This is a genomic window from Pseudarthrobacter sulfonivorans (assembly GCF_014712225.1).
Taxonomy (GTDB): domain Bacteria; phylum Actinomycetota; class Actinomycetes; order Actinomycetales; family Micrococcaceae; genus Arthrobacter; species Arthrobacter sulfonivorans.
In genome coordinates, this window is record NZ_JACXBW010000002.1 from 1 (window position 1) to 57671 (window position 57671).

55 protein-coding genes and 1 tRNA gene (1 of these 56 running past the window's edge) are annotated in these 57671 nt (G+C 65.1%); 15 read left to right on the forward strand and 41 right to left on the reverse strand.

Annotation, left to right across the window (positions count from 1 at the left end; translation table 11 throughout):
- Window positions 1–69 precede the first annotated feature (69 nt).
- A complete protein-coding gene (gene glpX, locus IAQ70_RS02315; protein WP_190988076.1) occupies window positions 70–1092 on the reverse strand; it encodes a class II fructose-bisphosphatase in 1023 nt (340 codons plus the stop codon).
- 218 nt (window positions 1093–1310) lie between these two features.
- Here glpX and IAQ70_RS02320 point away from each other — a divergent pair, with 218 nt between their 5' ends.
- The 5 genes from IAQ70_RS02320 to IAQ70_RS02340 all read left to right on the forward strand — a co-directional run bounded on the left by IAQ70_RS02320 (window position 1311) and on the right by IAQ70_RS02340 (window position 6621).
- Complete coding sequence (locus IAQ70_RS02320; protein WP_190987705.1) at window positions 1311–1991, forward strand: DUF4245 domain-containing protein; 681 nt, start codon at window positions 1311–1313, stop codon at window positions 1989–1991.
- Between the two features lie 9 nt (window positions 1992–2000).
- Complete coding sequence (locus IAQ70_RS02325; protein WP_190987706.1) at window positions 2001–2615, forward strand: carbonic anhydrase; 615 nt, start codon at window positions 2001–2003, stop codon at window positions 2613–2615.
- Window positions 2616–2691: 76 nt separating this feature from the next.
- A complete protein-coding gene (locus IAQ70_RS02330; protein ID WP_190987707.1) occupies window positions 2692–4113 on the forward strand; it encodes a class II fumarate hydratase in 1422 nt (473 codons plus the stop codon).
- Window positions 4114–4240: 127 nt separating this feature from the next.
- The gene (locus IAQ70_RS02335; protein ID WP_190987708.1) at window positions 4241–4906 is read left to right on the forward strand and encodes a TetR/AcrR family transcriptional regulator; all 666 of its coding nucleotides are present in this window, start codon (window positions 4241–4243) and stop codon (window positions 4904–4906) included.
- A complete protein-coding gene (locus IAQ70_RS02340; RefSeq protein ID WP_190987709.1) occupies window positions 4903–6621 on the forward strand; it encodes an MDR family MFS transporter in 1719 nt (572 codons plus the stop codon). The genes IAQ70_RS02335 and IAQ70_RS02340 overlap by 4 nt, the downstream gene beginning before the upstream one ends.
- 319 nt (window positions 6622–6940) lie before the next feature.
- Here IAQ70_RS02340 and IAQ70_RS02345 read toward each other — a convergent pair whose 3' ends face one another.
- Window positions 6941–8518: an HNH endonuclease signature motif containing protein gene (locus IAQ70_RS02345; RefSeq protein WP_190987710.1), complete on the reverse strand. Its 1578-nt coding sequence runs from the start codon at window positions 8516–8518 to the stop codon at window positions 6941–6943.
- 102 nt (window positions 8519–8620) lie between these two features.
- Complete coding sequence (locus IAQ70_RS02350; RefSeq protein ID WP_190987711.1) at window positions 8621–9178, reverse strand: prepilin peptidase; 558 nt, start codon at window positions 9176–9178, stop codon at window positions 8621–8623.
- 59 nt (window positions 9179–9237) lie between these two features.
- Between IAQ70_RS02350 and IAQ70_RS02355 the strand changes: the two genes are divergently transcribed.
- Both IAQ70_RS02355 and IAQ70_RS02360 read left to right on the forward strand, forming a co-directional pair.
- Window positions 9238–10032, forward strand: a complete 795-nt coding sequence (locus tag IAQ70_RS02355) for a hypothetical protein (protein ID WP_190987712.1) — start codon at window positions 9238–9240, stop codon at window positions 10030–10032.
- Between the two features lie 49 nt (window positions 10033–10081).
- On the forward strand, window positions 10082–10729 hold the full coding sequence (locus IAQ70_RS02360) for a GNAT family N-acetyltransferase (protein ID WP_190987713.1): 648 nt from the start codon (window positions 10082–10084) through the stop codon (window positions 10727–10729).
- Between the two features lie 336 nt (window positions 10730–11065).
- Here the strand turns inward: IAQ70_RS02360 and IAQ70_RS02365 are convergent, their stop codons facing one another.
- Together IAQ70_RS02365 and IAQ70_RS02370 are read right to left on the reverse strand one after the other, a co-directional pair.
- Window positions 11066–12490 carry a PhoH family protein gene (locus IAQ70_RS02365; RefSeq protein ID WP_190987714.1) on the reverse strand — a complete coding sequence of 475 codons (1425 nt, stop codon included), beginning with the start codon at window positions 12488–12490 and terminating at the stop codon, window positions 11066–11068.
- Window positions 12491–12771: 281 nt separating this feature from the next.
- Window positions 12772–13533 carry an isoprenyl transferase gene (locus tag IAQ70_RS02370; RefSeq protein WP_317983572.1) on the reverse strand — a complete coding sequence of 254 codons (762 nt, stop codon included), beginning with the start codon at window positions 13531–13533 and terminating at the stop codon, window positions 12772–12774.
- Between the two features lie 154 nt (window positions 13534–13687).
- Here IAQ70_RS02370 and trhA point away from each other — a divergent pair, with 154 nt between their 5' ends.
- On the forward strand, window positions 13688–14407 hold the full coding sequence (trhA, locus tag IAQ70_RS02375) for a PAQR family membrane homeostasis protein TrhA (RefSeq protein WP_190987716.1): 720 nt from the start codon (window positions 13688–13690) through the stop codon (window positions 14405–14407).
- Here the strand turns inward: trhA and IAQ70_RS02380 are convergent.
- The 3 genes from IAQ70_RS02380 to mca form a co-directional block, all read right to left on the reverse strand.
- Window positions 14400–16625, reverse strand: coding sequence for a thioredoxin domain-containing protein (locus tag IAQ70_RS02380; protein ID WP_190987717.1), 2226 nt, complete (start codon window positions 16623–16625; stop codon window positions 14400–14402). The genes trhA and IAQ70_RS02380 overlap by 8 nt on opposite strands.
- Before the next feature lie 85 nt (window positions 16626–16710).
- Complete coding sequence (locus IAQ70_RS02385; RefSeq protein ID WP_317983558.1) at window positions 16711–17034, reverse strand: hypothetical protein; 324 nt, start codon at window positions 17032–17034, stop codon at window positions 16711–16713.
- 114 nt (window positions 17035–17148) lie between these two features.
- Complete coding sequence (gene mca / locus IAQ70_RS02390; protein WP_190987718.1) at window positions 17149–18054, reverse strand: mycothiol conjugate amidase Mca; 906 nt, start codon at window positions 18052–18054, stop codon at window positions 17149–17151.
- Between the two features lie 180 nt (window positions 18055–18234).
- Between mca and IAQ70_RS02395 the strand changes: the two genes are divergently transcribed.
- On the forward strand, window positions 18235–18693 hold the full coding sequence (locus tag IAQ70_RS02395; RefSeq protein ID WP_190987719.1) for a DUF4307 domain-containing protein: 459 nt from the start codon (window positions 18235–18237) through the stop codon (window positions 18691–18693).
- A 152-nt stretch (window positions 18694–18845) separates the two neighbouring features.
- A complete protein-coding gene (gene greA / locus IAQ70_RS02400) occupies window positions 18846–19340 on the forward strand; it encodes a transcription elongation factor GreA (RefSeq protein WP_190987720.1) in 495 nt (164 codons plus the stop codon).
- A gap of 34 nt (window positions 19341–19374) precedes the next feature.
- On the opposite strand, the gene IAQ70_RS02405 is transcribed toward greA, so the two are convergent.
- Genes IAQ70_RS02405 through IAQ70_RS02420 form a run of 4 tightly spaced genes read right to left on the reverse strand, consistent with a single transcriptional unit; the run spans window position 19375 to window position 23600 of the window.
- A complete protein-coding gene (locus tag IAQ70_RS02405; RefSeq protein WP_190987721.1) occupies window positions 19375–19992 on the reverse strand; it encodes a rhomboid family intramembrane serine protease in 618 nt (205 codons plus the stop codon).
- 8 nt (window positions 19993–20000) lie between these two features.
- A complete protein-coding gene (gene ilvA / locus IAQ70_RS02410) occupies window positions 20001–21239 on the reverse strand; it encodes a threonine ammonia-lyase (protein ID WP_190987722.1) in 1239 nt (412 codons plus the stop codon).
- Between the two features lie 47 nt (window positions 21240–21286).
- Window positions 21287–22600, reverse strand: a complete 1314-nt coding sequence (locus IAQ70_RS02415; protein WP_190987723.1) for an AI-2E family transporter — start codon at window positions 22598–22600, stop codon at window positions 21287–21289.
- A 40-nt stretch (window positions 22601–22640) separates the two neighbouring features.
- Window positions 22641–23600, reverse strand: a complete 960-nt coding sequence (locus IAQ70_RS02420) for an aldose 1-epimerase family protein (protein ID WP_190987724.1) — start codon at window positions 23598–23600, stop codon at window positions 22641–22643.
- Between the two features lie 131 nt (window positions 23601–23731).
- On the opposite strand from IAQ70_RS02420, the gene galT reads away from it, so the two are divergent.
- Both galT and galK read left to right on the forward strand, forming a co-directional pair.
- The gene (gene galT / locus IAQ70_RS02425) at window positions 23732–24895 is read left to right on the forward strand and encodes a galactose-1-phosphate uridylyltransferase (protein WP_190987725.1); all 1164 of its coding nucleotides are present in this window, start codon (window positions 23732–23734) and stop codon (window positions 24893–24895) included.
- On the forward strand, window positions 24892–26079 hold the full coding sequence (gene galK, locus IAQ70_RS02430) for a galactokinase (protein ID WP_190987726.1): 1188 nt from the start codon (window positions 24892–24894) through the stop codon (window positions 26077–26079). Before galT ends, galK begins: the two co-directional genes overlap by 4 nt.
- A 113-nt stretch (window positions 26080–26192) precedes the next feature.
- Here the strand turns inward: galK and IAQ70_RS02435 are convergent, their stop codons facing one another.
- The 29 genes from IAQ70_RS02435 to IAQ70_RS02575 form a co-directional block, all read right to left on the reverse strand.
- The gene (locus IAQ70_RS02435) at window positions 26193–27122 is read right to left on the reverse strand and encodes a Bax inhibitor-1/YccA family protein (RefSeq protein WP_190987727.1); all 930 of its coding nucleotides are present in this window, start codon (window positions 27120–27122) and stop codon (window positions 26193–26195) included.
- A 142-nt stretch (window positions 27123–27264) separates the two neighbouring features.
- Entirely contained in the window at window positions 27265–27978 is a 714-nt protein-coding gene (locus IAQ70_RS02440) for an ABC transporter ATP-binding protein (RefSeq protein WP_190987728.1), read from the reverse strand.
- On the reverse strand, window positions 27965–28900 hold the full coding sequence (locus IAQ70_RS02445) for an ABC transporter ATP-binding protein (protein WP_407682553.1): 936 nt from the start codon (window positions 28898–28900) through the stop codon (window positions 27965–27967). Before IAQ70_RS02445 ends, IAQ70_RS02440 begins: the two co-directional genes overlap by 14 nt.
- On the reverse strand, window positions 28897–30150 hold the full coding sequence (locus IAQ70_RS02450; RefSeq protein ID WP_223858725.1) for a branched-chain amino acid ABC transporter permease: 1254 nt from the start codon (window positions 30148–30150) through the stop codon (window positions 28897–28899). Before IAQ70_RS02450 ends, IAQ70_RS02445 begins: the two co-directional genes overlap by 4 nt.
- Complete coding sequence (locus IAQ70_RS02455) at window positions 30147–31154, reverse strand: branched-chain amino acid ABC transporter permease (protein ID WP_190987729.1); 1008 nt, start codon at window positions 31152–31154, stop codon at window positions 30147–30149. Before IAQ70_RS02455 ends, IAQ70_RS02450 begins: the two co-directional genes overlap by 4 nt.
- 87 nt (window positions 31155–31241) lie before the next feature.
- Window positions 31242–32474: a branched-chain amino acid ABC transporter substrate-binding protein gene (locus tag IAQ70_RS02460; protein ID WP_190987730.1), complete on the reverse strand. Its 1233-nt coding sequence runs from the start codon at window positions 32472–32474 to the stop codon at window positions 31242–31244.
- 362 nt (window positions 32475–32836) lie between these two features.
- Window positions 32837–32910, reverse strand: a tRNA-Leu gene (locus IAQ70_RS02465).
- Window positions 32911–32933: 23 nt separating this feature from the next.
- Window positions 32934–33875 (reverse strand): N-acetyltransferase, encoded by a 942-nt coding sequence (locus IAQ70_RS02470; RefSeq protein ID WP_190987731.1) that lies wholly within the window; start codon window positions 33873–33875, stop codon window positions 32934–32936.
- Window positions 33876–34000: 125 nt separating this feature from the next.
- Complete coding sequence (locus IAQ70_RS02475) at window positions 34001–35491, reverse strand: NAD(P)/FAD-dependent oxidoreductase (RefSeq protein ID WP_190987732.1); 1491 nt, start codon at window positions 35489–35491, stop codon at window positions 34001–34003.
- A 34-nt stretch (window positions 35492–35525) separates the two neighbouring features.
- Complete coding sequence (locus IAQ70_RS02480) at window positions 35526–36902, reverse strand: S8 family serine peptidase (protein WP_190987733.1); 1377 nt, start codon at window positions 36900–36902, stop codon at window positions 35526–35528.
- Between the two features lie 33 nt (window positions 36903–36935).
- Window positions 36936–37883 carry a Ppx/GppA phosphatase family protein gene (locus IAQ70_RS02485; RefSeq protein WP_190987734.1) on the reverse strand — a complete coding sequence of 316 codons (948 nt, stop codon included), beginning with the start codon at window positions 37881–37883 and terminating at the stop codon, window positions 36936–36938.
- Window positions 37880–38563, reverse strand: coding sequence for a DUF501 domain-containing protein (locus tag IAQ70_RS02490; RefSeq protein ID WP_190987735.1), 684 nt, complete (start codon window positions 38561–38563; stop codon window positions 37880–37882). Before IAQ70_RS02490 ends, IAQ70_RS02485 begins: the two co-directional genes overlap by 4 nt.
- Window positions 38564–38578: 15 nt before the next feature.
- The gene (locus IAQ70_RS02495) at window positions 38579–39271 is read right to left on the reverse strand and encodes an FtsB family cell division protein (protein ID WP_190987736.1); all 693 of its coding nucleotides are present in this window, start codon (window positions 39269–39271) and stop codon (window positions 38579–38581) included.
- 143 nt (window positions 39272–39414) lie between these two features.
- Window positions 39415–40695 carry a phosphopyruvate hydratase gene (gene eno / locus IAQ70_RS02500; RefSeq protein ID WP_190987737.1) on the reverse strand — a complete coding sequence of 427 codons (1281 nt, stop codon included), beginning with the start codon at window positions 40693–40695 and terminating at the stop codon, window positions 39415–39417.
- Between the two features lie 133 nt (window positions 40696–40828).
- The gene (locus tag IAQ70_RS02505) at window positions 40829–41458 is read right to left on the reverse strand and encodes a MazG nucleotide pyrophosphohydrolase domain-containing protein (protein ID WP_190988078.1); all 630 of its coding nucleotides are present in this window, start codon (window positions 41456–41458) and stop codon (window positions 40829–40831) included.
- Window positions 41459–41534: 76 nt separating this feature from the next.
- Complete coding sequence (locus tag IAQ70_RS02510) at window positions 41535–42689, reverse strand: adenosine deaminase (RefSeq protein ID WP_190987738.1); 1155 nt, start codon at window positions 42687–42689, stop codon at window positions 41535–41537.
- A gap of 39 nt (window positions 42690–42728) precedes the next feature.
- Complete coding sequence (locus IAQ70_RS02515; protein WP_317983560.1) at window positions 42729–43454, reverse strand: DedA family protein; 726 nt, start codon at window positions 43452–43454, stop codon at window positions 42729–42731.
- Between the two features lie 101 nt (window positions 43455–43555).
- Window positions 43556–44191, reverse strand: a complete 636-nt coding sequence (locus IAQ70_RS02520; protein ID WP_190987739.1) for a DedA family protein — start codon at window positions 44189–44191, stop codon at window positions 43556–43558.
- Between the two features lie 5 nt (window positions 44192–44196).
- Window positions 44197–45510, reverse strand: coding sequence for a thymidine phosphorylase (locus IAQ70_RS02525; protein ID WP_190987740.1), 1314 nt, complete (start codon window positions 45508–45510; stop codon window positions 44197–44199).
- Window positions 45494–45910: a cytidine deaminase gene (locus IAQ70_RS02530; protein ID WP_190987741.1), complete on the reverse strand. Its 417-nt coding sequence runs from the start codon at window positions 45908–45910 to the stop codon at window positions 45494–45496. Before IAQ70_RS02530 ends, IAQ70_RS02525 begins: the two co-directional genes overlap by 17 nt.
- Before the next feature lie 5 nt (window positions 45911–45915).
- On the reverse strand, window positions 45916–47241 hold the full coding sequence (locus IAQ70_RS02535) for an ABC transporter permease (protein ID WP_190987742.1): 1326 nt from the start codon (window positions 47239–47241) through the stop codon (window positions 45916–45918).
- On the reverse strand, window positions 47238–48605 hold the full coding sequence (locus IAQ70_RS02540; RefSeq protein WP_190987743.1) for an ABC transporter permease: 1368 nt from the start codon (window positions 48603–48605) through the stop codon (window positions 47238–47240). The genes IAQ70_RS02535 and IAQ70_RS02540 overlap by 4 nt, the downstream gene beginning before the upstream one ends.
- Window positions 48598–50259 carry an ABC transporter ATP-binding protein gene (locus IAQ70_RS02545; RefSeq protein ID WP_223858726.1) on the reverse strand — a complete coding sequence of 554 codons (1662 nt, stop codon included), beginning with the start codon at window positions 50257–50259 and terminating at the stop codon, window positions 48598–48600. Before IAQ70_RS02545 ends, IAQ70_RS02540 begins: the two co-directional genes overlap by 8 nt.
- Before the next feature lie 174 nt (window positions 50260–50433).
- Window positions 50434–51543, reverse strand: a complete 1110-nt coding sequence (locus IAQ70_RS02550) for a BMP family lipoprotein (protein WP_425564779.1) — start codon at window positions 51541–51543, stop codon at window positions 50434–50436.
- Between the two features lie 219 nt (window positions 51544–51762).
- A complete protein-coding gene (locus tag IAQ70_RS02555) occupies window positions 51763–52785 on the reverse strand; it encodes an NADP-dependent oxidoreductase (RefSeq protein WP_190987744.1) in 1023 nt (340 codons plus the stop codon).
- The gene (locus IAQ70_RS02560; protein WP_190987745.1) at window positions 52782–53213 is read right to left on the reverse strand and encodes an organic hydroperoxide resistance protein; all 432 of its coding nucleotides are present in this window, start codon (window positions 53211–53213) and stop codon (window positions 52782–52784) included. Before IAQ70_RS02560 ends, IAQ70_RS02555 begins: the two co-directional genes overlap by 4 nt.
- A 60-nt stretch (window positions 53214–53273) precedes the next feature.
- On the reverse strand, window positions 53274–53708 hold the full coding sequence (locus IAQ70_RS02565; RefSeq protein WP_190987746.1) for a MarR family winged helix-turn-helix transcriptional regulator: 435 nt from the start codon (window positions 53706–53708) through the stop codon (window positions 53274–53276).
- A 139-nt stretch (window positions 53709–53847) separates the two neighbouring features.
- Complete coding sequence (locus IAQ70_RS02570; protein ID WP_190987747.1) at window positions 53848–55047, reverse strand: amidohydrolase; 1200 nt, start codon at window positions 55045–55047, stop codon at window positions 53848–53850.
- Between the two features lie 50 nt (window positions 55048–55097).
- A complete protein-coding gene (locus tag IAQ70_RS02575) occupies window positions 55098–56231 on the reverse strand; it encodes a mannose-1-phosphate guanylyltransferase (RefSeq protein ID WP_190987748.1) in 1134 nt (377 codons plus the stop codon).
- Between the two features lie 257 nt (window positions 56232–56488).
- On the opposite strand from IAQ70_RS02575, the gene sdhC reads away from it, so the two are divergent.
- The 3 genes from sdhC to sdhA form a co-directional block, all read left to right on the forward strand.
- Window positions 56489–56869, forward strand: coding sequence for a succinate dehydrogenase, cytochrome b556 subunit (gene sdhC, locus IAQ70_RS02580; RefSeq protein ID WP_082576094.1), 381 nt, complete (start codon window positions 56489–56491; stop codon window positions 56867–56869).
- A gap of 3 nt (window positions 56870–56872) precedes the next feature.
- Window positions 56873–57334, forward strand: a complete 462-nt coding sequence (locus IAQ70_RS02585) for a succinate dehydrogenase hydrophobic membrane anchor subunit (protein WP_190987749.1) — start codon at window positions 56873–56875, stop codon at window positions 57332–57334.
- Between the two features lie 103 nt (window positions 57335–57437).
- On the forward strand, window positions 57438–57671 hold the 5' end (the start) of the coding sequence (gene sdhA, locus IAQ70_RS02590; RefSeq protein WP_190987750.1) for a succinate dehydrogenase flavoprotein subunit. 1566 nt of this gene lie beyond the right edge of the window; the window shows 234 of its 1800 coding nt (coding positions 1–234); the start codon lies at window positions 57438–57440; the stop codon falls past the right edge of the window.

Genomic DNA, 57671 nt, shown 5'->3' on the forward strand with positions numbered 1-57671 from the left:
CCGCCGCGCGCCGCCCCCCCCCCCCCCCCCCCCCGGGGGGGGGGCCGCTTCTCTCACTGTGCCGTGGAGCTAGCTCTTGCGGGCGTAGCCTTCCCACTTGCTGGCCTGGTGCTCGCCGTCGACAAAGCGGATGGTGCCCGACTTGGAGCGCATCACGATGGACTGGGTCAGGACCTTGTCCTTGGAGTAGCGGACGCCCTTGAGGAGGTCGCCGTCGGTGATGCCCGTGGCCGCGAAGTAGCAGTTGTCGCTCGACACGAGGTCGTTGGTGGAGAGCACGCGGTCCAGGTCGTGGCCGGCGTCGAGGGCCTTCTGCTTCTCGTCGTCGCTGGTGGGCCACAGCCGGCCCTGAATGACGCCGCCGAGGGACTTGATGGCGCAGGCGGCAACGATGCCTTCCGGCGTGCCGCCGATGCCCATGAGGGCGTCAACGCCGGTGCCGGAACGGGCCGCAGCAATGGCGCCGGCGACATCGCCGTCCATGATGAATTTGGTGCGCGCACCGGCTTCGCGGATCTCTTCGACCAAGGGGCGGTGGCGGTCACGATCCAGGATCATGACGTTGAGCTGGTTGACCTTTACGCCCTTCGCCTTGGCGATCAAATGCAGGTTCTGCTTCACCGGGAGGCGCAAGTCGACCATGTCGGCAGCTTCCGGGCCCGTGACGAGCTTCTCCATGTAGAACACGGCGGAGGGATCGAACATGGAGCCGCGTTCGGCCACGGCGAGGACTGCGAGGGCATTGTTGATGCCCAACGCTGTGAGCCGGGTGCCGTCGATCGGGTCGACGGCAACGTCGCACTCAGGGCCGGTGCCGTCGCCAACGTGTTCCCCGTTGAACAGCATGGGGGCTTCGTCTTTTTCGCCTTCGCCGATGACCACAACGCCATTGAAGTGGACCGTCTGAAGGAAGGAGCGCATGGCATCGACAGCGGCGCCGTCAGCCTTGTTCTTGTCGCCGAAGCCCACCCAGTGGCCGCCGGCGATGGCCGCGGCTTCGGTGACGCGGACGAGCTCAAGGGCAAGGTTGCGGTCCGGCTCGTCGATACCCACAGCCAGTGAGGGGGAGATCGTGGAGTACTTCTGGGTCATGGACGCTGGTGACACGTGAACCTCTTCTTCGAGTGGCGATCATTGGACCCGCTCAGCCGGATTCAGCAGACGCGGTGATTCCTCTGTTACTGATCATAGTCGCGGTGCCACTCCGGAGTGGTGGGATGACGTGCGGACGCAACATGGCCCTCAGGGCCGGGTGCGGCCCCGAGTGTGAGTTGGGCCCCTGCATGGGCGACTATAGAGGGGTGAGCGAAATGCAGGAAAAGACAACCCCCGGGCCAGATCCCTCGGACACCGGACGCGCCGTACGGGACACATCAAAGGTTGACCAGCCGGCGGTTAAGCCCGTCATTCCGGCCGCAGCCGCCAAGCGCGCCAATGCGTCCGTGATCGGCATGATCGTTGCCCTGGTGGTCACCATTGCTGCCTTCCTGCCCGTCATCCTGATGAATCCCCTCCCCAAAAGCGACGGGTTTCGCCCGGACATCAACGTCAGCGCCGTGGCCGGGAACGCTGCGGATGTGGCGGGGTTCACACCCGCGGCCCCGGATACGGCTAACGCCTTCAGGCCAAACTACGCACGGTGGGAGTCAGGGAGCGGCAGCGGCGTTCCCACGTGGGAGGTGGGGTACATCACACCGAAGGATGCCTTCATCGGCCTGGTCCAAACCCGGCAGTCCAACCCCACCTGGCTGCTGCAGCAGACCAAAAGCGCCCCCGTCACCGGAACCCGCGACGCCGGCGGCCAGTCCTGGGAACTCCGGGATGCCGGCAAAGGTGAAAGGAGCATGATCCTGGATTACCGCGGCACCACCGTTGTCCTCACCGGCACGGCGCAACTGGACGAGTTCACTGTCCTGGCTGACGCCGTCGTGAAATCCATGGACAGCAATGCTGCCGTAATGGTTTCACCGTCAGCCAGCCCTGCGCCGTAAGGTAGGCCAGTGGCTACATACCTGACCCCCGCCCTCGCCTGGCGCCGGCTGCGCGAAGGCAACGAACGTTTTGTCAACGGCGAGTCTTCGCACCCGAACCAGGACGCGTCCCGCCGGTCGTCGCTGGTGGAGAACCAGCATCCGTTTGCCGTGATCTTCGGCTGCTCCGATTCACGGCTGGCGGCCGAGATCATTTTCGATCTCGGCCTGGGGGACGCCTTCGTGGTGCGAACGGCAGGACAGGTAATTGACGACGCCGTCCTGGGATCCTTGGAGTACAGCATCAGCGTGTTGGGGGTGCCCCTGATCGTGGTTCTCGGCCACGACAGCTGCGGCGCCGTGACCGCAACCAAATCGGCGGTGGACACCGGCGAGATGCCCGTCGGCTTCATGCGGGACCTCGTGGAGCGGATCACTCCCTCCGTGCTGACGTCCTTGCGGAACAACCAGCACGAAATCAATGAAATGGTGGTGGAGCACACCAAGCAGACTTCACAGCGGCTGGTGGACAGCTCCCGTGTGATCTCCGACGCAGTCGATGAGGGCCGCGCCGCCGTGATCGGTTTGAAGTACAGCCTCGTAGAGGGCCGGGCCAAGTTGGTTTCGGGCATCGGCGAGCTCTAGGCCAAGCCCCGGCGCCCGCCCGTAGCATGCGGTTCACGGTTTCGGCCCGGGGCGCACCTCGTCCTAAGCTAGCCCCATGACTTCCACTGAAGAATTCCGCATTGAACACGACACGATGGGCGAAGTCCGCGTCCCCGTGAACGCCCTGTACCGTGCCCAGACGCAGCGTGCAGTTGAGAACTTTCCCATCTCCGGCAAGACCCTGGAGCGGGCGCACATCGAGGCCCTCGCCCGGGTCAAGAAGGCAGCTGCCCAGGCCAACGCAGAACTTGGAGTGCTCGACGGCGAGCTGGCCAAGGCGATTGCCGAGGCCGCCGATGAGGTAGCCGCAGGCAAGTACGACGGCGACTTCCCGATTGACGTTTTCCAGACGGGCTCCGGCACGTCCTCGAACATGAACACCAACGAGGTCCTCGCCGAACTCGCCTCGCGCGCCCTCAAGGCTGCCGGCAGCGACAAGGTTGTCCACCCGAACGACCACGTCAACGCCTCCCAGTCCTCCAACGACGTTTTCCCCACGTCGGTCCACGTCGCCGCCACTTCGGCCCTGATCAACGACCTCATCCCGGCCCTTGGCTACCTGGCAGAGTCGCTGGAACGCAAAGCTGTTGAGTTCAAGGACGTCGTCAAGTCCGGCCGCACCCACCTGATGGACGCGACCCCCGTCACCCTTGGCCAGGAGTTTGGCGGCTACGCAGCGCAGGTCCGTTACGGCATCGAGCGCATCAACGCCTCCCTCCCCCGCGTTGCCGAAGTTCCGCTCGGCGGCACCGCCGTGGGCACCGGCATCAACACCCCGGCAGGCTTCCCGGAGCGCGTCATTGAGCTGCTCGCCACCGACACCGGCCTGCCGCTGACCGAGGCCCGCGACCACTTCGAGGCCCAGGCCAACCGCGACGGCCTCATCGAAGCCTCCAGCCAGCTCCGCAACATCGCGATCTCCTTCATGAAGATCAACAACGACCTCCGCTGGATGGGCTCCGGCCCCAACACCGGCCTCGGCGAAATCGCCATCCCGGACCTGCAGCCGGGATCCTCGATCATGCCGGGCAAAGTCAACCCCGTCATCTGCGAGGCGTCCATCATGGTCTGCGCCCAGGTCATCGGCAACGACACCGCAATCGCCTGGTCGGGCACCAACGGTGCCTTCGAGCTGAACGTCGGCATCCCCGTCATGGCGGCCAACCTGCTCGAGTCCATCCGCCTGCTGGCGAACACCAGCCGCGTGATGGCCGACAAGATGGTCGACGGCATCACGGCCAACGTGGAACGCGCCCGCTTCCTGGCGGAAGCCTCGCCGTCCATCGTCACGCCGCTAAACAAGCACATCGGCTACGAAAACGCCGCCAAGATCGCCAAGAAGGCCGTGGCAGAAGGTCTCACCATCCGCGAAACCGTGGTGGCCATGGGCTTCCTGGAGCGCGGCGAACTGACCGAAGAGCAGCTGGATACCGCACTGGACGTTATGTCCATGACGCGCCCGCCGCACAAGGCATAGGTCCCACCGCCTCCCTAATTCACGACGGCGGCCGTCCACCTTCCTAACGAAGGCGGGCGGCCGCTGGTGTTTAAGGCCACAGGGCAAAATCTTGCACTATTAAAATTTGAGTGCAAAACTTTACTTTGTGGATAATAGTGCAGAAATCGACGGCGGGCTTCGTGAGCGCAAGCGCGCCGCAACACGGGCGGCCATCACCGCCATCGCACGTTCCCTTACTGCCGGGCGCGGGCTGAACGGCTACACGGTGGAAGAGGTCTGTGAACGGGCCGAGATCTCCCGCCGGACCTTCTTCAACTACTTCCCCACCAAGGAAGACGCCATCATTGGCCACGCGGACGATGAGATCCCCCAGGATGTTGTGGAGGAGTTTGTCGCCGGCGGCTCGTCGTCGCCTCCCGGGGAGATCTCCCCCACCCTGTTTCGGGACCTGATCCGACTCTCGTTGAAGCTATCCGAGCACATGGCCGCTTCCGAGGAGGAGACACGCCAGCTGATCGGTGTCGTCAAAAAAGAACCCCAACTGGTCCTGCGGATCATCGGCGCGACAGAGCAGCGGGAAGCACAGTTCGCCCGCGACGTCGCGCGGCGGGAAGGTGTGGCCCCCGACCACCCCGTGGTGCAGATGGCTGTCGCCCTGCTGGGCACCATCGCCCGGAAGAGCAGCATGGCCTACTTCTCCGACGGCAACATCCGCTCCTACGCCGAGCTACTGATCGAAAACATCACCGCCGCCAGCCAACTCTTCTCCCAGCATTTTGAAAAACCAGAACCCATCGAAGGACGACCATGAGCACCACTGTCAGTTCCAAAGCCGCGGCGGGCCCGCTACTGCTGACCCAGAAGCGCATCTGGATCATCTTCTCGGCGCTCATTGCCGGGATGCTCCTGTCCAGCCTTGACCAGACCATCGTCTCCACGGCCATGCCCACCATCGTGGGAAAGCTCGGCGGCGTGGAACACCAGGCCTGGATCACTACTGCCTACCTGCTGGCTACGACCATCGTGATGCCCATCTATGGCAAATTCGGTGACGTCCTGGGCCGGCGGAACCTCTTCCTCGTTGCCATCGCCCTCTTCACGCTCGCATCGGTGGGGTGTGCCTTGGCCACCGATTTCTGGGGTTTTGTCATCTTCCGCGCCATCCAGGGGCTGGGCGGCGGCGGGCTGATGATCCTGTCGCAGGCCATCATCGCCGACATTGTTCCGGCCAAGGACCGCGGCAAGTACATGGGCCCGCTGGGAGCCATCTTCGGCCTCTCTGCCGTCGCCGGCCCGCTGCTTGGCGGCTTCTTTGTCGACCACCTGACCTGGGAGTGGGCCTTCTACATCAACATCCCCATCGGCATCGCTGCGTTCGCCATCGCCTGGTTTACGCTGACCCTGCCGAACAAGAAGGCCGCGAAACGGATCGATATCCTGGGCGTTGTTTTCCTGTCGGCCGCCACCACGTGCCTGATCTTCTTCACCGACTTCGGCGGCAAGAAGGACGAGGGCTGGGATTCACCCCTGACCTGGGCGTTCGGTGCCTGCCTGATCGTCACCGCCGCGGCATTCGTCATGGTGGAGCGCCGGGCCGAGGACCCCATCATCCCCCTGAGCCTCTTCAAGAACCGGATCTTCGTCAACGCCACGGCCATCGGCTTCACCCTGGGCCTGGGCATGTTCTCGGCGATCGCTTTCGTGCCCACCTTCCTGCAGATGTCTTCCGGCACGTCTGCGGCTGAGTCCGGCCTGTTGATGCTGCCCATGATGGTGGGCCTGATGGGTACATCGATCTACTCCGGAATCCGGATTTCCAAAACCGGCAAGTACAAGATGTTCCCCATCCTCGGCGCAGCCTTCACGATGGCCGCAATGCTGTGGATGACTACGCTGACGGCTGCCACCCCGATATGGGTCATCTGCGTCCAGCTGTTCATCTTTGGCGCAGGTCTGGGCCTGATCATGCAGGTTGTGGTCCTCGTGGTGCAAAATTCCGTCCCGGCGGATCAGATCGGGACAGCCACCAGCACCAACAACTACTTCCGCGAAGTCGGCGCCGCCATGGGCGTGGCAGTCTTTGGTGCCATTTTCACCAACAGGCTCTCCGAATCGCTCACCAACGCATTCACCGGCGCCGGAGCCTCGGCGGCGCAGGCCTCCCAGTCCACCAGCTCACTGGATCCGCAGGCTTTGAGCCAGCTCCCGGAACAGCTGAGGGACGCGATCGTCACCGCCTACGCGGAGTCCCTGGCACCGGTGTTCTGGTACCTCATCCCCTTCATCGCCGCGGCACTGTTGCTTGCCATCACGCTTAAGCAAATACCGTTGTCGGACACCGCCGGCATGGTGGCCCGTGGGGAGGCCGTGGGCGGCGAGGAGGCGGATCGGCTGGAAGCGGAGCGTGTGCGGGGGCTGCGCCAGGACGGGGCTGACATCACAGGAACTACAGGTGCCACGGAGGTCACAGCCCCGGACGGCGAGCCGGTGAGCCTTGAACAGGACGGCGAGCTGGTCTCCCAGTGACCTTGATCTCTCGACTGTCCTGATCTCTCAGCGGCCCGGATCTCTCAGCGGCCCGGATCTCTAAGCGGCCCGGAGGGAGCCTGACCGAAGGTGCATGTTTCATCAAAAGAAGCCTGCAGGGGCGCCGCAACATTGGGGGTTGCGGCGCCCTTGTTTTTCGGGAGATCGTGCTGTCCGTCCTGAAAGGCCGAATTCTTCCCAGGAAGGCCTGCGCGGGCGGCCCCCTGTGTTTCGGCAGGCTGATGTTGGTGTAACGACCGGGCCTCTATCAAACCGACTGGGCGCGACGGAACGGTCCGAACTATCCACGAAAGGCCGGTTACGGATCCGGAGCTGGGCGCGCATCGACGGTATTGGGTTGAGAGTCTCTGCCCACCCCGTCTGACTCATCGGGCGCGCCGGCATTCCACGCGTGTTGCCAGTCCGGCCAGTGGGGTGGTTCCCAGTCGGGTTGTTCGCTTTGGTAGCTGCGGCCGGCCGGTGAAATCCAGCCCGGTGGCTTGTCTTTGGTGGCGCCGGTGGGTTTCCAGGCTGTGGTGTGACGGAGACGGTGGTGGCGGCGGCATGGCTGCCCGAGGTTCGAAATCCCGGTGGTCCCGCCCTTGGCCCAGGCGAGGATATGGTCGGCTTCGTTGTCCAGGGACTGGTTGTTGCAGCCGGGGAACGGGCACTTGCCGTCCCTGAGTCTGAGCCATTGGCGTTGGGCTTTGGTGACCGGGTAGCTGGTCCGCCCGATTTCCAGCGGGGCCCCGTCGCGGGGGTCGATGAGGACGCGGTGGAAGGAATCCGCGCCGTCGGCGATCAGGTGCCTGGCCATCGACGGCGGGATCGGACCGTACCCGTCGAGCATCGCCGGCTCCTCGGTGGCACCGAGCAGGGCCATCACCGGGACCGTGATCAGGACTTGCGCCCGCGGTGACGGAATGTCGCTGCTGGGGCCACCGGGACCGGCACTGTCCACGGCAGGCATGGCTGCTGGGACAGTACCGGCCCCGTCAGAGATGTTCTTCCCGTCTCCGTTGCCCGGAATGGGATGGCTTCCGCCGAGGAGCCACCGGGCGACGTTGTCGGCCCGCAGCTGGGTGAGGGTACGGGGCTCGTCCGGGCCCTGCATGGCGCGGGCAGCCGCGGTGGCCCGTTCCCAGATCCCTGACCCGGTATCCGCCGGCAAATAGGTTGAGAACCAGGCCATGCCGTCCCGGTCAGGGGAAAACAGCACGCGCCGATCCAGGGCACTTTTTGCGTGGCGTTGTTCGATACTGACCGGGTGGTGCCGTTCCCGCCAGGTCCGGGCCCTGGCCCGGAACCGGCCGGCCACCATCTCACCCGCCGGACATCCTCGGACCCGGTTCAGATCCTTCGGGTCCAGGAAATGCGCCTCCAACGCCTGCGCACCCTCCGGGCCCAGGCCGTTGGCCTCGTCCACCATGATGCGGGCATGCTGCCACGAAATCGTCCCCGCCTCCAACGCCGAAAACGTCAACGGCAGAGCTGTGGTCAGCTCCCGCGCCTCGGCCACCAGGCCGGCGGCGGCCGGTTCACCGACCGTCAGCACACCCGCGACCTCTGCTACAAAGGCCATCTCCTGCGCCGCCTGCTCCTGCAAGGACATCCCCGGGGCCGCCATTGCCGCCGCAACCCCGGCGCACCGGGCAACCAGCCGGACCTTCCGCGCCGCCAATCGCGCTTCCTCACACCGGATCTCCGCCAAAGCGTCCAAACACCCGTCGTACTCGCGGCGCAGCAGGTCAGCGCCAGGACCCGGCGAGTCCAAAGACCCGGGGCCTTCTGAACGACTCAGGACCAGGACATCCGGCGCGACGGTGGAACCCGCAACGGTCGCAGTCCCAAGGACCTCCACCACTGCCACCGATTCCACCCCCGCACTGCTTTCCATACCCACAGCATCCCAGCACCCACCACCGTGAGGACCCAGGCAACGTGCCTATGTGGATAAGTAACCACCTGACGAGGTCCAGGGCGGAGGCGGCGGAACCGGTCAGGCCGGCAGCAGCATGGCGGCGGCCGTACCCGCGAGCATAAACGGACCGAAAGGGATGGCTGACTTCAGTGTGCCGCGCCGTGCTGCCAGTAGGGCCAGCGACCAGAGGCCGCCCAGCAGGAATGCCGCGAAGGTACCCGCAAATACGTGCGCCCAGCCAAGGTAACCCAGATACATCCCCAGGACGCCTGCGAGCTTAACGTCGCCAAAGCCCATGCCGGGTGGGTAAACCAGCCGCAGGACAAAGTAGAACAACCAGAGAACCGCTCCGCCGGCCAGGACCCGAAGGGCGGGTACGCCGAAAAGTTCAGCGCCGCCGTCGGGCGTTCCTTGCACGGCGCCTGCACCGGCAACAACGTGGACGATTGCCGCGGCAAGAAGCAGGACTCCCGCGACGGCGTAGGACGGGAAGACAATCCGGTTTGGCAGCAGATGGTGGCGGACATCAATTATGGTCAGCCGGGCCGCCATCACGAGGAAGTAGGCACACGCAGCAAGCACCAGCCAGAACGCCAGCGGGGTGGCGTCCCATAGTCCATCGAGTCGTCGGATCACCCCTCGGATGCTACTGGATTCCGGCGCGGCAGCGGAGGGCCCACGCGTAAACTGTGGATATGTCGACCTGGGACACGAGGCGCCGGCCCAACCCGGAAAGCAGTGCAGCGGCCACAGACCTGACCGCGACGTTCCGGAACCTGTGCCGTTCTTCCCCCTGGAAATGGCAGTCCCTCCGGTTTGAATACTGGGATGAGCCGTTTGCCGAGGCCCCCGATCCGGCGGCGCCGCTGGTCCGGGCCTGGCTTCGCCGCCCCGGAGCGCTCCGTCTGGAGACCGCTGACCGTCTCGTCCTCCACAGCACCACGGGGATCAATGATTCGAGGGACGGTTTGTACGTCAGCTCCACGCGGAAGTCCTGGCTGCTGCCGCCGCACCTCGTGGCGCCCGTATACGACGACGGCGGCCTGGTCAGGCGCCGGCCGGAGGCCGCTTACGGCGAACCGGGCTTCGGAAACGGCCGCTTCTCGGCCGCGCTGGATCCCGTGGAGCTCGCCGGCAACGCTCCGGCGCCGCTGGAGTTCCCGGGAACGAATCCGGTCGACGTGGACGGGGTGCGCCGCGTCGAGCACCACGGCCGGCCTGCATTGGAGGCGACAGTTTCGCCCACTGCCTCCTACCGCCCCACGGATCCCGGAGCACCGCTCTGCCTGTCCGGCAGCAACCGCGTGCGGATCGACCTTGAGACGGGCGTCTGTGTCGCCAGCCAGTCCCTGGAGGACGCGTCGCTGGATCATGGCCATTGGATCCGGATCATAGCGGTCGACGAGTACATGCTCGACGACCTCTTCCTCGCCCAGTCAATGAACCTCACGGACGTCCGCCGTCACATCAGTTGGGACATCCGGGCCTGAACCGAACGCTTAGCAGGCCGGATCTCCCGCCGTCGGTTAGGCTTCCCTGATGACCGCGCTGACCTCCATCTGGCCTCTCTTCGGCCTCACACTGACCACACCACGGCTGGTACTGCGCCCCATCACCGACGACGACATACCAGCGGCTGTCGCAGCGGCTGCGAGCGGCATCCACGATCCCGGCCGGAACCCGTTCAGCAACCCGTGGACGGAACTTCCCGCGGACTCGCTGGGCCCCAACATGGCCCAGTGGTACTGGCGCTGCCGCGGCCAGGCCGCCCCCGAAGACTGGACCCTGCTCCTCGGCATCTGGCACGACGACCAGTTCATCGGCTGCCAGGACATCGGCGCCAAAGACTTCGCCACCCTCAGGACCGTCAGCACCGGCTCATGGCTCAGGCAGTCCGTCCACGGCCAAGGCCTGGGCACGGAGATGCGCGCCGCCGTCGCACTTTACGCCTTCGACTGGCTCGGCGCGGAAGTCGCCGAATCGGAAGCCGCAACCTGGAACGCCGCCTCCCTGGGCGTCTCCCGCTCCCTCGGCTACGAACTCAACGGCACCACACGCATGTCGTGGGGCAACAAATCAGTGGACGTCCAAAAAGTGCGCCTCACCCCGGCCACGTTCAAGCGTCCCCAGTGGACACTCCAAGTAAAGGGCCACGAAGCCGCAGCCAAGTTCCTCGGGGCTTCGTAGGGTGGCCGTGGTTGGGTTCGTCCGGCCCGGGCCCTTCGCCGTCGCTTAGACACCTCCCGACGCGCCGCTACGGTCGCTGGGCGACCTGCGCAACGCTTTGGTCGGCGATGCGCTCCTACGCGAAGGACTCGGACCGGACGTGTGCCACGGCGCACCTTTCGAGACGCCGAAGCACAAGTCGGGTTGCGGTCCTTCTCGTAGGAGCGCATCGCGGCGCATCGGGACCCGGAGGTCGCCTAGCGACCGAAGGGGCCCCTTTGCGACGTGTCTAAGCGACGGAGAAGGGCCGTGGCCCGACGAACGGAACCACGGCCCCTCAACGAACGGAACGAAGGACTAGATCTCCGCCCCTTCGAGCAGTTCCGTGACCAGGGCTGCGATCGGTGAGCGCTCCGAACGGGTCAGGGTGATGTGGCCGAAGAGGGGGTGTCCTTTCAGGGTTTCGACGACGGCGGCGATGCCGTCGTGCCGGCCGACGCGGAGGTTGTCCCGCTGGGCGACGTCGTGGGTGAGGACGATCTTCGAGTTCTGGCCGATGCGGCTCATCACGGTGAGGAGGACGTTCTTCTCCAGTGACTGGGCCTCGTCGACGATCACGAAGGCGTCGTGCAGGGAGCGGCCGCGGATGTGGGTCAGCGGCATGACTTCGAGCATGCCGCGGTCCATCACCTCTTCCACGACCTCCTGGCTGACCAGGGCACCGAGAGTGTCGAACACGGCCTGCGCCCAGGGGTTCATCTTTTCCGACTCGGAGCCGGGCAGGTAACCGAGTTCCTGGCCGCCCACAGCATAGAGCGGCCGGAAGACGATCACCTTCCGGTGTTCGCGGCGTTCCAGCACCGCTTCGAGGCCCGCACAGAGGGCCAGGGCGGATTTCCCTGTGCCCGCCCGTCCGCCGATGGACACGATGCCGACGGCGGGATCCATCAGCATGTCGATGGCCAGGCGCTGCTCGGCCGAGCGTCCGTGCAGCCCGAAGACGTCGCGGTCACCCTTGACCAGCCTGACCTGCTTGTCGGCACCCACCCGGCCCAGGGCCGAACCCCGGTTGGAGAGGAGCACCAGGCCGGTGTTGACCGGCATTTCCGCGGCTGCGGGGATGAAGACCGGTTCGTGGCCGTAGAGGGTGTTGACTTCGTCCTCGCTGGCTTCCACTTCGGCAATGCCCGTCCAGCCGGAGTCCTGCACCAGTTCGTTGCGGTATTCGTCGGCCGTGAGCCCCATGGCGGAGGCTTTGACCCGCATGGGCAGGTCCTTCGACACAACGGTGACGTTCCGGCCTTCGTTGGCCAGGTTCTTGGCCACTGCCAGGATGCGGCTGTCGTTGTCGCCGCCGCGGAACCCGAGCGGAAGCACGTCAGCGGAGATGTGGTTCAGCTCGACCATCAGCGTGCCGCCGCTGTCGCCGATGGGAATGGGCTGGCTCAGGCCGCCGTGCTTCACGCGGAGGTCATCGAGCAGCCTGAGGGCCTTACGGGCAAAGTAGCCCAGCTCGGGGTCGTGCCGCTTCCCCTCAAGTTCGGTGATGACCACGATGGGGACAATGACCTCGTGCTCTGCGAAGCGCAGCAGTGCGCGTGGGTCCGAGAGCAGGACGGAGGTGTCAATGACGAAGCTGCTGATGGTGGCTTCCCTTCCGGAAACGGCAAAACCGGCCGCAGCTTTGTTGGCTGCACCGGTTTTTGAGGTAGCTCGCGTGGTGCGAGAGGTAGCTTTCTGTCCCGCGGAAACGACCTCGGGCAGTAGTTCAGAAGTAGCCACATCGACTCCAGCCCCGGGCACATGCCCGGAATTGTTATTGGTGAGGCGGTTCGGCCTGAAGGCCGGACTCGGCCTCCCATACAACCGGTGCGAAAATTCGCTCCATGTACTGGCCTCCCCGAACAGCCGGCGGTTTTGCCTGCTGATGGTTACAACGTAAATCCACCGCCAGTAATTTCCGGAACCATCCGATGGCGAGTCCTGTTACTGGCTTGTGAATTCCAGATGAACCGGCACGACGGCGGGGTACCCGCCCGGGTGCCGCCAGCAGGCTGCCCTGCTCAGGTGCCGAAGCGCCGCTGCCGGCCGGCGTAGTCGCGCAGCGCCCGCAGGAAATCGACCTTGCGGAACGCCGGCCACAGGGCCTCGCAGAAGTAGAACTCGCTGTAGGCGCTTTGCCACATGAGAAAGCCGGACAGCCGCTGCTCCCCGGAGGTCCTGATCACCAGGTCCGGGTCGGGCTGGCCGCGGGTGTACAGGAAGCGCGAAATGTCGTCCACGCTGAGGCTGTCCGCGAGCGCAGAGATGTCGGATCCCTTGGCGACGGCGTCGTGAAGCAGTTCCCGGACGGCGTCGACGATCTCCCGGCGTCCCCCGTAACCCACCGCGACGTTGACGTGGATCTTTTCCTGCACCGGCGTCCGGGCCGTCAGCTTGTTGAGCCGCTCGGCCAGGTAATCGGGAAGAAGTTCGGGGGCGCCCATGGCGTTCACGGAGATGTTGGCGTCCTCGTCGAGCCGGTCCAGGGTGTTGGCGATGATCCCCATCAGGAGATCCAGTTCCTCGCTGGAGCGGCTCATGTTGTCCGTGGAAAGCATGTACAGCGTGACCACTTTGACGCCGAGTTCCTGGCACCAGCCAAGGAATTCGTGGATTTTGTCGGCGCCGGCCTGGTGGCCTTGGCTGGTGGGTGCGTTGAACTGCTTGGCCCACCGGCGGTTGCCGTCCACCATCACGCCGATGTGTTTGGGGATGCGGCCGCCGGCCAGCTCCCGGAGCAGCCGCCTCTCGTAGAAGCCATAAAGGAACCCGCCCAATTCCACGAGGAGACTCACCTGACTTCCGTTACTGTTCGACGGCATTGCACATCCTAGGCTACCGTCCGCGGGCGGGGCGCTTGCGCCGTCGGGACCCCTCCGGGCGGTCAAATTCGGTTACCGGTGAGTAGCTTACGGCGCCGGAGGATATTCTGGAGGCATGAACAGCCAGACTCCCGACGCCCGCCGCGCACCCGGATCGGACGGCCATAGCCCGGTGGATGACGCCGCGGTCCGGCTGGCCGAACTCCTGATGATCAAGCCGAGGTGGCGTGGCTGGATCCACACCGTCGCGGCACCGCTGGCGCTGGTGGCAGGCATCATCCTGGTGGCCGTGGCCCCTACAACGGACCGTAAGATCACCTCGGCCATCTACGCCGCCACGGGCGTGCTGCTTTTCGGAGTCAGCGCCGTCTATCACCGCGGAAACTGGTCCCCCCGCGTCAAGATGGTCCTCAAACGGCTGGACCACACCAACATCATGCTGGTCATCGCGGGCAGCTACACGCCGCTTGCCTGGTCCTTGCTGGAGCAGCCCAAGGCTGTCCTGCTGCTCTGGGTCATCTGGTCCGGCGCAATTCTTGGCGTCCTGTTCCGCCTCCTGTGGACCGGCGCCCCGCGCTGGCTGTACGTGCCCATCTACATCGCCCTCGGCTGCGGATCGCTGTTTTATCTGCCGGAGTTCTTCGCCGCCAGCGTCCCGGCGGCCGTCCTGATCTGCGTGGGGGGCGTCCTGTACATCACCGGCGCCGTGTTCTATGCGCTCAAGAAGCCCAACTTCAGCTACCAGCATTTCGGCTTCCACGAGCTCTTTCACGCGCTGACGGTGTTCGCCTTCGGCGCGCATTTCGCGGCAATCCTCATCGCCGTCCTCAGCTGACGGGCCCCGCACCCAGCATCAGCTGGAGCCGCTCCCGAAGGCCCCCGGCCGTACCCACAGGGCGTTCACACACCATGTTCCGGCACAGATAGGCCAGCGGGGATCCTCCTGGCCCGGCTGGCCTGCCCGCCAGCAGCGGGACAGGCTCCCTTCCGGCAGGAACGGCCTCCCCTCCGGAAGCAGCGTCCGACGGCGGAACTTGCGCGCCGCCGTCGTCCTCCACCGCGATCACCAGCCCAGGACTGGCTGACTTGAGCAGCTCCCGGTGCAGTTCCGTCCTTTCACGACTGGGCGGCCCGACGACGGCTGCCTCCACGGGGCCTGCGAGGGCTGCCTGGGCGGTCGCCAGGAGCCAGCCGGCCACCCGCGGCGCCCGGCCTGCCAGCGGCGGCAGGAGCGCGAGGACCTGCGAGGCCAAGGCACGAGACTCCGCGGACCCGGACAGCGCTGCGTAGCTGAGCAGGACGCCGGCGAACGCCGCCGCGCCGCTTGGCGTGGCGTTATCGAACGGGTCCAGGCCCGCCTGGCCACCCTGCGCTGCCCGTACCTGGCCGTCTCCCCCGGCGGTGTCGACCAGGCGGCCGGCCACCACGAAGCGGCTGCCGGCCGTTTGCACCAGCTGCTCGGCAAAGCGGTACCAGCGCGTCCGGCCAGTGGCGGCATAGAGGGCAAACATCCCTTCTGCGCAAAAGGCGTAGTCCTCAAGCAGCCCATCCATCCCGCGGGCCGTACCGGCGTGCGAGACCCGGATCAGCGTGCGAGTATCCGGCTGCCAGTGGACGAGTTCAAGGTAGGCGGCGATGGACCCGGCAGCGCCGACAAAGTCCGCCCGCCCCAGCACCGCCCCGGCTTCGGCCAGCGCGGCGACTGCGAGCCCGTTCCAGCCGGCCACCACTTTGTCATCCCGGGCGGGCTGGGGCCGCAGGTTCCGGGCGGTCAGCAGGGCGGGACGGGCCCTGGCCCAAGACTCCGCCTCTGCACGGTCCAGGCGCCGTGCGGGGTGCAACGGCGAGCCGTACCGGGAGACGGTACCTTCGTGCCCGACGTTCATCAGGCGGGCAACAGCGGCCCCGTCGGCGTCACCAAGCACCTCCTGCAGGCCCGCAACCGTCCACAGGTAGGTGGCTCCTTCGTGATGTTCACCGTCCACCACGGAGTCGGCGTCGAGGGATGAAGCGAGTGCGAAGCCGGCGTCGCCTGCGCCGCCAACCGAGCCGAGTCCGAGGGACTCCAGCAGCCATTCTGCGGTACGTATGGCCACGTCCGCGGCTTCCTCGGCGGGGAGCACCCCGTTGCCGCCCAGGCGCACCCAGTGCACGTATTCGCGGAGCAGCTGGGCGTTGTCGTACAGCATCTTTTCAAAGTGCGGGACTGACCAGTCCCGGGTCACCGAGTACCGGGCAAAGCCACCGTCCAGCTGGTCGAACAACGCCGAGCGCGCCATGGCCGCCAACGTCCGGCCCGCCATGTCCCGTGCGGCGTCAGCGGTGTCCGAGGGTACCGCGGCGTGCCTGATGAGGAACTCCAGCACGGCCGACGGCGGGAATTTCGGGGCGGCGCCGAAGCCGCCGTCGGCCACGTCCTCGGAGCGGGCCAGGGATGCCACGGCGGCAGGAAGGAGCTCCGGGTCAAGCAGGGGCGGCGGTCCGGACACGGTCACGGCGGCCGAGAGTTGCGCGTCGCCCAGGCTTTGAGCCAGTGACGTTGCGTTCTGCTCCACCGCGTCGCGCCGTTCCTGCCACGCGTCCTGGACCGCTGCCAGGACCTGCCGGAAGGAGGGCCGCCCCGGCATCGGCCGCGGCGGGAAGTAGGTTCCGGCATGGAAGGCAAGGCCTTCCGGAGTGAGGAAGACGGACATCGGCCAGCCGCCCTCGCCGCTGATCGCCTGCGTGGCGGCCATGTACACGGCGTCCACGTCGGGACGCTCTTCCCGGTCCACCTTGATGGCTACGAAGTGCGTGTTCAGATAGTCGGCGGTTTCCCGGTCCTCAAACGACTCATGCGCCATGACGTGGCACCAGTGGCAGGCCGCATAGCCGATCGAGAGGAACACGGGCACATCCCGCGCTGCGGCGGCGGCGAAGGCAGCAGCACCGAACGGCTGCCAGTGGACCGGGTTGTCCGCGTGCTGGCGCAGATACGCGGAAGGTTCAGTGCCCAGGGCATTGGCGGCGGGCACGCTCCCCTCAGTGGGAAGGCCTTGGTTCTCGCTGTCCATCCGTGCCCCTTCGTTCACTGACTGCAGGGAATGTTGCCGGCAGTCCCAGTCTACGGAGGTAGTGCCGGGCAGGGTGGGGGCGCGGCTAGTCCTTCGGGCCGCGCTGGCTGGTGTCTGAGCCGTCCTGGCTCTGGATGTCGTCCTCCAACGGATGGCGGACATCGTCAGCTTCAATGTCTGCAGCCTCGGCCGCCGCCAGGCGTTCTTCTTCCACCTGGCCCCGGTATCGGACCCGCCGGATGCGGCGGACCATGTCCACAATCAGCAGCGTGGTGGCCAGGACAAAAAAGGCCGTCATGATGAAGCCCCACAGGCCCGGAGTGATCTGGTCCTCGGAGATGCCTTCCCGCAGGCTTGGCGTGGGAAGGGGCGTAGGCGTGGTGGACAACGCAAGGAGCAAGTGATGCACGGTTTAACCTTCTATGGAAACTGGTGGGCAGCCGGCGACGGTTTCCGCACCCGGGGCCGCTGGACCCGGATCATCCCACTGCTTTTCTACACGGCATAGAATAATCTGCCGCATCTATCTTAGCCCGGCGAACAGGTCCTTCTCCGGAAAGGTGGCCGGAACCCTGGACTCGATCAGCGAGTAGTCTTCCCATGGCCACACCCGGCGTTGCATCTCAGCGGACACAGCGAAGAAGAACCCCAGGGGATCCACCTGGGTGCTGTGCGCCCGGAGGGCGTCGTCGCGGGCCTCGAAGTAGTCGCCGCAATCAATCTGCGTGGTGGTGGGATGGGCGCCCGGCGGCGGGGTATGGCCCTCGGCGTCGGCTTCGAGCCAGGCGGCAAGGCGCTCAGCGTACGGGGAGCGCAGGCCCGCTTCCTCAAGGGCAAAGTGCAAAGCACGGAACCGTGCGGGGTTGAAGGCGCGGTCGTAGTAGAGCTTGCTGGGCTCCCAGGCGGCGCCTGTTCCCGGGTAACGGGCCGGGTCACCGGCAGCGGCAAAGGCTTCCACGGCTACCCGGTGGGCCATGATGTGGTCGGGGTGCGGGTATCCCCCGTTTTCGTCATAGCTCACGATGACGTGCGGCTTGAAGTCCCGGACCAGCCGCACCAGGGGCGCTGCGGCGCGCTCCAACGGCTGCAGCGCGAATGATCCGGCCGGCAAGGGCGGCAACGGGTCGCCCTCGGGCAACCCCGAATCCATGAACCCCAGCCACCGCTGCTTGATGCCCAGGATCCTGGCCGCCTCGTTCATCTCCAGCCGCCGCGCCCCGGCCATGTCCCGTTTGGGATGTGGCGCACCCTCCACGGCAGGATTCTGGATATCGCCCCGGGAACCGTCCGTGCAGGTGGCCACCATGACGTCCACGCCGGCGGCCGCGTACATGGCCATGGTGGCCGCGCCCTTGCTGGACTCATCGTCCGGGTGCGCATGAACGGCGAGCAGACGGAGCGGAGCCGGGCTTTGGGTGGACGCTGTCATCGAAGGACGGCTCCTTATTCTTCTGGGTCTGGATTCTTCTGGTGCTGGCATTTCGGCCACTTGGCTTAACAGTCTGCGGAACGTTGACGGCTGCGGCACTGAATCAGGCGCAGAGCCATGCACGGACCGGCTGCATGATCCTTGGACGGGCACGGTCCGGATCCGAACTAAACTGGACTGGTGACTACCCAGGATCAGCCCGCAGTGTCCCCGCCTGCAGACACTAGCCTAGCCAATCGTTATGGCGGCCAAAAGCGGACGCTTCCGCGCGGGGCCAAGCGCGGCATCGCGGTGGCAGCCCTTGCCGCCGGGGTGGCTTTCATGGCGTGGGTCTCCACGTCCAACGCAGTCTCTGCCGTGACCTTCAAGGACATCGGCTTCAGCACTGTTGACGCCACGCAGGCCGAGATCGACTTCCAGGTCACCAGGGAACCCGGCACGGCCGTTAAATGCGCTGTAAAGGCCCTGGATTCCAAGTTCGCCGTTGTGGGCTGGAAAGTGGTGGACATCCCGCTGGGAGAAGCGGACAAAACGGCCGACGGCGGCCGGACAACGGCGCAGCGCGTGGCGGTGCGGACGGAATCGCTTTCCGTTTCCGGAGTGGTGGACAACTGCTGGGTTCCGGGTAGCGGAAAGTAATATCATGTGATTTGCGCCGCTTCCCCGTTGGGATATCTCCACAGTTTTGACTACAATGAACCAATACCTTTACCCCGCTGAGCTGGTTACTGAGTTCCACAAGTGGCCACCGTGGCGGGGTCTTTTGCATGTATGACCATTAGGAGAAGTCCGTGTCTACCACCAACAGCGCGCCTGCAGCCTGGCTCACCCAGGAAGCTTTTGACCGCCTGAAGGCAGAGCTGGACCACCTTTCCGGCGCTGGCCGTGCGGAGATTGTCCAGAAGATTGAATCTGCCCGGCAGGAGGGCGACCTCAAGGAAAACGGCGGCTACCACGCAGCCAAAGAGGAACAGGGAAAGATTGAAGCCCGGATCCGGCAGCTGACGGCGCTTCTGCGCGACGCCCACGTTGGAGAAGCCCCGGCCGATGACGGCATTGTTGAGCCCGGCATGCTGGTTGTGGCCAAGATCGCTGGCGACGAGGAAACGTTCCTGCTGGGCTCCCGCGAGATCGCCGGTGACTCGGACCTGGACGTCTTCAGCGAGAAGTCACCGCTCGGCGCCGCAATAGTCGGCCACAAAGAGGGCGAGACGCTCAGCTATACCGCGCCGAACGGCAAGGACATCACGGTGGAGATCATCTCGGCCAAGCCGTACACAGGCTGAGGCTCTCTAGCCTCAACGTCAACGCCGGCCCCCGTCAGGGGGCCGGCGTTTTGGTGTGCCCGGGGCGCAGCAACAGGCCAGCGGCTACTCCACCGGCGGCCCCGCCGAGGTGTGCCTGCCAGGCGATGAAGCCGCCCATGATCGGTAGCACACCCAGCAGGATGCCTCCGTAGACCATAAAAAGGACCACGGCCAGGAGGATCTGCCGCCAACTGTGGTTGAAGAAACCACGCACCAGGAGGAAGGCGAACAATCCGAAGACCAGGCCGGAGGCGCCCACGGTGATGCCGCCGTCGCCAATCAGCCAGACGGTCAGCCCGGAACCCAGCCAGCTGAGCGCCAGCGCCGTCAGGAACACCCGCAAACCCGAAAGGAAAACCAGGAACCCGAAAATGACCAGCGGAAGGGCGTTGGACAGCAGATGGTTCATGTTGGCGTGAAGAAGCGGGAAGGTGAAGATGTCCAGGAGCCCGTCCAGAGACCTTGGCCTCAGCCCGAACGTCCGGTTCAGGGCGTGGAGGGTCAGCATGTTGACCACTTCAATGACGAAGAGCAGGACCACAAAGCCGCCCGAAACCAGCAGGCCGCCCTTGGCGCGCGAAGCCGTGGTTTCCCTGCTCCGTGGCCGTCCGTCCCCAATCGCATCCAGCATGGCTGCTCCTAATGCACGACAATCGGCTGAAAACCCTCGGCGCGGAGGGCGCCCAGGACCTGTTCGCAATGTTCGTGACCCTTGGTTTCGAGGTTGACGGTAATGGAGACGTCACCCATGCTGATTGACCCGCCAACGCGCGTGTGGTCCAGCCCGGTCACGTTGGCGTCGTTTTCGGCAATGATCCGGGCGATGGTTGCCAGCGAGCCCGGGCGGTCATCGAGCATCATCCGCACCGTCATGTAGCGGCCGGCGGCGGACAAACCGCGCTGGATGACCTTGAGCATCAGCATCGGGTCAATGTTGCCGCCGGACAGGATCACGGCGGTGGTGCCGGGGTTTTCAATCTTCCCGTCCATCAGCGCTGCAACCCCCACGGCACCGGCGGGTTCCACCACCAGCTTGGCCCGTTCCAGCAGGAAGATCAGCGCACGCGCCAGCGAATCCTCGCTGACGGTGACCACATCATCCACCAGCTCACGGATGATGCTGAACGGCAGCTGGCCGGGGCGGCCCACAGCGATGCCATCAGCCATGGTGGAAACTCGCTTCAGCGGAACCAGGGCGTCTGCGGCGAGCGACGGCGGATAAGCGGCTGCGTTTTCGGCCTGGACGCCGATGATGCGGATCTCACGCCCGAGCTCCCGCGCCTTTGCCTTCACGGCGACGGCAACGCCGGCCAGCAGCCCGCCGCCGCCTACGCCCATCAGGATGGTGTCCACGTTGGGGATCTGTTCCAGGATCTCCAGGCCCACGGTGCCCTGGCCGGACACTACGTCCACGTTGTCGAAGGGGTGCACAAAAACCATGCCGGATTCGTCGGCATATCGCTGCGCCTCGGCGAGGGCTTCGTCCACGTTGTGTCCGTGGAGTATCACCTCGGCTCCGTGGCTGCGGGTGGCGGCCAACTTGGGAAGCGCTACGCCCAGCGGCATGTAGATACGGGCCTTAATGCCGAGTGCTTTGGCGGCCACCGCCACGCCCTGGGCGTGATTTCCAGCCGACGCCGCCACAACACCGCGCTTTTTCTCGTCCGCGGACAGCCTTGCCATCCGCACGTAGGCGCCGCGGACCTTGAAGGATCCGGCCCGCTGCAGGTTTTCGCACTTGAAAAAAACCTCACCGCCCACCATGCTGCCGAGTGCCCGCGACGATTCCACCGGTGTCCGCGTAATAATCCCCTCGAGCAGCTTCTGCGCCTCCAGGACATCGTCCAGCGTGACGGGAAGGGTATCGAGGGTGTTCACGGACTGTTCTCCTTGGGTGGATTCGGCCCCGGTGGCCGGCCGACGGGTCAGGCCTCGCCCTCCGGGTGGGATGCGTCTGTGCTGGCTGCGGCATCCTTGCCACGGAGGGACCTGCCGCCCGGCAACCGGACTTCCCTGATGGTGTCATCAGTGTCCGGGCCAAGCGTCACTGGCCCTTCGGGGGTTACCAGCACTTGTTCATGTTCCCACGTTCTGGCAGCGATGTAGCGAATTGCGGAGTTTGCTACGGCGAGAATGGGCACCGAGAACAGCGCCCCGGGAATACCTGCCAGGTACGATCCTGCCGCCACGCTGAGGATGACCGCCACCGGATGCAGGGATACGGCCTTGCCCATCACCAGCGGTTGCAGGATATGGCTCTCCAACTGCTGGACCAAGAGCACGATGGCCAGCATGATGAGGGCGTTGATCGGCCCGTTGGCCACGAGCGCCAGGAGGACGGCGATGGCGCCCGTCACCAGTGCACCTACCACCGGAATGAACGAACCGATGAACACGAGCACGCTGAGCGGCAGGGCCAGCGGAACCCCGATGATCGCCGCTCCCACGCCGATACCCACCGCATCAACGAAAGCGACAAACATCTGGATCCGTGCGTAGCTGACCATGGACGCCCAGCCCTTGCGCCCGGCGCCGAACGCAGCGGCTCGCGCCTTCTTCGGCAGCAGCCGGACGATGAAGGCCCAGATCCTGTCGCCCTCAAGCAGGAAGAAGATCAGGATGAAAAGGGCCAGCACCAGGCCGGCTGCGAAGTGGCCTGCCGTACTGCCGAAGGACAGTGCCCCGCTGAGGATGCTGCTGCTGTTGTCCTGCAGGGCCGCGGTGCCTTCCTTGAGGTACTGGTCGATCTGGTCCGCCGTCAGGTGCAGCGGTCCGTCGGCCAGCCAGTCCTGGACCTGCTTCACGCCGGCCAGCGCCTGGGACCAGAGTTCGCCGAAGCCTGAGACCAGCTGGCGCCCGACGAGGGCGAGGGCGCCAGCGATCAGGCCGATGAATCCGAGTACTGTGACGGCTACCGCGGCGCCGTTTGGCAGCCGCCTGCTCCGCAACCAGCGCACCACCGGACTCAGCAGTCCGGCCAGGAGCGCTGCCACCATAACGGGAATGATCAGGAAGCTGATCCGGCTCAGCAGCCAGATCAGGGCGCCACCCACCACCAGGATGAGCCCGATCCGCCAGGCCCACGAGGCTGCGATGCGGACCCCGTACGGGATGTCCTGGTCCAGCTCACGGTCCGCCCGCACGCGGGACGGACGGGTCATTTCAGCAGGCCGGACCAGGTCCGGCGCCTGCCGGCCCGGAGTCGAAGCGGATGGGGCGGCGTCCTCGGCTGGCGTCATAGCCTAATACTTCCTCAGCTACGGCCGTTATGCGAAACGACTACCCGTGGTCACCCAACACGGCATCGATGCCCCACCTCATGGTGAAGGACTCTCCCGGCGGGAGCCAGCGCAGCCCGTCACCTGAATTGAAGGCGTTCGCGGGACCGGTCATGGGTTCGATGGCCACCGCCCTGGGCCGGCCTGGCAGTTGGGTTGTCACGAACACGTGGACATAACCGCAGGATTCGTCCTGCCACAACGTCACCCTGCGGCCGTCCGGCGCGGCGAGCGTGTGGCGGGCCGCGCCGCCGTCGAACGTGAGGTCGGTCAGTGCCACATCGATATCAAGGTCCCCGATGCGCTGGCCGCCGCGAAAGTCGCAGTCCCCGCTGACGGGCTCCGAGCTGCGCGGAATCAGCCGCTCGTCAGCCACCAGGCTGGTGTCAGCAGCCACAGTCAGGACCAGGTTGTCCACGTCCGCGTCACCGAGCCGCAGGTACGGGTGGGCTCCCAGCACGAACGGTGCAGGGGCGTTGGAGTCGTTGATCAGGGTCTGACGCACCTCCAGGCCCAGATCCTCCGCCAGAAGGTACTGCACCCGGTGGCGCACCAGGAACGGGTACCCGTGCTGGGGAAACACCGTCGCCTCAAGGGTCACCGAATACTGTGACTCGTCAACCAGGTTGTAGGCGGCGTTGCGGAGCAGCCCGTGACTGGCGTTGTTCCGCGAGACCTCGGTGATGTCGAGCTGCTGCTTCTTTCCATCGAGGTACCAGACCCCGTCCGCCACCCTGTTGGCCCAGGGGGCGAGCGTGATTCCGGCGGCGCCGGGAGAAATTTCGGCGTCACCGTACGTCTCTGTGAGCTGCACACCGGCCCGGCTGTAGAGCCGGAGGCCGGCCGCCAGTTCGGTGACCACGGCCAGGGCATCGGCCCGCCGGATCTCGTATTGACGTCCCGTGGCGTAAGACTGAAAACCGGAGGGGGCGCTGGCGTCCGGGGTTGTACTCGAAGTCATGAGCACCACCGTACAGGGGGCTGAGGGCTCCTGCCATCACCGCTTTGTTATATTTTGTTTGAAAATATTCCTTTTTGGGCGGATTGTTGGCATGATTGATCCAACGCCGCACTCTCTAAAGGACCTCAGCCATGACAGGAATCACCAGCACCGGGCTCGCCGATGGCCGGGAGCTCATCTATTTCGACGACGCCGGGTCCCGCCATGCCGCGTCCCGCGCCCAGGAGACAGCCCCCGACCAACGGGAGCTTCCCGGGCGCGCGGAGCCGGGAGAAATCCGCTTCGATGCGCTGACCAATGAATGGGTGGCCGTTGCCGCCCATCGGCAGACCCGAACACACCTGCCGCCCGCCGACCAGTGCCCCCTCTGCCCCACCACCGCGAACAATGCCTCGGAAATTCCCTCGCCCGACTACGACGTAGTGGTGTTCGAAAACCGTTTCCCCTCGCTGGGTCCTGCAGTTGGGCAGATCCCGCAGGCTCCGGCCTGGGGAACCACGGGCCCCGCCTACGGGCGCTGCGAAGTGGTGTCGTTCACCCCCGAACACACGGGATCATTCAGCGGGCTGAGCGAGGCCCGTGCCCGCACCGTGGTGGAAGCCTGGGCACACCGAACCGAGGCCCTCAGCAAGCTCCCGGGGGTCCGCCAGGTGTTTCCGTTCGAGAACCGGGGAGCGGATATCGGCGTCACCCTGCACCACCCGCACGGCCAGATCTACGCCTACCCGTACGTCACCCCCCGGGCGGGGACTCTCGGAGTTGCAGCGCGGAAATTCTATGATGGATCCGACGGCCGGCAGACCCTCACGGGGTCGCTGCTGCGGGCGGAACGCGACGACGGGAGCCGGATGGTGATGGAAGGCGAGAACTTCAGCGCCTACGTGCCCTTCGCTGCCCGCTGGCCGCTGGAAATCCACCTTGTCCCGCACCGCCAGGTACCTGATCTTGCCGCCCTGAGCGGGGAGGAAAAGGACGAACTGGCGCACGTTTACCTGGACCTCCTTAAAAGGCTTGACGCCTTCTACCCGACGCCGACGCCCTACATTTCGGCCTGGCACCAGGCCCCCCTGGACGACGTGCTGCGCCCGGCAGGCTACCTGCACCTGCAACTGACCTCCCCCCGCCGGGCAGCGGACAAGCTCAAGTACCTCGCCGGCTCCGAGGCCGCCATGGGCGCGTTCATCAACGACACCACACCGGAAAGCGTGGCGGAGCGGCTCCGTGCCGTCACTGTTCCGAAGTCTGCGGCACCCTCTTCCCCGCCGGCCGCCCAACCCGAAGGAGTACACGCGTGAGCGCAGCCCCTGACCCGCTGACCACACCGGCGCCGCCCGGCGCGGCGGAACTTGCCGCCCGCTTTGAGCGGGAGTTCGGCAGGCTTCCCGACGGCGTCTGGCAGGCACCGGGACGCGTTAACCTGATCGGCGAACACACCGACTACAACGAAGGCTTTGTGCTCCCGTTCGCCATCAACAAAACTGCCCGCGTCGCCGTCGCAGTCAGGCCGGACTCCATGGTCAGGCTCCTGTCCACCTACGGCGACCACGGCCTGGTGACCGCCGATCTGGCCGCCTTGGCGCCAGGCTCAGCGAAGGGCTGGACCAAGTATCCGCTTGGTGTCATCTGGGCCCTGCAGCAGCGCGACATCGCAGTCCCCGGCCTGGACCTGCTCCTCGATTCCGATGTGCCGCTGGGTGCCGGCCTGTCCTCCTCACACGCCATCGAGTGCGCCGTCATTACGGCCCTCAACGAACTGACGGGAGCCGGGCTGGGACCGGAGGACATGGTCCTCGCCACGCAGCGCGCCGAAAACGACTTCGTCGGTGCCCCGACAGGCATCATGGACCAGTCGGCGTCGCTTCGCGGTTCCAAAGGCCATGCCGTGTTTCTGGATTGCCGGGACCAGCGCGTCCAGCTGGTTCCCTTCGACGCCGAGTCCGCCGGGCTTGTCATGCTGGTGATTGACACCAAGGTGTCCCACTCCCATGCCGACGGCGGCTACGCCTCACGCCGGGCTTCCTGCGAACGGGGCGCCGCAGCGCTGGGCGTCAAGGCGCTCCGGGACGTTCAGGTGGACGACCTTGAAGAAGCCGCAAGACTGCTGGACGAGGTCACCTACCGGCGTGTGCGCCACGTGGTGACTGAGGACGAGCGCGTCCTGCAGACCGTGGAACTGCTCAGCAGCGAGGGCCCCGCCGCCATCGGGGAACTGCTGGACGCCAGCCACGTGTCCATGCGGGACGACTTCGAAATCTCCTGCCCGGAACTGGATCTTGCAGTGGACACCGCGCGCACCAACGGGGCCATTGGCGCACGGATGACCGGCGGCGGGTTCGGCGGGGCAGCCATCGCCCTCACACCGGTGGCGGCTGAGCAGCAGGTGCGCGCCGCCGTCGAACGCGCGTTCTCCGGGGCCGGCTACACGGCTCCGGAGATATTCACCGTGACCCCGGCCGCCGGCGCGAAGCGCATCTCGTAGCTCACGGGCACGGCTGACAGCAGCAACAAAAGAGGGCTCCCGCCCCGTGCGCGCTGCACGGGCGGGAGCCCTCCTGTTGTTGGATTCGTACGACGGCGGATGCCGCCTGGGTGCTAGTCGTCGCCCCGCAGGATGGCGAGCAGGCGGATGATCTCCACGTACAGCCACACCAGGGTGACCGTCAGGCCAAAGGCTGCGGTCCAGGAGAAGCGCTGCGGAGCGCCACTCTGCACGCCGGCCTCGATGCTCGTGAAGTCCATGATCAGGGAGAACGCCGCCAGCCCGATGGCGAGCAGGCCGATGAAGACACCCAGCGGGATGCCGAAGATTTCAACGCTGGTCCGCAGGCCGAAGGGTTCCTGCACCGCACCGGTCCACATCATCACCAGGTTGATCAGCGAGAACACGGCATAGCCGATGATCGCAATCATGAAGAAGCGCATGGCCTTCGGCGTAGCACGCACCTTGCCGCTCTTGAACAGGACCAGTGTCACCGCAAAGACCGACAGCGTGCCGATGACCGCCTGCAGGCCGACACCGGGATACATCTGGTCCAAAATGCGGGTCAGGCCGCCGAGGAACAGGCCTTCGAGCCCCGCGTAAGCAAGGATCAGCGCCGGCGACGGCTGCTTTTTGAACGTGTTGACCAGGGCCAGGACGAAGCCGCCCAGTGCACCGACAATCATCAGCATGCTCGCGAGGCCCATGCTGACGAACAGGGTCACAGCTGCGCCGGCAACGACTACTCCGAGGCAGGCAGCGGTCTTGACGATGACGTCGTCGTACGTCATCCGGCCGGTATCCGCAGGACCCGCGGCCGGCTGGTTGTACATCTGCTGCAGCTGCTCATTGGTCATCGGCTGCTGCTGGCCCCAACCGCCCTGCCCGTCCATGACCTGGCCGGGCGCGCGGCCATACGACTGCTGTCCGTATGGCTGCTGGCCGTACTGGGCCTGTCCGTAGGGCGCCTGCGGGACACGCGGTGCCTGCGTTGCTCCACGGAAATTCTTTCCGTTGAAGATCGGGTTTCCGCCAAGTGCCATTGCTGGTGTCCTCCAAGGTTTGGGTCAAGTTATAGGTTGAGGCGTGAACTATAAGCCACGCTACCAATATCTACGCCCTCACGCGCCAATAAGTTCCCCTATCGAAGGCCCCGAAACCCAACTGTGATGCTGGCCGGCGTTCTCAGCCCACTCCGAGGTAGGCCTCCTTGATGGCAGGATTCGCCAAGAGTTCCTTCCCGGTGCCGCTGTGGGTGATCTCCCCCGTCTCCAAAACAAACGCCCGGTGGGCGCCGGCAAGGGCCTGGTTGGCGTTCTGTTCGACCATCAGCACGGTGGTCCCCTGCTTGTTGATCTCCTTGATGATCTTGAAGATCTGGCGGATGAACTGCGGCGCCAGGCCCATGGACGGTTCGTCAAGGAGGAGCAGTTTCGGATCCGACATCAGGGCCCGGCCGATGGCCAGCATTTGCTGTTCGCCACCGGACATCGTGCCGCCGTACTGCTTGATCCTTTCCTTCAGCCGAGGGAACAGATCAAACACGCGTTCAAGGTCCTGCGGCACTCCGGCCCTGTTTTTCCTGCCGAAGGTACCCATGTCCAGGTTTTCCATGACCGTCATGCCAGGGAAGATCCCGCGGCCCTCGGGAGCCTGTGAGATGCCCCGGACTACCCGGATGTGGGCCTTCATTTTGGTGATGTCCTCCCCCGCGAAGGTGATCTTGCCGACCGAGGGGTTCAGGATGCCGGATATCGTCTTCATGGTTGTGGTCTTGCCGGCCCCATTGGCGCCGATGAGCGAAACAACCTCCCCTTCGTTCACACTGAAGGACATGTCCCGGATGGCCCGGATGCGTCCGTAGTGGACCGAAATTCCTTCCACCTCAAGCAACGTCATCTTCGGGCTCCCCCAGGTAGGCCGAAATAACCCGCGGGTCTTCTCGGATGGCTTTTGGCAGGCCGTCGGCGATCTTCTTGCCGAACTCCAGGACAACAATCCGGTCCGTCACCCCCATGACCAGCTTCATATCGTGCTCAATGAGCAAAACGGTATAGCCTTCATCGCGGATGGTGCGGATCAAGGCCATCAGGTCCTCTTTCTCAGCCGGGTTAAAACCAGCCGCAGGCTCATCCAGGCAGAGCACCTTCGGGTCCGTGGCCAACGCCCGTGCTATCTCCAAGCGGCGCTGATAGCCGTAGGGCAGATGGCGGGACAGGAAATGGGCGTGATCTGCAATGCCCACAAAGTCCAGCAGGGCCATCCCCCGCACAATGGCCGATTTCTCCTCACGGACGTGCGTGGGAAGCCTCAGCAACGCTCCGCCGACGCTGGTCCGGTGGCGGGCGTCCAGGCCCACCACAACATTTTCGAGGGCCGTCATCTCGCCAAAGAGCCGAATGTTCTGAAAAGTGCGGGACAGCCCCAGCCTGGTGATCTTGTGCTGTTTCAACCCATTAAGGACCTGGCCTTCGAGCACCACTTGGCCGCTGGTGGGCTTGTAAACCCCGGTCATGGCATTGAAGCAGGTGGTCTTCCCGGCGCCGTTAGGCCCGATCAGGCCAAGGATCTCGCCTCGCTTGATGTTGAAGCTGATATTGTCCAGCGCCACGAGGCCGCCGAATTTGATGGTGAGGTCCTTGACCTCAACAATGTTCTCACCGACCTTCGCCGCAATGTCGCGGTCCGGCGCAACCATTTCGGCCAGCTCCGGCTCCACTCCGGCCTCAGCCAGTGCATCGACGTCGGGTCCGGCTGGGGGAGGTACTGCCGGCTCCGCTGTGTCCTGTTCCCCGGCAGGCAACCTGTTGTCCTCGCTCATGCCTGGATTCCTTTCTCCCGGTCCCGGTCAGGCCGCAGCCCAGTGGGTGGCTTTCCGTTTGACGGCAGGCTGGCACCGTCCTTTTTCGCAACCCTTTGATAAGCCGTCCGCCCGTAGGCAAGCAGCCGCTGACGCGCCGGGAAGAGGCCCTGGGAGCGGAAAATCATGATCAGCACCAGGGCGATGCCAAAGATGAGGTACTTGTATTCGGCGATGGCCGTGAACCGCAGCGGAATGTAACTCACCAAGGCACCGCCGATGATGGCTCCGACCTTGTTGCCCGCCCCGCCGAGCACCACGGCCGCCAGGAACAGGATGGAGGTGGTGACATCGAACTTCTGGTTGTTCACGAAGCCGACCTGCCCCGCAAACAGGGCGCCTGAGAGGCCGCCAATGGCAGCCCCGATGGCGAACGCCCATACCTTGTACTTGAAGGTCGGCACGCCCATGATCTCAGCGGCGTCTTCGTCCTCACGGATGGCAATCCAGGCGCGGCCCACGCGGCTGCGTTCGAGGTTGCCCACCAGGAGCGTGATGATAATAATGATGGTCAGTGTGAGCCAGTACCAGGGAACGCCGTTGGAATTCGAGAAGATCGGGGTACCATCCGCTTCTGTTCCGGGCGGATGCCCCACATTCTGAAAACCCACCTGGCCTTTCATGGCCGGAATAATCGTGGCAAGAATCCGAACAATCTCCCCGAACCCGAGGGTGACGATGGCCAGATAATCTCCGCGGAGCCGGAGCGTTGGAACGCCCAGCACCACGCCAAAGAACATGGTCACAGCCATGGCAATCGGGATGGTCCACAAGTACGGGATGTGCAGGAAGGGCGAATCAGGGCTTGTCAGCATCGCCGCGCAATAGGAGCCGACGGCGAAGAAGGCCACGTACCCGAGGTCCAGCAGGCCCGCATAGCCCACCACCACGTTCAGTCCGACGGCGATCAGCGCGAAGCGCGCCATGTCGAAGCAGGCGAGGGCGAAATTGTTGCCCGGCTCGGTGGTAATGATCGGCGGATTGATCAGCGGCAGCATGTAGGCCAGGATCACGACAACAATCAGAAATGCCCATTGCTGTTGCCGCGGGAGTGCGTTCCATTTTTCACCCCAGGCACCAAAGATGCCGGGCCGGCCCCTCCTTTCGGGCGTTACGCTGCTTCCGGGTCCGGCTGCTACGGCTTCGCGGTCCGCGGCCGCCTGCGCCGCTGCCGCTTCCGGAAGCGGAGTGGGTCCATCTGTCATGCTCATGCTTTGCTCCTTCCCAGGGCACTGCCGAGAATTCCCTGCGGCCGCAGGAGGAGGACCAGCACCAGGACAACGAACGCAACCACGTCGGTCCACTGGGAGTTTCCGAGCAGGATCTGCCCATAGTTGCCGATGAGTCCCAGGAGCAGGCCGCCCAGGAGTGCGCCCCTGACGTTGCCGATACCGCCGAGCACCGCGGCAGCAAACGCCTTGATACCCAGCACAAAACCGCCGCTGTACTGGACGCCCGACGGAATCTTCATAACGTAGAAAAGTGCTGCAGCACCGGCAAGCAGACCGCCGATGACAAACGTGGTGATGATGATGCGTTCCTTATTGACACCCATCAGCGTGGCCGTGTCCGGGTCCTGGGCCACCGCGCGGATACCGCGCCCGGTGCGGGACTTCCGGATGAAGCGTTCTGTGCCCACCATCATAATGACGGCGGCGATGATGATAACCAGCTGCTGGGAATCCACGATTGTTCCGAAGACATCAAAGATTGGGGTGGGCCGGAACATGGTCAATGCCAGTTCCGGGCTGGGGCCGCGCCAAAGGTAGATCAGGTACTGGATGGTGAACGAGGCTCCGATGGCGGTGATAAGGAACACGAGGCGTGGCGCATTCCGCTTCCGAAGGGGCTTATAGGCCACGCGCTCAAGGACGAAAGCGGTCAGTGCGGAGGCAATCATCGCCACCACCAGCGCCAGCAGCAGGTTCAGGATGATGGCCCAGATGTCCAGCCGCGGGGCTGAAGGGCCAAAACCCAAGTTGCTCAGAGTGAAGAAGACTGCGTAACAGCCGACGATGAATACTTCTGAGTGGGCAAAGTTGATCAGGTTCAGCACACCGTAGACAAGGGTGTAGCCAAGGGCGACCAGCGCATAGATGGCACCGAAGGTCAGGCCGTCGAACGTTGCGCTCCAGAAATTTTCCATAAGGGATGGGACGTCGAAGGAAATCCAGTCATTTTCCATCGGCGGTAAATGGACGAGCAGTGGCAGCATGGGACTTCCTGTCAGGCGCTGGGTCAGGAAAGGGCTGTGAGGTCGGCAATCGCTGACCCCACAGCCCCCATTTCTTGCAGTGGACGATTACTCGCCGATCGGTCCGATCGGAACGATCTTGCCGTTCTCCACTTTGTATCCGTATACAGTCGGCGCCTGCAGTTCGCCCTTCGCATCCCACTTGAGATGCTTGCTCAGGCCATCTTTGTCGTATGCCTTGACCCAGGAGAGCAGGTCCGCGCGCGACTGCTTGCCCGCATCAATGCCGGACAGGAGCACGGTAGCGGCGTCGTAACCTTCGATGGAGTAGGTTCCGGGCTCAGTGCCCTTGGATACTTCCTTGTAGCCCGAAGCAAAATCCGGAATGAGCTCCCCCGGGATGCACGGGCAGGTGAAGTAGGCGTTATTGGACGCGTCACCGGCCTGCTTGATGAACTGATCGTCCTTGACGCCGTCAGGTGCGACGAACGTGCCGGTGAAGCCCTTGCCCGAAAGCTGCTGGTCGAAGGGGGCGCCCTCGGCGTAGTAGCCCGAGTAGAACACGGCGTCGGCCTTGGCGTTCATGATCTTGGAGATCACTGCCGAGAAGTCCTTCTGGCCGGTGGTGACCTTCTCCGTCCCGACCAGTGCGCTGCCGAGCCCGGCGGAGGTCGACGTGCCAAGGCCAATGCCGTAGTCGGAATCGTCCTGGACGAGGTAAACCTTTTTCGCGCCCAGCTTTCCGGTCAGGAACTTGGCTGCAGCCGGCCCCTGCACGGCATCGTTACCCAGGCCGCGGAAGAAGGTGGTCCAGCCATTCTCCGTCAGGCCGGGGTTGGTCGCGGAAGGCGTGATGTGAACCAGGCCTTTTTGTTCGAAAATGTTGCCAGTTGCCTTAGATTCACCCGAGAACGGGAGCCCGATGACGCCTACGATGTCCGCTTCACTGACGAGCTGGGTGACGGGCCCGGTGGCCTTGTTGGGGTCGCCTTCGGTGTCGAACTTCTTGAACTGGACCTGGCAGCCGGGATTCGCGGCATTGTGCTGATTGATTGCCAGCTGGATGCCATTGAAGATGTTGATGCCGAGCTGGGCGTTCGGTCCGGTCTGTGCGCCTGCGTACGCCAACGTCGTTGTTGCGGGGCAGGTAGCCTTGCCGTCGCCCTTCGGCAGGACAGCGCCTGAGGGTACATCCACCTTGGAGATTGACGGGATGTTCACCTTTCCGGAAGTTCCAGAGGTGTCCGTCGTGGTGGGGCCGGCCTGATTGGCACAGCCCGAGAGCGCCAGGGTAAGGGTGGCCGCCGCCGCCCATGCCGTGATGACTTTCTTTCGGTACATTTATTTACCTTCCGAGCCGGGATATCTCGACTGCTGCGGATGACCGAGGCAGCTTACGCGTACTTCCGAATTGTTTCCTGAGACTACTCCCTAAAATGTGTCGCGAGACACACTTGCCTTAGGGCGTGGCGAAAACTGGAGGCGAGCGTGGATCAGGGGCTCCTGATTTAGCTTCAAAATAATGCATATATGCTGAGGATATAAGTGACTGAGGTCACATCCTTATAACAGTTGTTGCATATATGGAATCAAGCCCGCACAGGGGGTCCTCGGGCGTCTGGACCGCGCGCGGGGGGTGGGTCAGTTGATGCTCCGGAGGTGGCGGAAGGCGCCGGGGCGCGCGCCACAAAGAAGGAAAGGTGTACCCCAGGTGGGACTCGAACCCACAACACGCGGATTTTAAGTCCGCTGCCTCTGCCAATTGGGCTACTGGGGCGCCCGGTCAATGGTATCCCGTGATCAGCCTGCCAGTGGTGCGGCATACCGGAAAGTGCCGTGCACGCCCCCGGGCCAGAGCGCCAGCGGAAGCAGCTGGAAATGGTCGCCCCAGGCCTCGTCAGGCGGCAGCACGCCGAAAGATGCCGCCGGAACAAACCCGAACCGGGGGTAGTATTCGGTGCTGCCCAGCAGGGCAATGCCGCCCTCCCCCGCTGCGTTGGCCCGGGCTATCGTGTCGTTCATCAGCGCGGTACCGATCCCGTGGCGTTGCAGCCTGGGCGTGACGCCGATCGGTCCCAGCCCCAGCAACCCGTATTCGCCCACCCAGCCCCGGGTGCTGATCACATGGCCAACCACTTCGCCGGCCAGCTCCGCCACCACGCTGAATTCCGGCAGGTATTGCTCGCATTCGAAGAGCTGGCGGAGAACCTCGACTTCAATCGGCGCGCCCTCCACGGCCAGACCGGTCACTGGCGAGATGGCGAACGCTTCGGCTGTCAGCGCGAGGATCGCCTCCCTGTCCGCCGGCGTCTCGTTCCGGAGCAGCAGTTCGGGCCGCGGCTGGTCCAGGCTGGCCGCTGACAGTTCATGCAGGACTTCGAGGGCGCGGGGCGCATCCGCTATCGGCACCAGCAGGTGATCATGGTGGAAGCCGGCCAGCACGTTGCAGCTGATCCTGGCATCCGTCAGGGCCTTCCCGACGGCGGCCGTCAGGCCAACAGCCTCCACTTCAGAATGCACCTGCAGGGTGATCCAGGCACCCACGAAGTCGTAGGGCAGCCCCAGGCTGTCCGCTGTCTCGCGCGGCAGGACCACGGTGAGGCCCTCGGCTTCCCGCACCGCAGCCTGGATCCCTGCGTCCAGTGGCCTGCCGTGCGGCCACAGGACGTAGACGTATTCACCGTCCCGAAGCACGGGATGCAGCGTTGCGAGCAGGGCCTGGAGGTTCGTTTCGCCAGTCATCCTGCCAGTCTAAAAGGAAGACGTGCCCTGCAAGGAAGACGTGCCGGGACACGCAAACGGCGGCCGTCCCCCAAAGGGACAGCCGCCGTCGGGCGTTATGGCAGCGCAGTGCGGTGCGGTCGGCGCTACTTGGCGTCGGCCGTGACCGACTGCTTGGGGTCCACGCTGGTGGCGGCAGCGGAGCCGGGCTTTGCGGCGGCGGCTGAGGCCTCGGGTGCCGCCGGAGCGGGGGCTGCGGCCGGCTTGGGCGCCGGGGTGGCAGCCGCAACGAACGCGCCGCGGGGGTTGTCCAGGTCGATCAGCTGCGTGGTATCGCGGCCCATGAAGAATGCCAGGATCCAGCCCATGATCACGCGGATCTTGCGCTCAACCGTGGGCATGGCCATGCCGTGGTAGCCGCGGTGTGCCAGCCAGGCCAGCGGGCCCTTGAGTCCGATGCGGCCGATGAGGTTGATGTTGGCAACGCCCTTCCACTCACCGAAGCCGGCCACGGCACCAAGGTTCTTGTGCTTGTAGTCCTTCAGCGGCTTGTCCCAGCGGGAAGCCCACAGGTTCTTGGCCAGGCGCTTGGCCTGGCGCAGCGCGTGCTGGGCGTTCGGGACGCAGGTGCCGTCCGGCAGGCCGCTGCCCGTCAGGTCAGGCACGGCGGCGATGTCGCCGGCAGCCCAGGCGTTCTCGATGATGCCTTCGTCACCGGCGATGCGGAGGTCCGGAAGCACGCGGACACGGCCGCGCGGCTCCAGCGGGAAGTCGGATGAGCGGATCATCGGGTTGGCCTGCACGCCGGCAGTCCAGACGAGGGTGTCGGCTTCGAATTCCTGGGCCAGGCTCTTGTCCGGGAGGTTGATCAGCTTCAGGGTGCCTTCGGCGCTGTCCAGCGAGGTGTTCAGCAGGACCTCGATGCCGCGGCTACGGAGGTGCTCCACAACCCATTCAGCCTGGGGTCCGGTGACTTCGGGCATGATGCGGCCCATGGCCTCAACCAGGACGAAGCGGACTTCCTCCTGCTTGATGCGCGGGTTGTTCCGGACTGCGGCGCGGGCCAGGTCTTCCATTTCGGTGATGCACTCGATGCCGGCAAAACCGCCACCGACCACAACGAAGGTCAGGGCCTTGGCGCGGGCTGCGGGGTCCGTGATGGTGGAGGCGGCTTCGATCCGTTCCAGCACCTTGTTCCGCAGGGCCACGGCCTCTTCGATGGTCTTCAGGCCGATGCCCTTGTCCGCAAGGCCCTTGATGGGGAACGTGCGAGTGATGGCGCCTGCGGCGACCACGATGTCAAAGTAGGGAACCTCAATGTGTCCGCCGCCATCCGCGGGTGCCACGACGGCGGTGCGGTTCGCATGGTCGATCGAGGTGACGCTGCCCTGGATAAGTTCGGTCTGCTTCAGGTGCTGGCGGTGGGACACCACTGCGTGGCGTGCCTCGATGTTGCCGCCGGCGACCTCGGGCAGGAAAGGCTGGTAGGTCATGTAGGGCAGTGGATCCACGAGGGTGACGATGCCACCGGCATTCGCGATCTTCTTCTGCAGTTTGAGTGCTACGTACAGGCCGACGTACCCGCCGCCGACGACGAGTACCCTGGGACGGTCCTGGAGCTCTGGGGTGGTTGCCATAAGTAAAGAATACAGTAGTTTGTGAAAATCTTCACTAACTGTGCTTGCCGCCGGAATCCGCGGTATCGAAGACGCCCGTATCCGGATCGTCGCGCGCCAGGCCCGGATCCCGCGCAGCCCTGCGCAACTGGAAACCGGCCACGGCGATGATCACCACAAACAGCAAGGCTGAACCGACGACGACGGCTGCCCCAATGGCGCTGTCACGCTGTGACGGCGCCTTCGCGGCGGGCACTGTCGGATCCGGCAGGGTGGGAACGGCGCTGGCCACGTCTGCGCTGGCGACCGGGGCGGGCGTGGCAAGGTTTCCGCGGCGGTGCACCCGGATCCAGTCAGAAATGGAACCCAGGGGGTTGGCCGCAGCTTCAGGCACCGGATCCTTCAAGGCCGCCTCTGCGTTGAGCACGCCAAAGCCGTACAGCGGGTCCTTCCCGGCAGGACCTGCGTCCTTGGCAGTGGTGACGATCCGGTTGATGACCTGCTTCGCGCTCATGTCCGGCCACTTGGACCTGATCAGGGCGGCCACGCCGGCCACGATCGGAGCCGCGCCTGACGTACCGGCCCATTCGGCGTATCCGCCGCCGGGCAGTCCGCCGACGAGGTTCTCCGCCGGTGCGGCCACTCCGATGCTGATCCCCTGCGAGGACGAATCGACGCTCGCAACCCCTTTGCGGTCCAGCCCGGCAACCGTCAGGACACCGGGAATGGTGGCGGGAGCACCCACCTGGAGGTTGCCGCCCACCCGGTTCCCGGCGGCGGCAACGATCACCACGTCTTTTTGCTCGGCATAGAGGAAGGCAGCGTCCCAGCTCTGGGGCCACTGCGGCGTGGTGCTGCCGAGGGAAATATTGATGACCCTGGCGCCGTTGTCCACGGCCCAGCGGACGGCCTCGGGGATCTGGTCCTGGTCGCTCTTGCCTGCGGGGTTCGCCGAGCCCAGCCAGGTGGAGACCGACAGGATCTCCGCTTCCGGCGCCACCCCCACGATGCCGTCCGGGCCGACCGGTGACGGGGCGGCACTGGCTGATGGTGACGCCGTGGCAGGCTGATGGCCGCGGCCGGCCAGCATCGTGGCCACCAGGGTGCCGTGTTCGGGTTTAATGCCGATGGTTTTTTGTCCGTTGGCGGTGCCTGCCCCCGAGGCGTCGTACCCTCCGGTGACGGCACCCTTCAGGTCAGGGTGGCCCGCGTCCACGCCGCTGTCGATCACCGCGACCTTTACACCCGCACCCTTGGAGACTTCCCAGGCCTTGGTGATCCCCGACTCGCCGAGCCAATGCTGTTTGTCCCGTACCTCATCCGCCTGCGCGGCGGGGGCCAGCGCCAGGCCTGCGGCAAGGCTGACGCCTGCGAGGGTCATCGCCAGGAGCGCTGCGGCGGTCCGGCGGAACCGGGCTGTTGCTCTGGTCATGTGTTCCCCTGCTTGGTGCGCTGATGCCCGGCGTCAGTTGAGGCTCAGGGCAATTCCATCAAGAATATCGTGTTCGCTGGCAGTGGCCGTGACGATCCGGCCCCCGCTGAGGTCATGGAGCCGCTCCAGGATCCGGCGCCACACCAGCCCGCCGGCGCCCATCACATCCACCCGGCCCGGGTGCATGTAGGGCAGTTCCGCACGTGAGGCCCGGGTCATCGCCAGGAGGTCGGCGGCGGCCGCGGTGATCGTGCTGAGGGGTAGTTCGGCTCCGTGGATCGCCGCCGGCGAATATTCCGGCAGCCGCAGGGCGTGCGCCGTGATGGTGGTGATCGAACCGGCAACGCCGACGACGGCGGTGGCGCGTTCCAGCGGAACGTCGAGGCCCGCGAGGGTGATGGCGGCGTCGACGTCGGCTTCCGCGGAGGCGATCTGCTCCGCTGTTGGCGGGTCGTCCCGCAGGTGCCGTTCGGTCAGCCGGACGCAGCCGATATCCACGGATTTGGCGGCCGTGACACCGTGGGCCGTGCCGAGGACGAATTCAGTGCTGCCGCCGCCAAGGTCAACCACCAGGACCTGGTCACCGTCGTGGATGGGCAGGACGCTGCTGGCGCCCGCGAAGGACAGGGCGGCCTCCTCGTCCCCGGAGATGACCTCGGGCTCAACACCGAGCAGGTCCCGGACTCCGTCCACAAAGACGTGGCGGTTCCGGGCGTCCCGGCTGGCTGACGTGGCCACAAACCGCACCGACTCCGCGCCGTGTTCGCGGATCAGGGCGGCGTAATCCGCGGTGGCTGCGAAGGTGCGCTCCAGTGCCTCAGGAGCAAGTTCGCCGGTGGCATCCACGCCCTGGCCGAGGCGGACCACACGCATTTCCCGCACCACGTCCGTGAGTTTGGCCGTCCCGTTAATGCGGTCCACGTCCGCGATCAGCAGGCGGATGGAGTTGGTGCCGCAGTCGATGGCAGCGACGCGGGTCACGGCGTGGCTTCCGGGGTGCCCGCGGTTTTCCGGACCGGGGCAGGCCGGCCAACGATCTCCGGCAGGCCCTGGGGTCCGTGGCGGCTCAGGTCCCGTGACGGGGCTTCCCCGTCAGTGTCCCAAGCGCCGCCGCAGTAGCAGCGGTCCGCGGTCCACCATTCGCGGATGCCGGCGATGCCTTCATCGCCCAGCGGGTTCACGCCGGGTCCGGCGGCCAGGGAATGCCCCACCAGCACGTGCAGGCATTTGACGCGGGTGGGCATGCCGCCGGCGGAGATGCCGTCAATTTCCGGGACGGCACCGATGCCCGCACGTTCGCCGATGCCGGCCCGGGCAGCGAGGTAGTCTTCGTGGGCGGCACGGTAGGCGGCCGCCAGGGGCTCGTCCGCGGTGAGCCGTTCGTTCATCTCGTTCATCAGGCCGGCAGCTTCGAGCCGGGAGACTGCCGAGGTGATGACCGGGTGCGTCAGGTAGAAGGTCGTGGGGAACGGTGTGCCGTTCCCCAGGCGGGGCGCCGTGGCAGCCACCAAGGGATTGCCGCACACGCAACGGGCCGGAATTTCGACGACGTCGCGCACCGGCCGTCCCAGTTGCCTGCTGAGTACTTCAAGATCATGTGCTGATGGCTGGCGGGATTTCTCCGGCTCAGATGCCGTGTGTGCTTCCACTGGCGCGGCCATCCTTCCTCTGGTGGTTCAGTCTGTGGCCGCGCGCCTGACGGACTCCCACAGGGAATCCACCCACGGCAGATCGGCGGGGTCTTGCGCTGCTGCGGCGTTCTGGCTACTGCTTGATCCTGCCGGCAAATCACTGCCGAAAACCCAGTAGCCGGTTTCGCCCGGCATAACCATGTTAATGCGGTCGCGGGCCTGCTGTTTCACGTAGTTGGGATCCTGCCAGCGCGAGATCTGCTGGCGCAGCCTGTCCCCCTCGGCCTGGCGGGCGGAGATATCGTCGCTCAGGGCAGCAAGTTCGGCACGTTTGTCGAAGAAAATCTTGACGGTGGGCGCGAGCATAATGGTGATGGCAATCATCACGACGGCGAGTGCCAGCATGCGTCCGGAGAAGGCCTTGGCCGGTACGGGCTGGGTTTCGTCCAGCCCTCCCTGCGGCCTTCCGCCCGCAGCGGCCCCGCCGCTCCCCCGCACTTTCGCGTTTGGGAAACCTTTCGTGGGAGTCCCCTTGGAGGAGGCGGGGGTCTTGGCAGGGGTTGCGGCTTTCCCGGCGGTGCCCTGCGGCTGGCTGGCCTTGCCCTGGGCGTTGCCATCTTTTGTGCCGCCAAACTGGGCGCGGATGACATCTGCGGTGTCGGCGGCTTCCTTCGCGTGGTCCGTTGCGGCCCGATGCGGGGAAGCGGCCTTGGGAACTTTGGGACGGCGGGTAGCCATGACACTCCTGAAACGTGCGGCCTGCCTCGGGCCGCAACTCTGCGCTGAAACAAAATGCCCTGCCGGTCCAGCAGCAGGCCGAAACAAAAACCGGTGGCTATGGTCTTTCAACCATAGCCACCGGTCAGTGGTTTACGCGGCTACTAGCCCTTGAAACGCGGGAACGCGCTGCGGCCGGCGTAGCGTGCGGCGTCGTCGAGTTCCTCTTCGATGCGCAGCAGCTGGTTGTACTTGGCAACGCGCTCGGAGCGGGCCGGGGCACCGGTCTTGATCTGTCCCGCGTTGGTGGCAACGGAGATGTCGGCAATGGTGGTGTCCTCGGTTTCGCCGGAGCGGTGCGAGGTGATGGTGGTGTAACCGGCGCGCTGGGCAAGGGAAACGGCGTCCAGCGTCTCCGTCAGCGAACCGATCTGGTTGACCTTCACCAGCAGCGAGTTGGCCGTCTTGGTGTCGATGCCGCGCTGCAGGATGGCGGGGTTGGTGACGAAGAGGTCATCGCCCACGAGCTGGACCTTGTCGCCGATGCTGTCGGTGAGGGTCTTCCAGCCGTCCCAGTCGTTTTCGTCCAGCGGGTCCTCGATGGACACCAGCGGGTAGTCGGCAACGAGCTCGGCGTAGTAGGCGCTCATCTCGGTGGCGGACAGGGCCTTGCCCTCGAACTGGTAGGCACCGTCCTTGAAGAACTCGGAGGAGGCGACGTCCAGGGCCAGGGCGATGTCCTTGCCCGGGGTGTAGCCGGCATTCTTGATGGCTTCCTGGATCAGGTCCAGCGCGGCGCGGTTGGACGGCAGGTTCGGCGCGAAGCCGCCCTCGTCACCCAGGCCGGTGGAAAGGCCCTTGGCCTGCAGGACGGACTTGAGGTTGTGGTACACCTCAACGCCCCAGCGCAGGCCCTCGGAGAAGGTCTCCGCACCGATCGGGACGATCATGAATTCCTGGATGTCGACGTCGGAGTCCGCGTGGGAGCCGCCGTTGAGGATGTTCATCAGCGGAACGGGGAGGACGTGCGCGTTCGGACCGCCGAGGTACTTGTACAGCGGCAGGTCGGCGGACGCGGCGGCTGCGTTGGCCACTGCCAGGGAAACGCCCAGGATGGCGTTGGCGCCGAGCTTGCCCTTGTTGGGTGTGCCGTCCAGGTCCAGCATGGCCTGGTCGATGCTGCGCTGGTCCGTGGCGTCGAAGCCGATCAGGGCCGGGGCGATCTGGTCGATGACAGCGTCAACGGCCTTCTGGACACCCTTGCCGAGGTAACGGCCCTTGTCGCCGTCGCGGAGTTCAACAGCTTCGTGCTCGCCGGTGGAGGCACCGGAGGGAACGGCTGCGCGGCCGATCTGGCCGTCGGAGAGCAGTACTTCTACTTCTACGGTCGGGTTGCCTCGGGAATCGAGGATCTCGCGGGCGTGGATGGCATCGATAAGCGCCATGGATGTGCTCCTTGGGGGCGATTTTTGGTGGATCGAACAGCTGAAAATTGGCGGAATCTTTGGGACGTCGTCGTCAGGGACTAGCGTAGTCGAGAGTGGCGGACGTTACGGAACGCTAACCGTCACCCGGACGTCATGATGGCGGCCCGGACCGCCGGCGGATGGCTCCCCGCAGGGCGCGCTCTGCGTCGAATCCTTGGGCACGCGCAGAACCGACGACGGCGAACAGCAGCTCACCGAGGTCTTCTTCTGTTTCGAACGCATCAGCTGTTTCGAGGGCCTCCAGTGATCGAGCCTGGGCCCACGACCGCAGGGTTCCCTGGCCGAGCTTGCGAGGGTAGGGGGCGGTTGGGGAGCGCTCGGCCCGGTCGAGGAATTTCTGTGCTTTGGCCAGGGCGGGCAGGGCGTCCGGGATCCCCTCTGAAGGTCCGCTGCGTTCGGGCCGCTCCGAACTCTTGACCGCGTCCCATTTCCGGACGATCTCGTCCATGGTGGCCGGGAAGCTGTCCTGGAGCGTGCCATCAGGCCGGAACACATGCGGATTGCGGCGTACCATCTTGGCACTCAGTCCGCGCGCGACGTCGTCGAACGTAAACGAGCCGCGCTCCTCGGCGAGCCGGGCGTGCAACACCACCTGGAGCAGCACGTCTCCCAGTTCGCCGCGGAGCTCGGCGTCATCGGCGCCGGTTTCGATGGTCTCGGCAACCTCGTAGGCTTCCTCCAGGAGGTACTCCACCAGCGAGGCATGGGTGAGCGCACCCATCCACGGGCAGTGCTCCCGCAGTTCGGCTATGACCGTGACCAGACGTTCGACGGGGAGCTGGTCAACAGGAACCTGGTCAGCCAAGGTTGGCGTAGGTGTCGTTGATGTACTCCACCAGCGCTTCCTTCTCCTCCAGCGGCAGGAAGGACGCCTCGGCGGCATTCAGGGTGAGCTCCAGCAGGTCGTCGAGGTCGTAGTCGAACGTTTCGACGAGGAGCTCGAATTCGTCAGTGAGCGTGACGCCGCTCATCAGCCGGTTGTCCGTGTTGATCGTGACGTTGAAGCCCAGCTGGTAGAGCATGTCCAGCGGGTGGCTCTCGATGCCTTCACCGAATCCGGCGATGGCACCGGTCTGGAGGTTTGATGAGGGGCAGATCTCCAGGGCGATGCCGCGGTCACGGACCCAGCTGGAGAGGTCACCCAGGGTGACCAGGCCGATGCTGTCCTCCCCGCCTTCGGCACCCTCGGCGTCCTCGTCGTCGTCGAATTCCACCAGGATGTCTTCGGCGATCCGGACACCGTGGCCCAGGCGCAGTGCCCGGCCGTCCACCAGGGCGGACTGGATGCTCTCGAGCCCGGCTGCCTCGCCGGCGTGCACGGTAGCAGGAAAGTTGTGCTGGGCCAGGTAGGTGAACGCGTCCTTGAACCGGGACGGCAGGAAGCCGTCCTCGGCGCCGGCGATGTCGAAGCCCACGGCGCCCTTGTTGCGGTGGCGGACGGCCAGTTCGGCGATCTCCTGGCCGCGGTCGGCATGGCGCATGGCCGTGATCAGCTGGCCCACCTGGATTTCACGGCCGCCTTCCGCGACGGCGTCGACGCCGGCCTCGAGGCCTTCCTGCACTGCTTCGACGGCCTCGTCAAGGGAGAGTCCTTGCTGGAGGTGCTGCTCCGGAGCCCAGCGCACCTCGCCGTACACCACGCCGTCGTCCGCGAGGTCCTCCACGAACTCCTTGGCGACCCGGAACAGGCCTTCCTTGGTCTGCATCACGGCAACGGTGTGGTCGAAGGTCTCCAAATAGCGGACCAGCGAGCCGGAGTCGGCCGATTCGCGGAACCATTGGCCCAGGGCCACGGGATCGGTGGAAGGGAGCGTGTGGCCAACGTCCTGGGCCAGTTCGATGATGGTGGCGGGCCGGAGACCACCGTCCAGGTGGTCGTGAAGCGAAACCTTGGGCAGGCTCTTCAGGTCGAAATCGATGGCAGGGGCGGTGTCAACAATGGGCTCAGTCACCTTCCAACCTTAGGGTCGGCAGGCAGCTTATGCCACCCGCTACTTTCCGGGCTCGGCCTCCGCCGGTGCGGGTGCCAGCAGCGTGGAAGCTCCCGTGCGCGGGGGCAGGGAACCTTCCGGGCCGCCGTCGAGCCATTCATCCACGGTTTCAGCGTCCTTGCGGGCCAGGTGCTTGTGCCACATCCGCAGGAGGTGGTCGATCAGGATGCCCAGCACGATGGCGAACACGACGGCGATGCCCGCGCTCAGCAGGGGGTTGTGGTGGAGCCAGGGGAAGGAACTGGCCAGCAGGCCAATGCCGATGGAGTACCCCACCCAGGTGAGGCAGGCGAAAGCGTCCAACAGGAAGAAGCGGCGGTGCCCAAAACCGGTGCTGCCGGCCACATAGTTGACTGCCACGCGGCCCCACGGGATGTAGCGGGCGGTGAAGATCAGCACGGCGCCGCGCTTGTCCAGCTCATACCGTGCCCAGCCGAAGGCTTTTTGAATCTTGGGCCGGCGCATCCATTTCCAGCGTTCGAGGCCGATCTTCCGGCCGAGCATGAAGGCCATATTGTCGCCGGCGATGGCGCCGACCAGTGCGGTTGCGCCCAGGATCCAGAGGTTGGGCTCACCGCTGTGCCGGGCAAACGCCGCAAGCGCCACAATGAGGGTTTCGCTGGGCACCACCATGGCGAAGCCGTCGACGAAGAAAAACACGAGCAGAACGGGGTAGATCCACCATTGGCCCGCTGCATGGAGCACGGCCTCATTAATAAACTCCACGCGGGTCTTGCTCCTAGACGAAAATGCTGCGGCCGGTAGTGACGTTAATCGCCCTTCAGTGTCCCATGGCCGGGACGCCGTCCGCTACGCCCGCGGACCCTTCATTCCTGCGCGCCGGGGTCCTTCAGCCGCTCCACCACGGGAACCTTGCCACGGATGCGGTTGATGACCAGGTCCACGACGATTCCCAGGCCAACGGCGCAGACAACGGCGATGACCGCGCCGAGGAAATGGTTGTTCTCGAACCACTGGCCAAAAAACAGTCCGATCCCGACCGAATATGCCGCCCAGAGGGTGGCGGAGAGGACTGTCAGGCCAACAAAACGGAGGTGCGGATAATGCGTCACGCCTGCCGTGAGATTCACTGCAACCCGGCCGATGGGGATAAACCGCGCCACGAGGATCAACGACGCCGGCCGCTTCCTGAGCTCCGTACCGGCCCACCGGAACGCGCTTTGCATCCGGGGCCCGCGCATCCAGTGCCAGCGCTGGGTGCCGACCCTGCGTCCGATGAGGTAGGCGATGTTGTCGCCCGAGAATGCGCCCAGGGCCGCCACGGCCACCAGCAGCCACGGATTGGGAACGTCCGCGGTGGCTGCCACGGCGGCCAGGCCCACCACCACGGATTCGCTGGGGATCGGCGGGAAAAAGCCGTCAATGAGGCAGCAGGCCAACACGAGGAGCAGCACCCACGGCTGCCCGGCGGCAGTGAGGATGAAGTCATTGATGGCCTGCATTCTCCCTATGCTATTCGGTCGATGATGAGCCGTTGTGCCGGGCGTGACCCTTCCGGTGCAATCGTGACCGCATGTTCCAGGGATTCCTTGGCGCGCGCGAACTTTTCCGGCGTATCGGTGAGCAGTGTCATCAGGGGTTCGCCGGCCCGGACCGCCGCGCCGGGCTTCGCATGCATGCGGATCCCGGCCCCTGCCTGCACTGCGTCCTCCTTGCGGGCACGGCCAGCCCCGAGGCGCCACGCGGCGACCCCGACGGCCAGGGCATCGAGTTCCACGAGGACTCCGTCGGCGGGCGCGTAGATGACTTCCGACTCCTTGGCCACCGGCAGCTTGGCCCGCGGATCGCCGCCCTGCGCCTCAATCATCCTGTTCCAGACATCCATGGCCCGGCCGTCCTTCAACGCGGCGCCGGGATCGGCATCGTGGACGCCTGCGCATGCCAGCATCTCTTCGGCAAGGCGAACCGTCAGCTCCACCACGTCCTCCGGCCCGCCGCCGGCCAGGACTTCCACCGATTCTTCGACCTCGATCGCGTTGCCCGCCGTCAAGCCGAGCGGCGTGCTCATGTTGGTCAGCAACGCCACGGTGTTAACGCCTGCGTCCTTACCCAGCGCCACCATGGTTTCCGCCAGCTCCCGCGCCCGGGCCTCGTCCTTCATGAACGCCCCGCTGCCCACTTTGACGTCGAGGACAAGTGAGCCCGTCCCTTCGGCAATTTTCTTGCTCATGATCGAGGAGGCGATGAGCGGGATGGCCTCCACGGTGCCCGTGACATCCCGCAGGGCGTAGAGCTTTTTGTCTGCCGGCGCCAGTCCGGCCCCGGCGGCGCAGATCACGGCACCGACGTCCTGGAGCTGCGCCATCATTTCGTCGTTGCTCAGGTCGGCCCGCCAGCCCGGGATCGATTCAAGCTTGTCCAGGGTGCCGCCCGTGTGGCCGAGCCCGCGGCCGGACAGCTGCGGCACGGCAACGCCGAACACGGCGACCAGTGGTGCCAGCGGGAGGGTGATCTTGTCCCCGACTCCCCCGGTGGAATGCTTGTCGCTGGTAGCCTTCGTGCCGCCGTCGGACCGCCGGAGTCCGCTGAAGTCCATCCGCTCCCCGGAGGCGATCATGGCGGCGGTCCAGCGGAAGATCTCTGCGCGGTCCATGCCGTTGAGCAGGATGGCCATGTTCAGCGCGGCCATCTGCTCATCCGCGATGGCCCCGCGGGTGTAGGCGTCGATGGTCCAGTCGATCTGCTCCGGGCTGAGGACTCCACGGTCCCGCTTGGTACGGATGATGTCGACGGCGTCGAACGCTTCAGTTGCCTGTGTCACCGGAGTCCTCCAGATGTTGGGGACCAAATGCGTCGGGCAGCACCTGGTCCATCGTCTTGATGCCTTGGGTGGTCATAAGCTCCATGGCCGGGGCACGGAACTCGTAGAGCAGTTGCCGGCAGCGGCCGCACGGCATCAGCACGTTGCCGGCAGCATCCACGCAGTAGAAGGCCCGCAGTTGCCCGCCCCCGGTCATCTGCAGGTTCCCCACCAGGGTGCATTCAGCGCAAAGTGTCAGCCCGTAACTGGCGTTCTCCACGTTGCAGCCGCTGACCAGCCGGCCATCGGCGGTGAGGGCCGCTGCCCCCACCGGGAACTTCGAATACGGGGCATAGGCTTTTTTCATGGCGCGCGTTGCCTCCGCCCTGAGCAGATCCCAGTCAATGATGCCCGCTTCCATCGCCGTCATCCCTTGACGTAAGGGATGCCGCTGGCCGCCGGCGGCCGTGACCGTCCGACGAGCCCCGCGACGGCGAGCACCGTCACGAGGTAGGGCAGCATGGCCATGAACTGGCTGGGCACCGGCGTTCCGATGATGGTCACAATGCTCTGCAGGTTGTCCGCGAAACCGAACAGCAGGGCAGCGAAGAACGCACCGATCGGATTCCACCGGCCGAAGATCAGCGCGGCCAGGGCGATGAAGCCTCGCCCGCCGGAGATCTCCTTGGTGAAGCTGTCGATGGCCACGAGTGTGAAGAAGGAACCGCCGATGCCTGCGATGGCACCTCCCAGGGTCACGTTCCAAAAGCGGGTGGCGTTGACCTTGATGCCCATGGTGTCGGCAGCCTGGGGATGTTCTCCAACGGCACGGACCCGGAGTCCCCACTTCGTCTTGAAAAGCCCCACCCACACCACAATGACGGCCACATACATGAGGTAACCCACCACCGACTGCTTGAACAGGATGGGCCCAATGATGGGGATGCCGGAAAGGACAGGAATCTCGACGATATCCAGGCCGGGGGGTGAGTTGAACCTGGCTTTGTTCTCCTGCATCACAGTGCTGAATAGGAAGCCGGTGACGCCGGAAACCAGGACATTGAGCACCACGCCCACGATGATCTGGTTGACGAGGTACTTGATGCTGAACACTGCCAGCACCATGGACACCGCCGCGCCGGCAACGGCGGCCGCCAGCAGGCCCACGAACGGGCTCTGCGTAATGCTGGCCACGATGGCTGCCGTGAAAGCGCCGCCCAGGAGCTGGCCCTCGATGGCGATGTTGACCACGCCAACGCGCTCACAGAGCACACCGGACAGCGAGCCGAAGACCAGCGGAACGGCCAGCGTCACGGAACCGGCGATGAGCCCGGCCAGCGAAATGCTGGGTGTCCTGGCCCCGCCCACAACCCAGATCAGGAAGGCTGCGACAAACAGCACGGTGAAGGTGATGGTCAGCCAGGCCGGGGCCGGCCGGTTTTGGGTCTTGAGGTAAACGGCGTAGGCCGCCAGCCCAAGCATCAGGACCGAGAGCACGATGCCGCCGGCCATGGCAGGGATCTCCAGCGCAGGGAGCTGGAAGAAATCGCCGCCGGTGGAGATTCCGAACTTCGCAGTCTGTCCGGATCCCATCAGCCCGAAGAAAACGAAGGCGACAATTCCCAGGGCGGAAAGCACGACGGGAGTTTTCCAGAGCACCGGTTTACCGGACGCCGCCTGGATTTTGCCGGTTTCGGGCGCAGTTCCGGGGCTGCCCCTTCCCGGCAAGGGCGATGTTGCTGTTGCGCTCATGCTGCGCCTCCGGTGGTTGCTGCCTGCTGGGATTTGCCGGCTGCGGCCGGCTTCTTGCGGCGGGGGTTGAGCCCGAAGATTGCCCGCACCAGCGGCGGCGCCGCGATGAAGAGGACGATCAGCGACTGAACCACCAGGACAATGTCGATGGGGGTGCCCGTCTGGATCTGCATCTGCACGGCGCCGGCGCGGAAGGCGCCGAACAGCAGGCCGGCGGCGAAGGTGCCCCACGGCGTCGAACGTCCCAGCAGTGCCACCGTGATGGCGTCAAAGCCATAGGTTGCCGCGACACCGTCGGTCAGGACCTTCTCCGTGCCTGCCACCTGGGCGACGCCGGACATGCCGGCCAGGGCGCCCGCAATGGCCATCACGAGGATGGTGGAGCGCGAGACGTTGATCCCGGCGGTCAGGGCGGCCTTGGGGTTGGCTCCCACGGCCCGGAATTCGAAGCCGACGGTGGACCGGTTCAGCAGCCACCACACCAGGACAGTGGCGGCGATGGCCAGGATGAAGCCCAGGTGCAGGCGGTACTGCGAGCCGAAAATCTGCGGGTAGACGGCCGTGGGATCCAGGATGGGCGAGATCGGGTTGGACTCGCCGGGTCGCTGGAACGCGGGCGTGTTCAGCAGGTACCGCAGGAAGTACAAGGCAATGTAGTTGAACATGATGGTCAGGATGACCTCATGGGCACCGGTCCGGGCTTTCAGCAGGCCCACCAGCCCGCCCCAAAGCGCACCGCCCACGATGCCGGCCACCAGGACCAGCAGAAGGTGCAGTCCCAGGGGCAGGTGCAGGGCGAAACCGACCCAGGCGGCGAGGATGCCGGCCATGATGATCTGGCCCTGGGCGCCAATGTTGAACAGGCCTGCCCGGAACGCCAGGGCAACGCCAAGACCCGCTGTGATGAGCGGCGTCGCGATGGTGAGGGTTTCCATCAGCGGCGCGAACTGCACGGCCAGGCCGGAACCGCGCGGGTTGAAGACTGAGCCCTGGAACAGCGCAATGTAGGAGCGGGTGGCGGCGTTCCACACCGCGGAAAGGAAGTCGGTGGGGCGGGCGAACAGGTACCCCGACGTGGTCGCCACGCGCTCGTCTGTGGCAGCAATCAGCAGGCCGCCGAGGATGAGCGCCAGCAACACCGCCAGGACGGAGACCACACCGCTGCCGGTGAAAATTTTCCGGAGCAGGGTGTCCGGGCCGCCGGGCAGTTTTCCGCTTTGGGCGGTGGCGGGCACTGCGGATGGGCTGATGGCGCCGCCGGCGGTATCCACCGCCGCTACGGCGGCAGTTTCTTCCGCCGCCACGCTCTTTTCGTGCGGTTTGGCGTGCTGGTCAACGTGTTTAGGGCGATCCTCGTCAGGCATGTTCGCCTCCTTCGGGGCTGGAGGTTGCGCGGCCTTCAGCGGCTGCGGCGTCAGTCTTGAAAGTCTGGTCCGGCTGAACAGCCTGGTCCGTGTTGGCAGCGTGCTCGGTCTTAGCAGCGCGGTCCGTCTTGACAGCGTGGTCGGAGGCGGCGTCCTCCTGCGGGATGCCGGCCATCATGAGGCCCAGGACGTCGCGGCCGGTTCCGGCGGGGACGATTCCCACGAGCTTTCCCTTGTAGAGCACGGCGATCCGGTCGGCGAGTTCCATGACCTCATCCAACTCGGTGGAGATGATCATCACCGGTGTGCCCTGGTCGCGTTCGGCGACGATCCGCTTGTGCAGGAACTCGATGGACCCGACGTCCACGCCCCGGGTGGGCTGTGAGGCGATGAAGAGGCGCAGCGGCCGGGACAGCTCCCGCGCCATGACCACCTTCTGCTGGTTGCCGCCGGACAGGGTACCGGCGGCCAGGAGGCCTGAAGGGGTTCGTACATCGAACTCATCGATCCGCGATTTTGCGTTCTCCAGGACCTTCGCCGGGCTCATGCTGATGCCCTTGGCGAACGGCGGCTGGTCGTAGCGGTCAAGCACCAGGTTCTCGGCGATCGAGAACGTGCCGATCAGGCCGTCAACGGACCTGTCTTCCGGCACGAAGCCGACGCCGGAGTTGAGGACATCCTTTACGCTGCGGCCGACAAGTTCCACGTCGTCCAAGAGAATGGAGCCGTGCACACGCTCCTGGAGTCCCAGGATGGCCTCGGTAAGTTCCGTCTGGCCGTTGCCCTGGACTCCCGCGACGGCCAGGATCTCCCCGCGGGCAATGTCAAAGCTGATGCCGTCAACGGTATGGTGCCCGTTCGGGGCGATGACGGTGAGGTCCTTGACCTTGAAGGTCTTCTCCAACGGCTTGGCGGGAGCCTTGTCCAGCGTCAGGTTGACGGCCCGGCCCACCATCATGGAGGCCAGCGCCGTGGTGGAGTCCCCCGGGTTGGCGGAGCCCACAACTTTGCCGCGCCGGATCACGGTGATGGTGTCGGAGACGGCCTTCACTTCGCGCAGCTTGTGCGAGATGAACACGATGGAGGTGCCGTTGGACTTGAGCTGGCGCATGATGTCCAGCAGTTCGTCGGTTTCCTGGGGCGTGAGCACGGCGGTGGGTTCATCCAGGATCAGGACCTTGGCGTCCCTGACCAGGGCCTTGATGATTTCCACGCGCTGCTGGACACCCACCGGGAGGTCCTCCACGAGCGCGTCCGGATCAACGTCGAACCCGTAGCGGTCCGAGATCTCCTTGATCTTGCGGCGGGTGTCTTCCAGGTTGAGGAAGCCGCCGGCCTTGGTGCTTTCGGCGCCCAGGGCGACATTTTCAGCGACGGTGAACACCGGCACCAGCATGAAGTGCTGGTGCACCATGCCGATGCCTGCGGCCATGGCGTCGCCCGGGCCGCGGAAGGAAACGGGTTTGTCGTTAACGAGGATTTCGCCCTCGGTGGGCTCGTACAGCCCGTACAGCACATTCATCAGGGTGGATTTGCCGGCCCCGTTCTCGCCCAGCAGACAGTGGATCTGTCCGGGTTCAACCACCACATCGATGTGATCGTTGGCGAGCAGGGAGCCGAAACGTTTGGTGATCCCTCTGAGTTCAAGTTTCAAAACTCTGACCAATCTCGAAGCGTCCGTGACCGTACCGGACGGGATATGGGGCTGCAGCACCAGCCTAGTGCCTGCAGTCCCTGGTGGGCTGTTGCGCTGGGGCAGGCATCCAACGAAAAGCGCCACCGCCCGGCCAGTCGATGACCATCCGGGGGTGGCGCTTAGCGGGGAAAGCTATACCTTGGGGCTAGCCGCAGACTCGACCTTCAGCTTGCCGTCCACGATGTCCTTCTTGATCTGGTCCAGCTCGGACTTCAGCTCGGCAGGAACCTGGGAATCGAAGCTGTGGAACGGGGCCAGCTGGACGCCGTCATTCGCCAGCGTGCCGACGTACGGGGTGTTGGTGAACTTGCCGTCCTTGTCTTCCTTCACCACGGTTTCCACTGCCTCGCCCATTTGCTTCATGACCGAGGACAGCATGATGTCCTTGTAGTCGGGAGCCGTGAGGAAGCCGTCGGAGTCGACCCAGATGAGCTTGACGTCCTTGCCGGCAGCCTTCGCTTCATTCAGCGCTGCGCCTGCACCCTTGCCCACCGGGCCGGCAACGGGCATCACGATGTCCGCGCCCTGGTCCAGGAAGTTCTGGGTGAGCTGCTTGCCGACGTCCTGCTTTTCGAAGTCGCCGGTAAAGCTGCCGTCCTGGGCAGCCTTGTCCCAGCCCAGGACCTTGACGTTCTTGCCCTTTTTCTCGTTGTAGTACTTCACACCGTCTGCGTAGCCGTCCATGAAGATGGTGACGGTGGGGATCTTGATGCCGCCGAAAGTGGCCACGGTACCTGTCTTGGTGGATCCGGCGGCCAGGTATCCAGCGAGGAACGCTGCCTGGGCGGTGTCGTAAATGATCGGCTTGACGTTGGCGATCGGTGTGGGGTAGCCAACGTCAATGATCGCAAAGTGGCTGTTCGGGTTGGCAGTGGCCTGGGCCTTGGTGACGTCACCGAGGAGGTAGCCCACTGTGATGGTGAGGTCGCAGCCCGCGGTGACCATGGCACGCAAATTCGGCTCGAAGTCGTTGTTGGTCTTCGACTCCACCTGGTTGACCTTGATGCCCAGGTCCTTTTCGGTCTTCTTCAGCCCTTCGTAGGAGGACTGGTTGAACGACTGGTCATCGAATCCGCCGGAGTCGGACACAATGCAGCCGCTGTAATCGCTTGCCGTGTTTGTGGCGGTGCTTCCGCTGTCAGGTGCGGCGCCGCAGCCGGTCAGCAGGAGTGCCGTAGCACCGGCTGAGGCCACGCCGACCATCGAGCCGCGCTTGAACTTAGTGCGCAGTGTGTTCTTCAAATTTCCTCCAGGGAGAGAGTGGCGCTACGACTCGAATTCAATGAGTGTCCGTTTCTACACTGAAATTCTGTTATCACTGACGGCTTCGCAGCACTGCGCCGGAGCGCACTGATAGAAGCAACATTAGTGGTCTGAAGCACATCGGCTACCACATCACGGGTTGGATCCTGAAGATTGTTGAGAAGTTGTTACCAACGGGTAGGACACCCCTGGCGCCGGTTAGAGGCGCACGAGCATCTTGCCCGTGTTGGCACCCTCAAGCAGATCCATGAACGCCTGCGGGGCGTTCTCCAACCCATCCACCACGGTCTCGTCGTACCGGACTGAACCGTCCGCAAGCCACGCTGACATCTTCTCGAAGAATTCCGCCCTGTGCTGGCGCTGTCCGCCCACCAGGAAGCCGCGGAGGGTGAGCTGCTTGCCGATGGCGAGCATCAGGTTCCGCGGAGCCGGCGTGGCTTCGGTGGAGTTGTACTGCGCGATGGCCCCGCACATTGCCACATGTCCGCCCACGTTGAGCTCGGCCAGCGCCGCTTCGAGGTGCTCGCCGCCAACGTTGTCGAAGTACACGTCAATCCCCTTGCCGCCGGTCGCTGCCTTGAGCTGGTCACGGACCGGCGCGTCCCGGTAATTAAAGGCGGCATCAAAGCCCAACTCGAGGAGCCGCGCCACTTTTTCGGGCGTTCCGGCGCTGCCGATCACGCGTGAAGCGCCCATGGCTTTGGCGATCTGGCCCACCAGGGAACCTACGGCCCCGGCGGCGCCTGAAACGAACACCGCATCGCCGGGCTTGAATTCGGCAACCTTGAGCAGTCCTGCGTAGGCCGTCAGGCCGGTCATGCCCAGCGCGCCAAGGAAGGCCGACGCCGGGGCCAGGTCCGTGCGGGCAACCGACGTTGCGTCGGCGTCCAGAACGGCGTATTCGCGCCAACCCAACTGGTGGACGACGACGTCCCCCACCTTCCGTGCGTCGGACCTGGACGCGATGACCTCACCCACCGCGCCGCCGTCGAGCGCTGCATCCAGCGCGAACGGCGCTGAGTACGATTTGGCGTCATTCATGCGGCCGCGCATGTAGGGGTCCACCGAGATGTAGAGGTTGCGGACCAGGACCTGGCCGTCCCCGAGTTCGGGCAACGGTGACTCAGCGAGGCGGAAGTTCTCCGGGACCGGGCGTCCTGCCGGACGCGAGGCGAGGCGGATTTCGCGGGTGGACGTTGGTAGTGCTGTAGCTGTGCTCATGCGGCGAACTCCAGGATCTTGATGTCGACGGTCATGTTTCCGCGGGTGGCGTTGGAGTAGGGGCAGATTTGGTGCGCCTTGGCCACGAGGGCTTCCGCCGTCGCCAGGTCCATGGCGGGAACGGCGATCTCCAGTTCCGCCGCAAGGCCGTAACCCACGCCGTCGTCCAATGCGCCGAAGTGGATCTTGGCCGCCACCGCTGAGTCCGTCAGGTCGGCACGCTCCTTGCGCCCCACGAGGCGGAGCGCCGAGTGGAAGCAGGCCGCGTAGCCGGCAGCGAAGAGCTGCTCCGGGTTGGTGCCTTTGCCGTCACCGCCCAGCTCCGGCGGACTGGCCAGGCTGACATCCAGTTTCCCGTCGTTGGTGCGGGCGTTGCCATCGCGGCCTTCGCCCGACGCCAGGGCCTCGGCAGTGTAGAGGGTTTTCATAGGGTCCGTTCTGTTGAAGTGGTTAACGGAAATCTTTGGGTGGTCAGCGCGATAGTGCGCTCAGTGGGAGCTGTGAAGTGCCTCGGTAAGCCGCTCGAGCGTGCTGCGGAGCTGTTCCAGCTCCCCGTCCGACAGCCCTGCGGCCTCCGCCAGCCGCTGGGGAATCGCGTTCGCCTTGCTGCTGAGTTCGCGGCCGGCCGGCGTCAGGTGGACCGCTACGCGGCGCTCGTCCTCCCCGGACCGGCGGCGCTCCACCAGCCCCATCGCTTCGAGGCGTTTGAGCAGCGGCGACAACGTGCCGGAGTCAAGGCCCAGTTCGCCACCGAGTTCCTTGACGCCCTTCGGTTCCGATTCCCAGAGGACCAGCATGACCAGATATTGCGGATAGGTCAGGCCGAGGTCCTCAAGCACGGGGCGGTAGACCGCTGTGGCAGCACGGGAGGCGGAGTAGAGGGCGAAACAGACCTGGCGGTCGAGGCGGGGGGCATCTTTCACCCTTGTAACCCTAGGGCACAATTCAATTGTGCACAACTTATCTCGAATTGCGGACTCTTCTTTAACTGCGAAACGGACACCTGACGCCCCTTCCGGGGGTATCAAGCGTCCGTTCGCTGCGGCGGGCCGAGAGTGTTGGCTAGAGGTCGCGGATGGTCCGGAGGGCGGCGGCCGTGAGCACCTGGATGCCCAGGCCCAGGGCGCGTTCGTCCAGGATGTAGTCCCCCCGGTGCAGGTCGTACTCCTCACCGCCGGGCGTCTTGGTGCCCAGGCGCACCATGGCGCCGGGCAGTTCGGCAAGGAACCAGGCGAAATCCTCGCCGCCCATGGACTGCGGCGTCAGCGTCACTGCGCTCTCCCCGAGTTCGGCTCGGGCCGCCGCCTCAATCAGGGCTGTTTCGTGCTCGGTGTTTACTACGGGCGGCACTCCCCGGGTGTGCTCCAGGTGCACGTCCACGCCATAGGGTGCGGCCACCTGCTGAACCACTTCGTCAAGGAGTTCGCCGGCACCGTGCCAGGCATCCCGGTCGAGGCAGCGCATGGTGCCTGCCATGTAACCCGTTCCGGGAATGGCGTTCGGTGCGGATCCGGCATTGATCTGGCCCCACACCACGGAGACGCCGCTGCGGACATCCACCCGGCGGGACAGCACCGCGGGGACGTTGACAGCGATCTGGGCCAGGGCGAACACCAGGTCCTCGGTGAGGTGCGGCCGGGAAGTGTGGCCGCCGCGGCCGCTCAGTTCGATCTTGATGGTGTCTGACGCGGACGTAATGGCGCCGATCCGCGTACCGATGCGGCCGACGTCGATCCTCGGGTCGCAGTGCAGGGCAAAGATGCGCGGCACACCCTCCAGGACGCCCTGCTCGATGCAGGACAGCGCGCCGCCGGGCATGGTCTCCTCGGCCGGCTGGAAGATGATGCGGACCGTGCCGGCCAGCGGTGACTCTTCGTGCATCTTCTGCAGGACCAGGGCGACGCCGAGCATGGTGGCGGTGTGGACGTCGTGGCCGCAGGCATGCGTGACGCCGTGGTTCTTCGAGGCGAACGGCAACCCTGTTTCCTCGATGATCGGCAGGGCATCAATGTCGCCGCGGAGTGCCGTGGCAATCGGTCCTTCACCGATGTCCACGGTGAGTCCGGTGCCCTCAAGCCGCCGCGGCGCGAGGCCCGCGGCTTCGAGACGCTCCACCAGCTTGTCCGTGGTGCGGAATTCCTTGAAGGAAAGCTCCGGGTGCGCATGAAGATCCCTGCGGAAATCGATCAGTTCCGGCAGGAGTGGCTCCAGCCACGGCCGCACTAATGTGGTGGGCTCGGCTTCAGTAGTGTAATTACGCACTCATTTACTCTAGCGAGCGACCCGGGAATAGCGTCATCAGCGTTGCAGAGTTACAGAACGTCGGTGTCGCCACTGGCCTTGAGGGCGTCAACGGCGCCCTTGACCCGCTGGGCGTGTTCCTTGGTGGTTACCAGCAGGGCATCCCCCGTGTCCACAATGACCACGTCCTTAATACCGATCAGGGCGATAACGCGCTTCGTGTCGGAAACCACCACGCCGCTGGCGTTCTCAGTGAAGACGCGCGCCCCCTCGCCGATGACCGTAACGTCGTCCACTTCCCGCGCACTGTTGAGCCGGCCCACCGAAGCGAAATCCCCGACGTCGTCCCAGCCGAAAGTGCCCGGCACCACGGCGACGTCGCCGGCGGCCGCGGCCGGTTCCGCCACTGCGTAGTCGATGGCAATCTTGGGCAGTGTGGGCCATATGCGGGCCGTCACGGCATCACGTTCAGGAGTGTCCCAGGCCTGGGCGATCTCCAGCAGGCCCTTGAACAGTTCAGGCTGGTTGGCTTCAAGGTGCTTGAGCATCAGGGCCACCGGAGCCACGAACATGCCGGCGTTCCAGACGTACTCGCCGCTGTCCACGTACTGCTGGGCCACTTCCTCGTCCGGCTTCTCCACGAACTCCACTACGGCCTGGGCGCTTGGCGCGCCGTCGATGTGGAGTTCCCGCCCGGCCCGGATGTAGCCGAAGCCGGTGGACGGGTGGGTGGGCTTGATGCCTATGGTCACGATCTTGCCGGCGGCTGCCGTATAAATGGCTTCGCGGACCGCTGCCTGGAAGAGGTGGTCCGGGCTGATCACCTGGTCCGCGGCGAACGAGCCCATGATGGTTTCCGGGTCGCGCTCGTGCAGGATGGCGGCCGCCAGGCCGATCGCGGCGCCGGAATCCTTGGGCTCGCTTTCGAGGACCAGGTCCGAGTCCTGCACTTCAGGCAGCTGGCGGCACACGGCGGCCCGGTGCGCAGTGCCGGTGACCACCAGGACGCGCCGGCCCGCGAGCGGCTCCAGGCGGTCGTAGGTGGCACGCAGCAAGGTACTGCCGGACCCCGTGAGGTCGTGAAGGAATTTGGGAGCTGCTGCACGTGACAGGGGCCAGAGGCGGGTCCCCACTCCGCCTGCCGGAATCACCGCGATAAAACGGTCAAGGGGTGAAGCCGGGCTTGTCACTTGGTCTGTACTCATCAGGCCCCACTTTAGCCGATCGGCCCCCGGGTCCCCGCTGTGGCGGCGTCATAAGGCCTTCTCCCGGCCGCCGCGTGTGGCCTTTGTCTCAATTAAAACCAAAACCCCGGCATTGCGGGGTCACCAAGTGGTTCCTAAATTGAATAAGCTGTTAGCGAAGCCTACATTTAGGCTCTGAGCTACGAGTGCTCTCGCAGCAGGCGTTCCCCCCGCGTGGATCTCATGCCAGCGCCGCTGTGTTGCAGGGAGGTTTATCAGTGCCGACGAAACCAGCTGGCACCTTGTACCGCGGCCGTGAAGGCATGTGGTCCTGGGTAGGACACCGTATTACCGGTGTAGTGATCTTTTTCTTCTTGTTGGTCCATGTGCTGGACACCTCATTGGTGCGTGTGTCCCCTGAGGCCTACACCGCAGTCATCGGTGCATACAAGAACCCCCTCATGGCCCTGGGTGAAACGGGCCTGGTTGCCGCCATTGTTTTCCACGCCTTCAACGGCCTGCGGATCATCGCGGTCGACTTCTGGAAGAAGGGCGCCAAGTACCAGCGCCAGATGCTGTGGACCGTCCTGGCCCTGTGGGTAGTTGTGATGGTCGGCTTCTCCATTCGCCACCTTTCCCTCGCTCTTGGAGGTCACTAAGCCATGACTGCAACCATTGACAGCCCACGCAGCGGGAAGATCTCGCCGCAGTACCGCCGCACCGGCGGTTCCAAGGGCAACTTCGAAATGCTGGCGTGGCTGTTCATGCGCCTCTCCGGCATTGTGCTGGTGGTGCTGATCTTCGGCCACCTCTTCGTGAACCTCCTGGTGGGCGAAGGCATCCACGCCATCGACTTCGGTTTCGTCGCCGGCAAGTGGGCTGACCCGTTCTGGCAGATCTGGGACCTCGCCATGCTGTGGCTGGCCATGCTGCACGGCACGAACGGCGTCCGCACCATCATCAACGATTACGCCGAGAAGGATTCCACCCGCCTCGCGCTCAAGATCGTCCTGTACGCGGCCACCACCGTGATCATCGTCCTGGGCACCCTGGTGATTTTCACCTTCAACCCGTGCCCCGTCGTCGACGGTGTTCCCCTGCCCGGCGGCTTCTGCCCCGCGTAGCCACAACCCGGCCGTCGCCCACGGGCCATGGCCTGAGTTTTGCGGTGCAGGTAACGCCTGCCCGTTGTTTTATTGCGAATTTTGAGAGAAAGAGCGCCCAAGTATGCAGGTCCATAAGTACGACGTCGTCATCGTCGGTGCCGGTGGCGCTGGCATGCGCGCCGCGATCGAGTCCGGTCAGCGCGCGCGCACAGCAGTACTGACCAAGCTCTACCCCACCCGCTCGCACACCGGTGCGGCGCAGGGTGGCATGTGTGCGGCCCTTGCCAACGTCGAGGAAGACAATTGGGAATGGCACACGTTCGACACCGTCAAGGGCGGCGACTACCTGGTTGAC

Coding starts and splice junctions, on each gene's coding strand:
- glpX (WP_190988076.1), bottom strand. CDS start 1,092: ATGACCCAGAAGTACTCCACGATCTCCCCCTCACTGGCTGTGGGTATC.
- IAQ70_RS02320 (WP_190987705.1), top strand. CDS start 1,311: ATGCAGGAAAAGACAACCCCCGGGCCAGATCCCTCGGACACCGGACGC.
- IAQ70_RS02330 (WP_190987707.1), top strand. CDS start 2,692: ATGACTTCCACTGAAGAATTCCGCATTGAACACGACACGATGGGCGAA.
- IAQ70_RS02340 (WP_190987709.1), top strand. CDS start 4,903: ATGAGCACCACTGTCAGTTCCAAAGCCGCGGCGGGCCCGCTACTGCTG.
- IAQ70_RS02345 (WP_190987710.1), bottom strand. CDS start 8,518: ATGGAAAGCAGTGCGGGGGTGGAATCGGTGGCAGTGGTGGAGGTCCTT.
- IAQ70_RS02355 (WP_190987712.1), top strand. CDS start 9,238: ATGTCGACCTGGGACACGAGGCGCCGGCCCAACCCGGAAAGCAGTGCA.
- IAQ70_RS02360 (WP_190987713.1), top strand. CDS start 10,082: ATGACCGCGCTGACCTCCATCTGGCCTCTCTTCGGCCTCACACTGACC.
- trhA (WP_190987716.1), top strand. CDS start 13,688: ATGAACAGCCAGACTCCCGACGCCCGCCGCGCACCCGGATCGGACGGC.
- IAQ70_RS02380 (WP_190987717.1), bottom strand. CDS start 16,625: ATGGACAGCGAGAACCAAGGCCTTCCCACTGAGGGGAGCGTGCCCGCC.
- mca (WP_190987718.1), bottom strand. CDS start 18,054: ATGACAGCGTCCACCCAAAGCCCGGCTCCGCTCCGTCTGCTCGCCGTT.
- IAQ70_RS02405 (WP_190987721.1), bottom strand. CDS start 19,992: ATGCTGGATGCGATTGGGGACGGACGGCCACGGAGCAGGGAAACCACG.
- IAQ70_RS02415 (WP_190987723.1), bottom strand. CDS start 22,600: ATGACGCCAGCCGAGGACGCCGCCCCATCCGCTTCGACTCCGGGCCGG.
- IAQ70_RS02420 (WP_190987724.1), bottom strand. CDS start 23,600: ATGACTTCGAGTACAACCCCGGACGCCAGCGCCCCCTCCGGTTTTCAG.
- galT (WP_190987725.1), top strand. CDS start 23,732: ATGACAGGAATCACCAGCACCGGGCTCGCCGATGGCCGGGAGCTCATC.
- IAQ70_RS02435 (WP_190987727.1), bottom strand. CDS start 27,122: ATGGCACTTGGCGGAAACCCGATCTTCAACGGAAAGAATTTCCGTGGA.
- IAQ70_RS02440 (WP_190987728.1), bottom strand. CDS start 27,978: ATGACGTTGCTTGAGGTGGAAGGAATTTCGGTCCACTACGGACGCATC.
- IAQ70_RS02445 (WP_407682553.1), bottom strand. CDS start 28,900: ATGAGCGAGGACAACAGGTTGCCTGCCGGGGAACAGGACACAGCGGAG.
- IAQ70_RS02450 (WP_223858725.1), bottom strand. CDS start 30,150: ATGAGCATGACAGATGGACCCACTCCGCTTCCGGAAGCGGCAGCGGCG.
- IAQ70_RS02455 (WP_190987729.1), bottom strand. CDS start 31,154: ATGCTGCCACTGCTCGTCCATTTACCGCCGATGGAAAATGACTGGATT.
- IAQ70_RS02460 (WP_190987730.1), bottom strand. CDS start 32,474: ATGTACCGAAAGAAAGTCATCACGGCATGGGCGGCGGCGGCCACCCTT.
- IAQ70_RS02470 (WP_190987731.1), bottom strand. CDS start 33,875: ATGACTGGCGAAACGAACCTCCAGGCCCTGCTCGCAACGCTGCATCCC.
- IAQ70_RS02475 (WP_190987732.1), bottom strand. CDS start 35,491: ATGGCAACCACCCCAGAGCTCCAGGACCGTCCCAGGGTACTCGTCGTC.
- IAQ70_RS02480 (WP_190987733.1), bottom strand. CDS start 36,902: ATGACCAGAGCAACAGCCCGGTTCCGCCGGACCGCCGCAGCGCTCCTG.
- IAQ70_RS02490 (WP_190987735.1), bottom strand. CDS start 38,563: ATGGCCGCGCCAGTGGAAGCACACACGGCATCTGAGCCGGAGAAATCC.
- IAQ70_RS02495 (WP_190987736.1), bottom strand. CDS start 39,271: ATGGCTACCCGCCGTCCCAAAGTTCCCAAGGCCGCTTCCCCGCATCGG.
- eno (WP_190987737.1), bottom strand. CDS start 40,695: ATGGCGCTTATCGATGCCATCCACGCCCGCGAGATCCTCGATTCCCGA.
- IAQ70_RS02505 (WP_190988078.1), bottom strand. CDS start 41,458: ATGGGTGCGCTCACCCATGCCTCGCTGGTGGAGTACCTCCTGGAGGAA.
- IAQ70_RS02520 (WP_190987739.1), bottom strand. CDS start 44,191: ATGCAGGCCATCAATGACTTCATCCTCACTGCCGCCGGGCAGCCGTGG.
- IAQ70_RS02530 (WP_190987741.1), bottom strand. CDS start 45,910: ATGGAAGCGGGCATCATTGACTGGGATCTGCTCAGGGCGGAGGCAACG.
- IAQ70_RS02535 (WP_190987742.1), bottom strand. CDS start 47,241: ATGAGCGCAACAGCAACATCGCCCTTGCCGGGAAGGGGCAGCCCCGGA.
- IAQ70_RS02540 (WP_190987743.1), bottom strand. CDS start 48,605: ATGCCTGACGAGGATCGCCCTAAACACGTTGACCAGCACGCCAAACCG.
- IAQ70_RS02555 (WP_190987744.1), bottom strand. CDS start 52,785: ATGAGCACAGCTACAGCACTACCAACGTCCACCCGCGAAATCCGCCTC.
- IAQ70_RS02560 (WP_190987745.1), bottom strand. CDS start 53,213: ATGAAAACCCTCTACACTGCCGAGGCCCTGGCGTCGGGCGAAGGCCGC.
- IAQ70_RS02575 (WP_190987748.1), bottom strand. CDS start 56,231: ATGAGTACAGACCAAGTGACAAGCCCGGCTTCACCCCTTGACCGTTTT.
- IAQ70_RS02585 (WP_190987749.1), top strand. CDS start 56,873: ATGACTGCAACCATTGACAGCCCACGCAGCGGGAAGATCTCGCCGCAG.